This window comes from Exiguobacterium sp. UBA3491, assembly GCF_002377745.1.
Lineage (GTDB): Bacteria > Bacillota > Bacilli > Exiguobacteriales > Exiguobacteriaceae > Exiguobacterium_A.
Map to the genome: position 1 here is coordinate 120,877 of NZ_DFQK01000032.1, position 52,943 is coordinate 173,819.

Sequence of the window (52,943 nt, forward strand, 5' to 3'; positions counted from 1 at the left end):
GGGTGATCAATCGATTTCATCGATTCGATTAAAAATAAAGGGTGCTTCTTCTGTCGGTGAACAGTCGGATAAAACCTTACAACGCATCAAGTCGGAAATCGAACGAGATACTGGTCTTATCGCTACGATCACCAAAGGTTCCTCTCCTCAACCGGTCGTCACGAAGGTCGTCGATGAAGGGAAGACGCTCGGTTGGATCGAACAGCCATGGATCCACATCGGTGCTGCGATCACAATCTTCCGCGAGACGAGCGTCGGATTTTCAGGTGTCATCTTCGCGATGCTTGCGGTCGCGATCGTCTATGTCCTCGCGACGAGTTATGTATCAATGCTCGCCCGCCGGAAAGAATTCGCTGTCTTACTCGCTCTCGGCTGGCGAACGAAGGACCTCTACAAAATTGTTTTGATCGAGGCGGCGATCCTCGCCGGATTCGTCTCAACAGTCGCCTTGATTGTCGAAGGCATCTTCTCGCTCGTTCGGAGCGAAGCGATGAACGGCTGGAGCCTTCTCTGGATCGCGCTGTTCAGTCTCGTCATCTACCTGGCAGGTGCGACGTGGTCAGCGTGGACGATTCGTCGGATTTCACCATACGAAGCAATCAAGACCGGTGAATATGCAAAGGCAGCTCGTGTCGGACTAAAGCTTCGTTCGACGGTGACGCTCGCACTGAAGGAACTGATCGGGAAGTGGAAACGCAATAGCCTGTCCGTTCTCTCGATTGCTCTACCTACGGCACTGCTGACGTTCTTCCTGTTCGTGACGTTCCATTTACAGGGTGTCCTCTATACGTCGTGGCTCGGTCAATTCGTTGCCCTCCAAGTCGGTCCGATGCATTACGTGACGATGGGTGTCGCGATCACGATCGCTATTTTAACGACGGGTGAAATCATGTGGCAAAACGTCACCGATCGCCGTGCCTCACTTGCCGTCTTAAAAGCACTCGGTTGGACGAACGGCGCGATCCGGCAATTGATTGTCCTCGAGGGATTCCTTGTCGGTTTAATTTCCGGATTCATTGGACTGATCGTTGCCTATTCGACGATTTATGTTTTGTACGATCTCGTACCGTGGAATGAACCGTTGCTGATTGGCGTATCACTTGCCTTACCGATTCTGTTCGGTGTCATCGCAGCTTTCATGCCAGCACAACTAGCAGCACGTGTTCAACCGTACCAAGAATTAAAAGATGCTTCGTAAACTAAGGAGTTGTACACATGAATTCTATTCAAACAATATTTCTTGACCGAGACGGGACGATTGGTGGAGATAACACCGTCCACTATCCTGGAACATTTGCGTTATTTTCTTACGTTCCTTCGCTAATCGAACGCTTACGTAATCAAGGGATTTTACTGATTGCGTTTACGAATCAACCCGGTATCTCAAAAGGATTGGCGCGTGAAGAGGAGTTCAGGACAGAATTACAGGATTTCGGCTTTGATGACATGCTGATTTGTCCGCATGCAGCGGAAGATCGTTGCACTTGTCGCAAACCATCACCAAATTTATTATGGCAGGCACAAGCAAAACACGATCTCCGACTCGACAATGTGTCGTCATCGGGGATCGCTGGAGTGATATGATGGCTGCTGCGCACGGCGGGTGTATCAAAATCTTAGTTCGAACCGGTGCCGGAGAGAGCTCCATTCGTGATTACGCTGACCGAATGGAACAAGCAAACGTTGACTATATTGCGGACGACTTGGCAGATGCGATCGCTTGGCTCGATACGCAAAATTGAATAAACGAAAAGGCGCGCTTCCACAATCGAAGTCGCGCCTTTGTTATTTCTTCGAACGTTTTGGTTGAGAAGATGCGTAGACACTAACCGCTAACACAAATAAGATGGCAAACCATGTCCAAAATGACATGTCATCACCTCCTTTTGATGATGCGTAGGTACTTAAACTGTCTTCTTGTTCTTACCAAAAAGTTCCTGCAATCATTTGTTAGCGATTTTCCGTAATAGATAGAGTGCATAGATGATCGATGGGACCGCCATCGCCATGAGAATGAGATGGACACTCCCAAATAAAAGATTCATTGCTAGATTAAAATCTGACACTTTTGTTTCCTCCTACGTATCAATGGTCATTATATTTATTTTACTATAATAATACATTAGTCTATATTATAACCCTTACAATTATGTAATAATTTTCAATTCCGCTTCATCATGATGAGATTCACGTTACACTGAATGTACGAAATAGAGGTGAATAAGTTGCAATTAACATTAGAGTACATGCCATATTATTACGATGATGATCTTCAATTGATTCCAAATGATTTTTCAGACCCTGATAATTTGCGCTTCGTCATCGAACAAGACTACACATCTGCCTTTAGCATCTTTACGAATCCAGACGATGAATTGTCATCATTCGAAAGTTCATTTCTTGAGCAGTGGTTTCATCGATTACAAGCTTTCCCACTATTCGTCTGTGTAGAGGTGAATCGTTATGACGAAGAGGAATTTGAAGCGTTATGTCGATTTTATTCGATTACATATAATGATTTAACACCACTTGCGGACAAACGATTCATCGTCGCTGAACTGAAGCATGCTGAAGACTTTCAACGATTGTATTCTTACATCTATCCACACGCGAGTTGGAATGATCTTGTCATCTGGTCGACCAAACCAAATGTCTTCCGGATTGAATACCGAACGTACTACTACTCCGAAAGACCAGAAAAAACGGTCATCGTCTCTATGCAGGAAAACATGTCTGTCTTTGCGTTCAGCCACGATGCAGATGTCGTGAATGTTATCTCCAATCAATCGTTTTTCGAGACAGCCGATTGTTTATTTAAGACCTTACCTGACTTCGTCGTTCCGACTTTAGATGACGATACGGAAGACGTACAAAAAAAGGAGTGAATTCCTTGCATGCCCTAACGAAACAACTGACCGAACACATTCAAGAAAAATATCAATTAACTGATTCTATTCTCCATGAGTCATCCTACGTCCAAGACAAAATGAACGATCAAACCGTCTACTCGTTTGAGACGTTTTGGATTCCCTATGGTACATCGATCATCGAGGAAGACGATGGTACGATGCTTCCCGAAGGAACCGTGCAGATCGCGATAAATCCTGTCACGAAACGAACGACGACGTTATCCTTACACGGCTCGATCCTAGTTCACTCCGTACCGAACGACTTACGTGATATCAGCACTCGGATCGCTTGGCTCGAGTCAGAAACCGGCATGATTCATGGTACACATTTCATGCTCGAAGAAGAAAATGAAACTTTTTTCAGTTATGTGAGTTGTTACGACGGAGTCCAGTTGTCTCCCGGTTGCTTCATCCATCTGACGTTAACTGAAAATGGTCAACTCGACGAGTTGTTCATATACGGTCCTCATCCGCTTGAACACCGTGTTGAATCAAAATCTTTTACCTTAACGCTTGAAGAAATTAAATCGCTCATACAACAACAAATAAAATGGTTTTCCTACCTTAAAACAGGACATCAATACGCGCATACTGTCGCCGAGACGTTCGTGACGCAAGAAGGAACTATCCTTGTTCCAAGTAAACTAGATTTCACGACCTCCATCGAAGTGAATGATGTGTTAACCTGGACAGGTTTATCGTCTAAGACGCATAAACGGCATCCGTTTCAATCAGGAGAAACCGTGACCGCGAATGACGTGATCACGCAGACCCAACATCCGGATTTTCGTCCGATTCCGCAGGAGACTGTTAGCGCATGTCGCGCCGTGATCAACGGCATCATTCAAAGTGAGTACCCTGCCGATTCTGGGCAATGGGTGCTTCGGCACATTTACCGACAAGATCCCTACCTTGCTGTCACGTTGTCACACGCGCATCCGACGTCCTATGCCGATCAGTATCGACGCGTCACGATTCTCATTGACGCAAAGACACTTCAATGGATTGACTTGGTCGACTATCAGGAATACCATGCCGCGTTTGCTTCCGTTACTGCACCGGAGCTTGAAGATCATCAGCAAGACATCATTTTTAACGCACTACGTCCGTACCTGTCTCTCACACCACGTTATGTGTTTGACGCTTCAAAAGGTCAATACGTTCTTTGTGGCTTGCTTGATTCAAATCATGCTTACTTACCGGCAACAAATGAAGTCGTTTTATTACGCGACTTATAGGTCAATTCAGCCATTGATCTATCCGATTTCTTACGGCTTTTGGAAGTACGCGTCCTCTCAGCTGTTCTAGTCGCTCTCGGTCTACTTCCTGATCAGCAAGACAGTGCTCAATCATCGCGACTTTTTGTTCTCGTCCTGGAATCAATTGATAGATGACATACCAATCGACGAGTGACATAAATGGAAGTCCGGTCTCATTAATCGTTTGTTCAGCAAATGGATAGGCGAAAATCCCCTCGTCATGGCGAATCTGCAGTCCGCTCATCAAATCGAGATCAATATCATAAATGATGAATTCCTGAAACACTTGTGTCGCGTACAGTGACGTCTCGTCTTTTTCGACGACAGTTCCCATCTCCGATAACAATTGAATGGCTCGTTCGACGTCTTCTAACGCGACGACGAGATCGATGTCGCGCGGAGTGACAGGCAGTCCATGATGTGCCAACAGCAATGAACCACCGATGCCGAAGCGAATTTGCTCTTGTTGTAATGCCTTAACGATATAGACTACTACCTCCTGTAAGTTCATCGTCGGAACCCTGCCGCTCGAAATGGTCCTTCCATCGAAATGGTAAAGACGATCCGGGCAATCTCTTCCGGTGTCGTCTCGTTCGGATGACTCAACCACGATTCAATGACACCGAGATGGGCAGCAGAAAGATAGGCGATGAGATAGTCTTCCGGAACGAGCCATTCTCCCTGTTCGTGTAACCCTGAAAAAAGAATTCGTTGCATGTAATCACGGACCCGATTCCGAAACATCCGTCGCTCACCGGACTAAGTAAGATCCGCATTAGTGTCCGGTGCTCATAGAGAAACGTCAGAAACGGAATGATTCGCCGGTACGGAGAGTCCTCCGTTTTGTTGATTAGGACAAAGGGAATCTCCCGTTCGAATGTCGCTTCGATCTTTTCAAAGATTTCATTCGTCATCCGTTCGAGCAATTCGTATTTATCGGCGTAATGATGATAAAATGTCCCGCGATTGACTTCAGCGCGGTCCGTCAATAACTTGATTGTCACAGCGTCAAAACCGACTTCGTCGATCAGCTGAAGGAACGTCTCACGTATTCTCCGATCGGTTCGAATGATGCGTAAATCTTGTTTTTTCATCGAAATCGCCTCTTTCTTCAACAGTTTGTCGGGATGTGTCGCTTAAGCAACAGATGGACGTCAATTGGTCATTGCTCCCATTTTCTCTCCCTTCTATAATGAAAATAATCAACACGTTGTTCAATAATTATTTTATAAAAAGGAGGGGAATACGATGGATTTACGACTCCAAGGTGTATCGAAATCGTTTCATCAACAGAACGTCCTCCAACAAATTGATCTTTTGATTCCGTCTGGTGAGATTTGTGGATTGCTTGGTCCGTCAGGGTCTGGCAAGACGACGTTGATCCGCTTGATGATTGGCGCGATCCAGGCAGACACAGGTTCGATTCAGATCGGTGACACCTTGATGCCGAACTTTAAGATGTTATCGCAAATTGGGTTCATGCCACAAAATGATGCCTTATATGAGGATTTATCAGGGCTTGCGAACCTACAGTTTTTCGGTTCCTTATACCACATGTCTCGTCAAGACTTGGCAAAACGCATCGAAGAAGTGTTGACGCTCGTCGATTTAACGAATGACCAAAAAAAGCTCGTCCGTCATTATTCCGGTGGGATGAAGAAACGGTTGTCCCTTGCCATCTCAATACTACATCGTCCGAGCATTCTATTCCTGGATGAACCGACCGTCGGGATTGATCCCGTGTTACGCCGACAGATTTGGAATCAATTCCAAGCAATTCGTGCGCAAGGAACAACGATCGTCGTCTCGACTCACGTTATGGATGAAATCAATGAGTGTGACCGGGCGGCATTGATCTATAACGGTCGAATCATTGCCTACGATCCCCTTGACCGTTTGCTTGCCCAGACGGAAAACGGCAAAGTTGAAGAACTATTCCTGCTCGCCGGAAAGGACGTGACGTGATGTGGCAACTCGCACGACGGGTCATCCGTCAAACGTTGAACGATAAACGAAGCGTCGGACTGATTTTACTTGCTCCGTTATTAATTTTCACCTTAATCTATTTCTTACTAGGAAACGATGACTACACACCAGTTGTCGCCATCAGTCAAGATGTACCAGCTATGGTCTCACAAGCGCTCGAAAAACAAGATCTATCGATTAAAGCGTATAGCGGCAGTGATGCAGACGCCTATCTCAAAGATCACGAAACGGTCGACGTCGTCTTAGAGATGAGCGACAATCAGCTGTCCTTAAATCTCCGCGAACCATCTACGAAAAGTTCCAAAGCACTACGCGAGATTCAAGCTGGACTGGCATCCCTACAACCGACGATGCAACTTGAGACGAACTACCTCTACGGAGATGTCGATCAATCGACGTTTGACGCGCTCGGATTCGTCTTTTTATCGCTATTCTCGTTCTTCTTCGTCTTCATACTTTCAGCGATGGCACTCGTCAAGGAGCGTAGTGGCGGCACACTCGAGCGATTGATGATGACACCGATTCGCCAAACGGACGTCATCTTCGGCTATACACTCGGTTATAGTGTCTTCGCATCCATCCAGGCCATTCTTGTCGTCCTGTACGCGACGACCGTTCTTGATCTGCCATCTGAAGGCTCGATCATCTGGGTCTTCTTGACGATGCTTGGACTTGCCGTCGTCGCAGTCTTATTCGGGGCGACGATCTCGATCTTCGCCCAATCTGAATTACAAATCGTCCAGTTGATTCCTTTTACGATCATTCCGCAAATTTTCTTCTCCGGCTTGATTCCGCTCGATTTAATCCCGTACGGACTCGGTAACATCGGATATATCACACCGATTTTCTACGGAGCGAGCGCGATCAAAGAGGTGCTCGTCTACGGCAACGGGTGGTCAAGCATCTGGCCGTACTGGCTCGGATTATTCCTTTACGGCGCAGCACTGTTCCTCTTAAATATGCTCGCCCTCAACAAGTATCGCGGACATCAAAAAAGACACGGCTGATTACACGAGCCGTGTCTGATCTTGCTTAAGCTGTTCGAGGAAAGCAGTCCGTTGAGAAAGATCGAGTGTCTGTTCCGGCACGTCGGCATATCGGACGAGCTGATACATCTCGCGTGGAACTGTGACCTCTAAACGTGTAAACCACTCCGTCAGCGTCTCATGTGTCCGCCGTCGCTGCGCTGGAGCAAGTGATCGGTTGAACGTGCGCACCGCTTCACGAATTTCTGAATCAAGGATACTTTCTTCTGATGAGGACTGGACTTCAGGCGTTAGCGGAAGCGATAGAGCGGTTCGCTTCCTTTGATGCCCCGAGGGGAATGACCACTGCATGCGGTTGAATCGTTGTCGACGATACAGATAGATGAGGATGACTAGAGCGACCATCCATGGAGTCATGCGAACGATTTGATTGATCGCATCCGTCCATGATCCCTTTCCAACTTCAACAACAGGTTTCTTATCCGGCTCTTTCCGATATCCTTTGTGCCCATTTTTTGAAGAGTCCAGTGCCTTTGTGATCAAATCTTTTTTCGCATAGATGACTTTTTTAGTCGGTAAGATCGTGCTCGGGACATGCACCCAGTCTCCTGTCGATTGATCGATCGGAGGATCGACTAAGGCTTGATACGACAGTTTTACACCCACGACGCCTAAAAATAGTACTAAGCATGTCATAAAAGTCATCCCAATCATTCGACGTCTCATTTCATCCTGCACCTCCAAAACGAAATTGAAATCCTTAACACAAGATCTTTTCCCATATGTTACCATGAAAGGAGGCGATTCAGATGAGTTATGAAAAAGTATTTCAAATGCCTATGCAGCAGCTGTACAACGTCTACCTACAAAAAGTAGAGCGCAAGCAACGGACGCAAGCGGAACTCGATGATGTTCTGTTCTGGTTAACGGGGCACTCGAAACCAACTCTCGACCAAGCCATACAAACCCAAACCGTCGCAGCCTTTTTCGAACAAGCACCCGAATTGAACGAACGTCGATTTTTAGTCACTGGTGTCATCTGCGGGATTCGAGTCGAGAACTTAACGGATCCACACATCCGTAACATCCGCATTCTCGATAAACTCGTTGATGAACTGGCAAAAGGAAAAGCATTATCTAAGATTTTACGATAAGGAGGAATGCTGATGTCTACGATACTTAGTACACTGGCCATCCTCATCATGGTGACCAGTGTGGCTTATTTCATCGTTTATCAAGTGAAACGAAACAAAGGAACTCATCGTTCACCTGTCTACCGACTCGCCTTTAGTGGTCTATTGGTCGGTTTAATGGTCAGTTATTTTTTGTTGACGTGAGTCGTTTTTTCAGTTTTGGTTTTAAACAATAAAAACATTAATACAGTATTTGAAATAATAAAGGAGGTATACGGTTGAAGATTCGAAAATGGATCCTTCCACTCTTATTACTCATCTGTCTCGCCTCACCAAATGCTGCGACATCATATGTGAAATGGACGGTCGCTCCGACTGTTCACTACCTTGAACGTCTTCAAGCGGCTGACATTCCTTATAAAGTCCGCCATCACACGCTTTACATTCAAGAAAAGGATCTGCGCCGCGTCACGTCGTGTTGTACGTAACAGCCATCCAAAAATCCCTCATTTCAAGATGAAATGAGGGATTTTATATAGTAACTAATTAGCGAATCGTTTTTAACGCCGTTGCCCACGGGATGACTTGATCGAGCATTTGGTTGACCGACGTTTCTTGAACGGCTGCCGCTTTTAGAACCGATCCGTTTTCGAAATCAGTGAACAACGATAACGCCGGGTGCACCCGAACGTCGGCAATCAATAACTCTCCTAAGATGCCGCGCAAATGTTCTGCTGCCCGCGCCCCACCGACGGAACCGTAGGAGACGATCCCTGCTGCTTTATTGTTCCATTCGACGCGGAGATAATCAAGCGCATTCTTAAGTGACGCTGCGATCGAGTGGTTGTACTCCTGAACGATGAAGACGAATCCGTCCTGCGCTGCGACATCTTTTGACCAAGCAGCAACACCTGACGCATCCCCGTCTTTTTCACCAAGCAACGGTAATTTGTAGTCCGCGATATCAAGAATCGTATAGTTTGCATCATTCCGTTGTTCAGCCAGTTGTTTGACCCAGTTCCCGACTTGTGGGCTGAGACGTCCTTCACGTGTGGATCCTAAGATGATCCCAATGTTTAATTTCTCCATTTTCATTTCCTCCTCTAGTTTAGATGCTGTCAGCTTACTTTCCTATTAAAGATATTCTTTTAAAGATATTCTTTTTCGATTTTGCGTGTGCTTCGGACCGTATCGATCGGACGAACCATTTGTTCGATCTGTGCTCGTTGCGGCTCGAGGAATGGTGGTAATGACAATTTCTCCCCGACCGTTTCGTATGGCTCATCACCCATGAAACCAGGACCATCCGTTGCCCACTCGAACAAGACACCGCGCGCGACACGAGCATAAAGGGACTCGAAGAAGAAGCGATCGACATAACCGGACGTGTTGAAGCGTAGCTGTTGCATCCGCTCGATCCATTCCTGTAAGGCAGCCGTATCTTCAACGCGGAAGGCGACGTGGTGGACCGTTCCGAATCCTTGACGTCCGCTTGGTAGGACGACGTTGTGCTCGACGATGACTTGGGCACCATTTCCGCCTTCACCCATCTCGAACAAGTGCAGGGAACCCGCTTGATCGACTTCGCGCATCAACATTGCTTGTTCAAGTACCGCTTTTAAATTGTCGAATTCCGCGATCCGGATGTGAATTGGACCGAGTCCCGTGATCGCGAACTCGAGGGGTACCGGACCGTTTTGCCACGGTGTACCGGAAGCGACACCTTGATTATGCTCATCAGAAATCAACATGTATTGTTGCTCATCGAAATCGACGAACGAGAGCGTCTTCTTGCCGAATTGTTCTTTGATGCCACGATGTTTGACGTCGTATTTGTCAAAGCGTTTAATCCAGTACTCGAGTGCCGCATCCGTCGGGACACGAAACGCCGTCTTGAAGATTTCATTCGTTCCGTGTGATCCTTTTTGGATACCAGGGAAATCAAAGAACGTCATATCCGTTCCGGCAGATCCTTTATCATCAGCAAAGAATAAGTGATATGTCTGGATGTCATCCTGATTGACGGTTTTCTTGACCAATCGCATTCCTAGGACGTTCGTAAAGAAGTCATAGTTTTTCTCGGCACTGCTCGTAATCGCCGTCACGTGGTGGATTCCTTTTAATTCATTCATGAAAAATCGCTCCTTTAATGATTATTATCTCGAATTCGAGATATCAGTCTAAAAAATTTTATTGTTTTTTTGCTTGATAGCCGATTGTTTTGGCTGTCTCGATGAATGCTTCGAGGTCTGACGGGGCTATTCCTTGAAATACTTGATTGATCGCTTGCTCGTGCTCCGGAAAAATCGTTTCCATCAATTGTTGTCCTTCAGAGGTCAGTTCCGCAAATGTCACGCGCCGATCCTCCGGACACGCTTTACGGAAAACGTAATTCTTTTTTTCAAGCTTATCGATGACGTATGTGATGCTACTGCTCGTGATCAAGACTTTTTTCCCGATCAATTGAATCGGTTGCCTGCCCCTGTGAAACAGCAACTCAAGGACTGAAAAATCCGTCGGGTTCAATCCCCACTGCGCAACGTCCTTCTTGATGACTTCATGTAACGCATCGACTGCGCGTACCATGACTGTCAATGCTTTCAAGTTCGGATTCGGTCGTGTCATTTCGTTCACCTCTTTTGTATCTTTAATTCATATATCTTTAATTCGAGATAAATATACCATCTCAATTTTTGTTCGTCAACTGTTTTGATTCACTTTTAATCACGGTGATGAACACAACGGATGTTCGAAGCGTTCATCATCATTTAAAACAAAGCACGTACCCTTCGCCTAATCGATAGTGATCGGTCTCAGATTGAATATACGCCGTATCGTCAGGTAATCCGATCGCATAATTCATTTGAGGCAGGTATTCCTGAAAACGAGCTGCTCGTTTTTCCTGATTCAAATGAGGACAGAGACAACCGCTCAGCCAGCCTTGCTCGATGCTTAGACGGGTCTCCTCCGTCATATCGTATACCCCGTGAACGGAACCGGTGTCGACAATCGAATCCAAGTCGATGGTTTACCAAAGACAGACGCGTCATCGAGAAAACGTTCTAAAGTTGCAACAGACGTCGTTTGCAACTTGACCATGAAGTTATAGCTACCGGTCAGGCGGTGGCACTCGACGACTTCTGGATGTCCTTTACAAAATTCAATTAAGCCTGCGCAACGTGTCTCTTCGAACATGACGATCGCGAGTAACCCTAGCGCTAGTGCTTCTGGATTAATGACAGCACGGAACCCTTCGATGATTCCCGCGTCCTCCATTTTTCGGACCCGTTCGATGACGGCAGGTGCCGATAATCCGATCTGACGTCCGAGTTCCGACCATGGAATCCGGGCATCGTCTTGCAGAATCCGGACAATCTGTTGATCAATCTGGTCCATTTTCCATCCTCCTTCTGATTCAAAACCACTTTCTTCAAATTAACATGGAATCAAAGGAAAATATAGCCTTTTACTTTGTTCTGCTGCTGTGTTCATTGAATAGTATTTCTTATACTACTAATAGGAGGTGATACGCATGGAACCAACCTGTGTCCGGTGCCAAGAAACGATTGAAACGACGGTCTATCAATGTTCACATGCTTGTACGTTTTGCGAACCGTGTACAAAAACGCTCAATCATATTTGTCAAAACTGTGGGGAGTTGCTCGAACTCGCCACGCCAGTCACTACATAAAAAGACGGATGCCTCGGCACCCGTCTTTTGTCTATTCAGATCGTTTCTTGTGATTGCCGCTCGGATAGTCGTTCCTTTGCCTGTTCCTGGTGCGGTTTGATTGCCGACTCGCCAATCGAGTAACGCATGTGTCTTCCGAATGCCATAATCAAGTGTCAATAACCAGTATACGGCATCATTCGAGTCAGGATGGGAACGAATCATCGCATCGATCGCTTGATACGTCTCAAGCCGTTCTTCGAGCAATCATGCATGCTCCTGAATTTTATGCAAGGAGACCTCTTTTGAAGCATGCCGCGCAAAATAGAGCTTCAATAACAAGTCGTTTCGTTGCACCGGCAGTTCGATGGACGGTTCAGCGATCCACCGCGCGAGCTCCACATGTCCGTTTTCCGTCAGGGCGAATTGTTTTCGTTCCCCATTCGTGACCTCTTCCACGATCAATCCTCTCGCCTCTAACCGTTTAAGCGTCGGATAGACTTGTCCGAAGTTGATTTTCCAAAAGTGATTCAAGTTCGTGTCGATCGTATGTTTCATCTCATAACCAGACGTACATCCGCTGGCGAGGAGTCCGAGAATCGCATAACGGGCATGTTTTCTTTTGGCATCGGTCCCTCCTCTATCTAAAAGATACTATCTTTTAGATAGAGTTACCGTTCATTTAAATGCCAAACAGGAAATTTACTGGATGGAGCAGGAATTCTCGTTTTAAATCCGAATTCTTGTTCACATACTTAATTAAAAGGAGTTCTCACATGACATACGCTAAAGCTTCTATCTTTTTCAGTCTGATTGGTCTGTTCATTGCCTATATGATTTTCCCACCAATTAACTGGCCATTCGGTGCAAACTCGATGATTACGATTCCAATCGGACTTGTCATTTATCTGTTCGGAATCGGACTTGGGATCGTCGCCATCAAACGACGGGAGCCCGGGATTCTTAAATATGTCAGTCTCGCCTGTGCCATTCCGCTCGGTGTGCTGCTACTACTCTTTCTCGGTTTCATCTTCAGCGGTCAAATTTAATCGTCTTTCTATAGATGTTCATGAGACGCTTTCTTGAGGGCATCGAATGTCAACCGGTGAATCGCTGGACTCGACATCGCATCTAACCATTCGTTCGCCGTTCGCCCAGTATATTTTTCAAGAACTAACGCCAATACAAGTCCATGTGTCGCGACGACCACTCGGTGGTGCGGGTGGGTTTTACGTAGCTGATCGATGACTGTTAGAGCACGATTACGTGCTATTTGATTCGACTCTCCGCCACTTTGCGCGTAATCATCATTTTGAAATGATCGCTTCAACAGTTCTTCTAGCCGTTCAGGCGATAAACTTTCGTCTGTTTCCTAAAAACGCCGTTCCTGAAACGCTACCTCGTAGATTCGCAAACCTCGTTGCTCAGCAAGTGGGCGAACGGAGTCTACCGTCCGTCACATCGGACTCGAATATATGGCGTCAATCGGCAGCGCTTCAAAGAACGCTACGAGTTTCTGCGCTTGTTCTTGACCTGCATCCGTTAATCCCCGCCCTCGATCACTGCCTGTTTTGATCGATTCGCAGTGGCGAATGAAATAGAGCGTCCTCATCGGAACTGGACCCACTTTCCTTCAGAAATTACGTCTACATTCGAACCGATGACACGAATCGCTGTCGCGTCGTCGATTGCGTAAGCTGGATTCGTCAATGTCTCGGCCCAAGACTTGGCAGCTTGTAAGTGATTGTCTGGTAACTGCGGATGATCGAGATGCGGGAAGATTGAAAAATCAACGAGACCTAATGTTACGTCCGATTGCTCCGGCGTCTTTTTCCATTCAACAAAATCCGTTCCGATTCGTGGTGTCAGAATCATGCTACCTGCGCTCATCCCGACATAAACCCCTGTCAAATTCGGTAACATGCGATCAAAACCCGATTCGACGAACCAGTGATGTAGAAAGAGTGGATCACCACCATTAACGAGAATGACATCCGCTTGTTCGACCGCTGGTTGCCAAATTGCTGGATCAATTACCGAGACCGCTGATAATTCCAACAGACCGACTGACTTCCATCCTAAATCGACCATCGGTGCCTCATCTTTTCCTTGAATGAAGTTGACAGCGAGGTCCGTTCCTCTGCCTAATGCGTAGGATGCTGTCGTGATCGCGATGGCATGGCATTCCTCAATCGGTTTTCTGAGCATCTCACGTAACGCGTTGTGAATCGATGGATTTTGTACCCCACCTGAAGTTAATAGATAGTCCATCGTGACACCTCCTGTTCTTTGCTTCAGTTTACAATATTTGTGCGTTTCTGGTATCCTTACTTTTATTCCCACTAGAATAGGAGGAATCATATGTCTTTCGACTTAATGACGTTACCTGAAACGACGTTACACTATCGTCTGATTCTCGGAACTTCCGATCAACCAACGTTTATCTTTGAAAATGGATATGGACAAGATCTTTCAACCTGGCAACCAATCATGGATCAAGTTGAAGGACTTGGAACGATTTTGATGTATGACCGTACGAACATCGGTGGTAGTATGCAGCATGATTCCGAGACTAGTCGCCAGAGCGTGAATCGCCTTCGCCGTTTGATCGATACCTTATCTCTCAAACCACCCTTTATTCTTGTGGGTCATTCCTATGGCGGCACGTTAGTTCGACAATTTGCATCGCAATATCCAAGTGAAATAAAAGGTCTATTGCTCATCGATGCAACACCAGAATCCTATATTCAACGCTTCTTACCAGTAATGCCAAACACGTTCCAAGCCATATACAAAAAAACAATTCACGCTCGAATGTACATACGAAGATTTTAAAGAGAGTATTGAAGCGACGAACGTCGATGTCCTCTATCCCTTTCCAGTCGTTGTTCTGTCTGCTGGTAAAAAGGATCATTATTCGCGTGAGGCGCAACTATTGTGGCACGAATTGCAACGACAAACTGCTGCACAGTCGATCCAAGGGTTGTTGATCGAAGTTCCAAACAGCCGGCACTTCATTCAACAGGATGCCCCCCATATTGTTGTCGATGCGTTACATCATTTGACTTCAGGTGATTCTTAAGCTCTTTTCAAAGGAACTATTTCCCATTTCCGAACGTATACTTAATATAAGCTTGATTCGACACACTGATTGGAGGCACATATGTACTCGATTCCTAGCTACTTCATACTTTACTTAAAAATCATGCTGACGGATAAGATTCCGGTCTTTTGGTCGTTGATCTTCCCATTGATTCTCGCGTTCGTCTTCGGGTCACGACTCGATTTCACAGAGAGCAGTTTCCTATCATTTCTTGCACTCTTTTGGGGCTATATCTTACTTTCGATTTATGTCAACGGCATTGGTCTCCAACTTGCCCGGATGCGGGAACATGGTTTGATGAAGACGTATATCATGATTTCCGGTAGTAAGATTGGTTGTATTCTCGCACTCGTTCTCGTTCAGCTCGTATTTGCAGCCGTTAGTTTAACGGTCTTTACGACAGTCCTGATGCTCGTATTCGGCCTCTTCTCACCTTTGACGTTGTTACTCGCTTTTCTCGTCTTGTTGCTCAGCATCCCGCTTGCTTTTGCAAGCATCGCCTTGACGATGCTTCCGGCTAAGATTTCGAGTATGTCGACATTAATCAACATCGTCATGTATCCTCTGTTCTTGTTCGCGAATAGCCAACCGGATCGCTGGTACAGTTACTTGAATCCTTTTTATGTCATAAAAACACTTGGTCTCGCCGTCTCTGAGCACGTTACGGGAGCATCGTTACTGATCTTGACCGTCGTACTCGTCGTTTATCTGTTACTTGGTCTATTCTCTGTCAAACGCTTTAATCTCATGTCATTACTGACCCGATAGGAGGATTCAGATGCACGTTCAACATGTACGCTTCAACTATCCGAAATCACCTGATCTGTTACACGATGTCTCCTTTTCGCTTGTTCCTGGGAAACTGAACGTCTTGATCGGGATGAACGGTGCCGGGAAAACGACACTGTTTGATTGCATGACCGGTGCCTTACCGATCACATCCGGAGGACTGGACTTACCCGATATCTCGGACATTCTCTATTTGACGCAATTCATCTATTACTCGGATGAACTAAAGGGTAAGGATGTCGCCGTCTTCGTCGGTCGGCTCGCTCGTTTGAAAGCATATCGCAAACAAGAGACCTATACGCGTCATCTGAAACAGCCGCGAGAGCTCGATTTATTCGCTCATCTGTGGGAAATGAAAATCGGTAAGATGTCCGCTGGTGAAAAGAAATGGTTGTTCGTGACCCTGTTGACGACAGTACCACGTTCGCTCTACATCTTTGACGAGCCGACGAGCGGGGTCGACCCGGCAACACGGCTTCATATCATGCGACGCTTCGAGCAGATGACAGCAAACGGTCAAACGTGCCTCTTCTCGACCCATCAATTACATGATCTATTGCATACCGATGCCCATGTCATCTTCCTTCATCAAGGTCGTATTTTGTACGAAGGCGACTTCAAGGATTGGTTGAACCGATTCGAGACGACAGATCCGGACGTCGCGTTCTTCCAAATGCTTGAACTAGCAGGATAACGTTAACTACCTCTCTTTTGGAGGTGGTTTTTTTGTAATATTTGAAATGTAGGTTTTCGAAAAACATGTACAGGATATACACATTATAAGAAAGGAGGTCGTCCGATGAACTTCATTTCCGGTCAAGCATTTATCACGATGATGGATTCACTTTTCAACGAAGATGAATGGAATCGACACGTCTTATACATCACTGCGAATTCAGCAGCGATCCACTTACAAAAACGATCTACCACCATTCTCTCGCAGCCTATGGAATATCAGATTTCGTTTCTCGTGCATTTACCAACGCTAGAAAAACGACTGATCGTCAAATCGAATCAACAGGAGACGCGTCAATTTTTCTTTGATTCAATGGCTTCCATCGATTGTATGTGCACTAGTTTGATGCCATGGACGAATCCAGGGCGATTCAATAAGGAGGAAAACGTTCATGTCCACCAACACTCTTGAAGAACGCATGAATGCCGTCCTCGATTGTTTGGCGGCCGCAAAGGACTACCAACGCATCGCCGGAAGGCATGAGGTGTCGTATCAACAATTGTATAACTGGGTCCGGCGCTATGAGAGCGGCGGTATTCCTGCCCTGACGGATCGCCGTGGTCGGAAGTTACGAAGCGAACGATTTACTTCGACTCAGCATACGCCTTGAACCGATCAAGGATCGCCTGCCAGCCCGCTTGTTGCATTTCAGGCGGGTTGATTGTTTCGGCATCAAACGATTCGACGACTTCGGTTTGTTCCCCGTTCCGAGTGAAGTCGATCTTCACCTGACGACCATCCTCGAGGACATACGCAATGCGTTCGTAGGGAACGATTGCCTCATATGTACCCTTGAAATCAAATCCCATGCTACCGTCTTTTGCTTCCATTCGATTCGTGAATTGACCACCGACCGTCAAATCATTCGTTGACGCCGTCGTATGCCAATCGTCAGACGCTGCGTTCCAGCGTTTGATGTCTTCCGGTGCGTTCCAGATCTCCCACACGGTCTCGACCGGACGGTCAATCACAGCTTGAATCGTTAGTTTCGTCATCTTTTTTCCTCCTTACTAATTGAAGTTCCCTCCCTATTTCGAGGACGATTAAATGAATTCCTTGTTATTTTCGATTAATTCAGGTGTTAATTTGAACGCTTTGTTTTCCATACCATGAACATTAGAATCGCCGGAATGAGACAGATGATTGCATCGGTAACGGTCGGCAGTCGTAACGCGGGACTTGTTAAAAACCGAACGCCTTCCACTGTCCAAATCGTCAACATACAGGCGGTCAACGCTGCAAGCCGCCATCGTCTCGGAATCCGGATCCAGTAAGCGAGGAGTCGCTCCGATAACTTCATCTTCCTTCCACCTTTCGAACCGCTCTCAGGAAGCTTTGTTCCGTCTTATAGGAGGTGTCGCGCCACATGAAACGTTTCGTATGTTTGAACGTATTTTGTTCAAACTGGTTCCTAGAACTCGTCTTGAAGTAATGGGCGACACTTAACGAACCATCGAATGTGTTTTTGATGATCGTGTTGTCATGGACATCATGCTGGACGAGCAATTGACCACCCTCGAGCCCTTTCGTATCATTGCCGATCAGCTGATTTTGCTCGATCCGGACACGTTTTGTACCGCCTCGCTTCGTGTCATACCCACCGATCGCAATTCCGGTGTAGACGTTTTGCCGTACATCATTCTGGCGGACGATGACATCTTCTGCGTATCGTCCGGCATGTTCACTCGTCACTTCAATCCCGATGTCACTCGCTTCGACGAGGTTCTTCTCAATTGTTAAGTTTTTCCCACCATCGACATAGATACCGGCTGCATTGTATTCCTTCCCGTAAGCAGGATTGCCGTAGCTCGACGTCCGGTAAACACGATTTTCCGACACGACGCCCTCACGGACGTAGTCGTCTTTCTTCGACTGAGCGATCCCTTCGTGTCCGATCAAATCAATGCCGATGTTGTCGTTATCACGTACGACGTTCTTCGTCACCCGGAAATGTTTGACGTTCCCGTTTAAGACGAGGGCTTCACTGAAACCGAGACGATTCTGCTCGACTCGGTTGCCGGTGATCGTCAGGTGACGAATCGCTCCCGTTCCGTAGACAGCGATGCCGTGTGCATTTCCGTCTTTCGCGAGCGTCTTGATCTGGCGGACCGTATTGTTCTTCAACGTGATGTGTGATCCTGATCCCGTAACCAAAATACCGATCGGTGTCGCGTCCGACCGTTTCGACTGAACGGCTTCGATTGTCAGTCCTTGGATTGTCACATATTTTTGATCCTTAATCTGGATGATCGGTAAGGTTGCGTCTCGATCTTTAATGTTTTCCCCATTTAAGACGACTCGTTCTTGTTTATAATTCCGAAAGACGATTGGATGTTGTTTCGTTCCACTTTGTCTAACGTTCAGCTTCTCGTGATACGTTCCTTTTCGCAAGTAAACCGTCGTACCCGCAGTCGCTTTTAGTGTCGCCTGTCGGATTGTTTTAAACGGATGCTTCAACGTGCCGGTATTTTTATCACTGCCGTTCGGTGCGACGTATAACGATTTTGCCGTCGATTCGGCCTCTTCCCCCGTCGAGGTACAACCGACGAGCAGGACGGTTGCTAATAACCATTTGCCTTTCATGATTTCCTCCTTTATTTAGCAAGAACATTGTTGGTATAATCTAGGTATCATTTCTAATTTTTTGAATATTTTATTTTTTCTCGATTCACTATGACTATGGAAAAGAGGAACACGTCATGAAATACGCGCTCTTATTCACCCTTCCCTTCTTGCTTGCTGGTTGCACAACGGAAGCAACCGTCCTTCCTAAAGAGACCGTCAAGATCAAGAAGTCGTACTTTTCGATCACACCTTCTACCACGAAGGACGAGTCGCAGCAACAGCGGACATTTTTCTTAACTGGTGCACTCGATCGCCCGCTCCAGCTCAAAGCGGTCCAATTTGACGATACAGAACCACCAAAGGTGCTGATCGACAAATCGATTCCTGCCGGTACATATGATCGCACACCGTTCCAATTGACGTATGATTTGAACCTGCTCAACGATTCGCATGCCTTCACCTATTCGCTTGATACGAAGAATGGTATTCCTGAGACGAAAACGGTCTATACCTTACCTCAAAACGTCCAGACTGACAGCGGTCAATTCAATGATCAGAAACAGACGAATGCTTCATTCTATCCCTTACTCCTCAAACGCTATACGACAGGAGAATCGATCATCGGTCGCTCGATCGACACGTTATCCTCTCCTCACCTAAAGGTCAGAAAACAAGAAGGCGCAATTTTGATCTATTTGATGAAATCACGATAAGGAGAACGGCGGACCGAGAAAAAGTCCGCCGTTTTTTTAGTCCGCTATGACATGCGACATGTCAGCTTCTAATCGAATCACGGCTTCCCCATCCCTGTATTCGACGATCGTCAAACTCGTTCCATGAATGAACGGCGGATCCCATAATGTCGCGAACGGCTTACGTTGAAGATATGTCAGCAAGATGTTAAGGAAGATGCCGTGGGTGACGATTAAGATGTTTTCGTCTTCTTCATGGTCTGCCAGTCGTTCCAAAAACGATAGGATGCGCTCGCGGACCGCGTCAAAGGATTCTCCACTCTCCGGTATGTAGGTATGCGGCGTTTGCCAAAATGCAGCATGAGCTGCACTTCTGAGTCCTCTCGTAATCGTCGTTCGATATCCACTAGATTCATGCATTTCTCCTCCGAATCTACTTCCTAAATGATGACTCTTTCTTCAGTTTATCTCAATTCATCGATTAGGAAATCATTTCCTTCTTTTTATTAAGAACGATTAAACAAACAGCTCGTTCTCAACGTATCTATCCATACGTTAGAACGAGCTGTTCTTAAATGCGGATCAACACGATACCTCCAAGCATGACAAGCAGACTGACGATCTGCACACCCGTGACCGGTTGTTTTTTTGCACCGAACCAGCCGAAACGATCAATCAACAGACTGCCGGTCAGTAAACCAATCGTGACGATCACGACAGCGAGTCCAGTACCGACGAGCGGAACGATGAAGGCATTACCGGCAACGAACAATGCGCCAATCAATCCCCCGATCCAAATCCAAGCAGGTAAGGGTTGCGACCGATCGATGTGCCACTTCGTTCGGAGGATCAGATTCAGCAATAACAAGGTGATCGTACCGATGACGAATGAAATCAAGGCGCCTTTGACGGCTGACCCGAGAACACTTCCGAGATGACCATTGATCGCCGTCTGGGCAGCACTCATCATACCGGTCAGAACTCCAAGTATACGCCAAACGAGTAACGAATTCCCTTGAGATTCTAGTCGTTTCTGACGACGCCGTGCCAAATAGTCACCGAGCGCGACTGTTCCGACGACACCGAGTAACACAAGCATTGCACCGATGATCCGCGTTAACGAAAATGTCGTGACGTTCGCTTCAAACAATCCGAAATGATCAATCAACAGTCCCATGATGACCTGACCAAAAATCGGCATGATGACCGTTTGAACGCCTCCGAGTCGCGGAAACAATAAGATGTTCCCGGTCAAATAGATGACACCGAGAACCCCTCCACCCCAGATCCAGAACGGTTCATCGGCCGTAGCCGTGAGACCTGTAAGATTCCCATCGACGAGCAACACGAGCATCAGTAAGAAGAGTGAGCCGATCGAAAAGGAAATCAGTGAAGCGAGGTATGGCGACCCGACGACGCCCCGTAGCCGTGTATTGACACTCGTTTGAACCGGTACGAGCAAACCGATGATGAATCCAATGATGATCGCAAGCATACGAGGACCTCCTTCTTCATGTGCCTTTCCATCATACGGCAGTCTCGCACGCCGAAGCGACCGGAATGCTCAAAAAGGAGCCGGTTCATCGACCGGCTCCACGAATTAGATCTTTTTCCACGACTTCGGATACGTCCGCAATTCCTTCTTCGTCGGATGCTCGACATCGAGATGTTTTCCGTTTCGTTCAAGTAGCACATCGGATACGAGCAAAACAATCGCAAGAACGACGTAGACGGCAAAACTGAGGAAGAATGGCAAGTTGAATACGATTAGTATTGGAAAGAATAATCCCATTAAGATGACGAACAGAAAATCCGTTACATACTGCCATTGAATGATTTTCTTCATCTGTGGTTCTATCGTTAATGCCATATCACGTTCGACTTCTTGCGAGTGGATCCGCGCAATCCAGACTAGTGCTACAAATAATAAAAATAGTGGCCAGTACATGTCCCGATTGGCGACGACCAACAGGATGCTAAAGCCGTACAGTAACGAGCTGTACAAACGTGGTTTAGCGAGTTGACGTTTTTCTTCTTGAATGAACGCGATACGTTCGGCTTTCGTTTTCATTTAAATCCCCCAACTGATTCAACGTACCTGTTTAATCTGATCGAACGGTTCGTGATCGACCGATGTATTCGACCTTATTCTGAAATACGCGGTACATCCGGTATTCTCCAGTCGGTGCCGATTTCAATTGAACGGCAATCTGGTGACGTCGTGATTTTGATGATTCGGACGCTACGAAATAAGGTTTGACTGACGCGATATTGTCGCGCCCGAACTGCTTCGTCACGTGCCGAACGACTTGCACTTCAACAATCTGCTCATAGGTTGCATCCCGTTCATCTGCGATCATCCACCAACCAACACCGCCAATCACTACAAGTAATAGAATCGCCCCGATCGTTTTTCGCATTTCGATCCCCCCGGTTCACTTGCCCATACTTACTGTTTCAATTCGTGAACGAGGTTTTCCTGCTTCCGTCGGGTGACGAACCAAGCGATGGCTAGGACAAGCACCACCAAACCGGCACTGGTTCCAGCAATCGTCGGGACGTTGAGATAGAATGATCCTGTATCATCAATCCGTGTCACGAAGATTGTCGCACCAAGACCACTGATCAGTCCAAAGATGATGCCGCTCCCAATGAACAAGAGCATTTGAATGAGTGTCAATTGACGCAGCCTGTTTCGAGTCAGCGCAATCGTTCGTAGCAAGGCATACTCGACTCGTTTTCCACTCACGAAACTGAGTAAAGCGTTTGCAAGTCCGAACCAGATGGATCCACTCATGACGACAAGCGCAATGATGAAGACGAACCAACGTTCCGTCGTTTGTTGCTCCGCATCGTGAAGCGCGTCAGATAGTCGATTCATTTGCAATGTCGGATAACTTTCTGTGATCTCTGATAATGTTGTGGTCACTTGCGCCTTCTTTAACTCGGATGGAACGTCGATAAAGACATTTAAGATCTGATCGCTTGTTTGCCGTAGCTGCTCGTTCCGCCAATCCACGAGGATGTCTGGCGCTATCTTCTTTTCGATTCCAACGATTCGGAATTGACCGAGTGAAACACTTCGCTCTTGTTCCCCGTCCCATCGGCCGAGCGGCAACGTATCGCCTTTTTGGAGTCTGTGTTTTTTAGCGAAGGTCCGTGAGACGATGATTCCTTCTGTGTCACTCGTCTGTTCTCCCTTTAAAACGTCAAGACGACGATAGTCCGTCACTTCGTATTCAATCGAGACATCTTCTTGAGGCGACTGGTATTCGAGTGAATTTCGAGACGACAGGAAGGTCGCTTTTGCGCCAGGTAGTTCCGTTTCAATTTGTCGAATCAATTGCAGCGGGTTTCCTTGCGATCCTTCATCTAAACGACTCTTTAAGACGACCTCCGTCGGATATTGGCTGATGATGTAGTTCCGCTCGTTTTGTTGTACCGTCTCAAGGAACGTCGATCCAATGACGACGATAATCATCAATACTTGAACGATCAGCATCAACCAGGCGTTTTTCCGTAGTTGTGGCAACACGCCCCGGAAGGCGACGAAACTCGTCGGTCCCGCTAACCGACGAACGAACGGTTCCGCTCGATGGAGCACTCCCTTCAAGAGCAGTGGCGTCGCAAGATACATTGTCAGTAAAAAGGCAATAGTTGCACCGATCCAGGTCATCGCCCGCGCCCCTTCTGTGCTTGCGATCACTTCTGCGAATAAGATCAAGCTAGCAGTCAACCCACTACTAGCAAGGACGAGACGTTTTCGTCGTGTCGGTCGTGACGCTGTTTTTAGATTTTCTCGTAAGACGTGGAGCGGTAACACATCTCGTTTTCGGTAAGCGGTGCTCGCGAGCAACATCAGAATCAACAAGGCACTACCGAGCGTGATGAGCATCAAGAACTCTCCCTGTTCGATCATGAGAGAGACGATCATTTTCCCTTCTGTTGGCCATACCAGTTGACCAAGTAACGGTAAGCAAATACCACCCAGGATTGCGAGGATCGTTCCCGCTAAGACAATCAAGCCGGACTGGACAAGGAACAACTGAAACAGTTGCCGAGTTGTCGCCCCAAGCGTCCGCATGATCGCAAATTGAACAGCATGTTTACGCAAATACAAGTCGAAATTCGCCATCAAGATGAAGCCGGACACGACAAGGATGAGCATTGATAAGATTCCAATATAGCCGTTCATTGCTGGAGAGAGTGCTTGTCCTTCTGCAAGTTCAATACGAAGCTTCGGATTCGCTTTGACGAACGTATCGGCATAGCGAACGGAACTTGTCTCTTTTTTTAGATCAAGCAAGACGGATTTCATTTCACCTGGATGGTTCTTTTTAAGGTCAGCATAAGAAAGCAAGACTTGATCTTGCGAAGTTTCAGATATTTTCGCATTTGGTAAAATCTCACGGATTCGATACGTCTCTTCTCCAACGCGAAGCGCTTGCCCGACACTATGGTCAAGCGACTTGGCAAGTCGATCTGACACGATTGCTTCTCCCTGTTGCAAATTATTTGTGAAATGATAACGACCTTTCGTCAGGGCATCCGAATGGACCCCAAGTGTTTTCACATCGGCGATTGTTTGACCAGCAACGCGTGCTGTCGTCTGTAAAATCGACGCTTCGCGCAAAACAGCTTGATCCTTTTTAAGTTTTTTATGCACGCTCTTGTCCATCCGTTCATCATGTGATGCATATTTGATTGTCAGATCGACTTGACCGTATCTTTGTTCACGATCTGTCTCGATCGCAGCTTGATTATGTAGTAAAAAGATGACCATCGTTAAGACGAGACCAATCGAAATCATGACGCTTCCGATTGAGGTCAATAGAATCATCGGACTTTTACAGTACAGTCGGTGAGAAAGACGGAAGAGATGTTGTCGTTTCATACAGCCCCCACGAACTGCTCGTATGTCTCTAAAATCGGTGCCACGTCTCCAGTCGACGGCTGATCGGCGACGATCTGTCCGTCATGAAAATACAGTACACGTTTCGCATGAGCGGCAACAGTTGCATCATGGGTCACGAGTAGGATGCTCGTCTGTTGTTCGCGATTAAGTTCTTGTAGCAACTGCATGATTTCAGCAGATGTCTTGAAATCGAGGTTCCCCGTCGGCTCATCCGCTAAGATGATCGGTGGTCGACTGATCAAGGCACGTGCGATCGCGACGCGCTGTTGTTGTCCACCAGACAGTTCTTGCGGTCGATGGTCTTTCCACTTCGTCAGTCCGACGCGATTGAGCCAAGTTTCGATCTCTTGATTGATCGTTTTGTCATCCATCCCCTTCAACATCAATGGTAAGGCGATGTTCTCCTGGACCGTCAAATCATCGAGCAGGTGAAACGATTGAAAGATGAACCCAATGTGTTGTTGACGGTATAACGTCGCAGCAGGTTCAGTGAAGATGTCGCATTGCCGTTTTCCCTTTAGCGTCAACGTTCCGCCGGTTGGTGCGTCAAGTGCCCCTACTATATTCAATAGTGTACTTTTTCCAGAGCCACTTGTTCCCATGATGGCGATGAAACCACCTTCTTCTAACGTGAAGGAGATTTGTTTTAATGCCTCGACCGTTTCTGTTCCCCGCGTATAGGTTTTTGATAATCGTTCTATTTCTAAAAAACTGTCCACCAAGACCCCTCCTGCAACATGATATCATTACAATAACCAATATAAGTATTTTTTAGAAGTAAATACATAAAAAGCTGTTATACACAAATTATCATGGTAATAAAAGGAATTGTACTCATTTGAACGAGCTAGTCCTACTAAGGAAAAGGCAAACATACAAATTAGAAAGTGAGTGAATAGATGATTTGCACGTTAGATCACTTTATTCAAGAAAAAGCTGTTTCTCAATCGATTTCTGGATTTTCGCTAGCGAGCGTCAAAGATCAGGAAGTCATCTACTCCAATGGATTTGGGGTGAAAAATCTTAAGGATAGCGGGGTTCCCGTCACAGCGAACACATTTTTTGAATTTGAATGGAATCGAGATGATGCTGTGTATGCACCAGGACAATCTCTACTTCACTCAGGATACGGATGAAAATCTAATTGTGACAATCGGTTTTGTCGAGAACGTAAACGAGGACGTCCATTATATCGTTCTAAATGGACAAACTTGCAATCGGATTGAACAGGGATTACTCGAAATAAAGGAGAACGAACACTGCAATACCTTGATTGTCCAAGGCAGTTGGGAGTTTGATCAACTGGGAATCAAATCGAGCCTTATCTGAGCTAATCGACTTTTACCTCATAAATACGAAAGGACCTCCCTATCATTTGATAAGGAGATCCAGCGTTTTTCAGTATTGTTACCGATTTACATCATCTCAGCCTCGGTTTCTGAGAATATTTTGCAAAATCCGTTCCACCCTATACTTACTACATATTTTCTGACGACGTTATTTTTTGTTATTACACTTCACAATTCTTACTTCGTACGGTTGTAGTAACACAGTTCCGATGAGTCGTTCTCCCGTCAAATAGTCTTCGACTGGTTTTTTTAGTTCAATCGTTTTGCGTTCTTCCGAAAAATTCATGATAAATCCGTAGATAGACGATGCATCGATTCTCACCTGCACCGAGACACCTTCTGGATGTTCAATCTGAAGAGGCGACAGCAAATTCAACGAAGAGATGATTTCTGCATAAAAATCGTTTTGGAATCGCTCCTCCAACCTTCCACCAATGTACCAAGCGACGCCCTCTCCGTGATTATTCCACGTCACTGCCGCTGTGTCAGCATAAAAGTCTTCTGTATAAACTCCAACTGTTTCAGCTGTCACTACTTTCAAGACTGTCGCATAATCCTTTAGTTCATATGTCTTATCGCGGAACTTCACTCCATTTTTATCCATTGGGTATAGCGTATCGTTTTCAACTGGCTCGATTCCGAACATCGTTGTTAACTCACTTGGCCATCCACCAAAATAAGTTAAGTCAGATTCATCAACTAGCCCGGTCAAATACGTCGATATGAGAGTCCCACCTTGCGCGACGAATCGATTTAACCGTTCGATTGTCTCTTGACTGACTAAATAAAGCATCGGAACGATCAACAGTTTGTAACCATCAAAATCTTGTTCTTTTGTAATGACATCTACCGGAATATCACGCTCGTAAAACGCCCGGTAATGTTCTTGGAGTGTTTGGGGATAACGCTTCGTGTCATTCGAAAATCCTTGCGCATCGTCAAATGCCCAGTTGTTCTCCCAGTCGTATAAAATCGCAACTTCGGCTGGACGATGTGTACCAACGACTTCATCTAAATGTTCTAACAAACGACCGACTTCTGCAACTTCTTGAAAGACACGATTTTCAGAACTTCCATCATGATCGACGACTGCCCCATGAAATTTTTCAGATGACCCTCGAGATTTACGCCACTGGAAGTAAAGTACGCTATCCGAACCATGGGCAATCATTTGCATCGAAGATAACAAATGCATTCCTGGTCGTTTAGCTTTATTGACAGGATGCCAATTAACGGCACTCGGCGTCGATTCCATTAACAAGAACGGTTGTTGTTTTAGATTACGAAATAGATCGTTAATAAATCCGACCTTCATCGCCAAACGACTCGTTGACTCCCTGTCGTTATGCCAAGCTGGATACGCATCCCAGCTCACGACATCAACATATTTCGCGAACTGACTATAATCAAGCGACTGGAAGGGAATCAAATCATCCGTATCTGCCATGAAATTGGTAGTCACCGGTATATTCGGAGTCACTTCGCGTAATGGCTGAATTTCATTTTGATAGAAATTAATGGTTTGATCCGTAATAAAACGACGCCAATCTAAATTTAAGCCGTGGACCATGCTTTCGCCGATTGGCGACGGCGATTCAATCTGCGACCACTCATTGAACGTATGGCTCCAAAATGCTCCCCACCAAGCAGCATTCAGCCGATCAAGTGTTTTATATTTTTCTTGTAACCAGATACGAAAAGCGGATTGGCATTGATCACAATGACACTCTCCCCCGTATTCATTCGAGATATGCCACATCAATAATGCCGGATGTTTCCCATAACGATTCGCCAATAGTCGATTGATGTGTTGCGTTTTTTGCCGATAAACACGCGAACTGAAACAATGATTATGACGTCCGCCATGAAGCTGTCGAACCCGTCGTTCATCGACGCGCAATACTTCAGGATATGCTTGCGATAACCATGCGGGTCTCGCTCCACTCGGTGTCGCTAAAATTACATTTCCACCACTTTGATGAATGTCATCTATGATTCGATCCAACCACTCGAACGTGTAAACCCCTTCTTCCGGCTCTAATGCACTCCAGGCAAAAATGCCGATGGAGTACGTATTCGTATGAGCGAGACGCATCAATTCGATATCTTGGCGTAAGACATGCGGAACATCCAACCATTGATCTGGATTATAGTCTCCACCATGGAGCATTCGCCTAGCAGACGTTACATAAGATTTACCTGATTTCTCCATAGATATTCCTCTCCTAAAAAAACTGATTTCTATCTATTACCCTTTTGTTCCACCAGCCGTCAAACCGGCTACGAAATGCTTCTGGAGCAGAACGAAGACGACAGCGATCGGAATACTAATCAAAATCGCACCTGCTGCAAATGTCGTATAACTTGCTCCCATTGCTTCATTCACTAAGTTAAATAGACCGATTGGTAACGTATAGGATTCTTGCGTTCTAAGTATTGTCGATGCCAAAACAAAATCTCCGAGTGGTCCTGTGAATCCATTCATCGCAATGACTGCTAACATTGGTCGACATAATGGCATGATGATTTGAAGGAATATTCTGGTATTGCTTGCACCATCCAACTTTGCACTTTCATCTAAGTCTAATGGAATTGAGTCCATATAACCCTTCATCAAGTACGTATTCATTGGGATCTGCCCACCAATGTACAGTAAAATTAATAACCAGTGGCTATTCATCATCCCTAAAATTTGCGCTAATACGAACAAGGCTATGAGCGCCGAAAACTGAGGAATCATTTGAAGTAACAAAAATAACATCAATGCTTGATCACGTCCTTTGAAACGAAAACGAGAAAAAGCATATGCAGTGAAAGAGACACTAACGACAGTTCCAATCATCGTAAACACACTGATTTTCAATGAGTTCATGTACCACTGGCTATATTGAAGGCTTTCTTTTCCAGCAAATAATTCACGGTAGTGATCAAAGGTAGGGTTTTTCGGAATGAGCGATGTACTGACTAAACTATTTCCTGGATTAAAACTCGCACCTATCGTCCAAAGAAGTGGATAAAAGATGACGACAGACACGACCAACAAAATGACATAGGTGATGGTCATACGAATGAAACGTAGTCTTTTTATATTCGACACTACCGTCACGCCCCTTCCTTAAACGAATTTGTACGTCTAAACTGCCAAAGCGCAATTGTAATGACAAAAATCGAAAGTAAAATCGTTAAAGCGGCGGCTAATGCATATTGACCCGATTGCATCGTTAATTTGTAAATCCAAGATACGAGAATATCGGTCCCTCCCGCGTTTGATCCAGGTACAGACGGACCGCCACCATTGAACAGATAAATGATGTTGAAATTGTTGAAATTAAATGTAAACTGCGTAATGATAATCGGCGACATCGCAAGTAACACCATCGGCATCGTGATGAAGCGGAATTTCGCAAAGATTGATGCGCCATCGATTGTCGCCGCTTCATATAAATCTTCAGGAATCGATTGTAAGACTCCTGTCGTGACAAGAAACACGTAGGGAAAACCTAACCACCCTTGCATGAAAACAAGTGCCACACGCGTCCACTTTTCGTCCGTCAACCAAGGTAATGCATCGATGCCGAAAAAAGCGAGAACATCGTTGTTAATTGAACCAAAACTGTCATTGAAGAGTCCTGCGAACACTAAAATCGTCACGAATCCTGGAACTGCCCATGGAAGGACGAATATCGTTCGGATGACTTTTTTAAAGCGAACTTCTTTCTGGTTGACGAGAACTGCTAACAAAATACCTACGGAAATTTGCAAGGTCGATGCGACTAAAGTCCAGACAATCGTCCAAGACAACACATCAAAGAATGTCGATCGCCATATATCCACTTTGAATATTTGAGCAAAAGTGGAAAATCCGACCCAATCGGCTAATTTTGCTGGTGGAGAATGGTAAAGATCGTAGTTTGTAAAGGCTAACGCAAAACTAAATAAAATCGGGAAAATGACCGCAAAAATTAAGAGAAATAATGCCGGACCACTTACCACGTAAGGGTATCCCTGACCAATCAAGTTTAAATAATCTGACTTAAATGAACTTATTCGTAATCCTTTGTCTCTTTTTTGTCCAGTTCGGTATGCATCTCGAAGATTATAAAAATAAAGGGTGAGACCGAACAACAATACGATGATGGCGATGATGCCTTGTGCTAGTAAGAAAATAGAATTGTCTCGCGGTACTTCCGTACCAAGCGTGACGATGCCCCACAATCCCATGTTCAATAAGTCGGCGAACGCAATCAAAAATGCAACACTGACCGTTAACAACAAAATACCTTTAATCCACTGACGATGATACAATTGCCCAAGTCCAGGAATCACTGACAAAAGCAGACCTATTCTACGATGTCGCACGTCTTTCACCTCTTCACAAATTATCTATCAGCAGACTATATCAATGGTCTAACTGACGAATCGGAATCACCATTCTCATTTCGAACTGTGTTTCGCTTTAACTTGTCCTTCGATGGTATTAACGGCTTGAGTCATCGCCTGTTTTGGTTCAACCTTTCCTGTTGCGATGGTTTGAAGGGCTGCATCAACTGGTTTCCAAACTTCATTCATTTCCGGGATATTTGGTGTCAACTCAGCAAATTTTGATTGTTCTGCCACGGCTTGAGCTGCTGGACTTTTTGTAACAATCGGATCATTCGCTAATGCACTGATGGCAGGTACTTCTTTTGTGATTTCAAAACGCTTTTTTGAATTTTCTTCGTTCGTTAAATAGAGCGCTAATTTTTCAGTAAGCTCTGCGTGTTTTGAATAGCTACTAACGTTATAACTTTTTACACCTAAAAATGAACTCATATTTTTCCCATTTTCAAGCTCAGGAAGTTTGGCGACCCCAAAATCGATGCCCGCTTTCTCAAATGGTCCAACATTCCATGGACCAGAGATGATAGCTGCTGCCTTTCCTTCCGTAAACAGTGATTCCAAAACGTTAATCCCTTGTTCACCAATAATTCCCGACGGAAACAGCTTCTCCTTGTAGAATTTTTGAATGTAGTTTGCTCCTTCAATTGCGCCAGCATTCGCTAACCCGATGTCTTTTGTGTCGTATACTCCACTTTCCGAACGTTTGAATATGTAACCGCCATACCCACTCATGACACTCTGCGCATAATAAACTTGGTCAAATAATGCTAAAAAACCGAACGACTTTTCAGTTTTCATCTTTTTCGACAATGTGTACCAATCTTCTATCGTTTTAGGTAACGCTTTATCTGAGACTAATTTCTTGTTGTAATATAGAATCGTCGTCTCCACAGCTTTAGGCACGCCGTAAATTTTGCCTTTGACGATTTGTGAATCAAGTGCAACATCCGTATATTGAGACTGGACGTCTTTCGGAATCTTTATTTCTTTTATGATTCCTTCCGTTACTGCCGTTCCAATTTGGTCTCCAGGCATTGTCAATAAATCGGGACCTGTTCCGGCCGGTCCGTCCAACCGGAGATCTTCAATTTGTTTTGCATACGGTTTTTCAACAACTTTGATGTTAACATCATTCTCTTTTTCAAATCGTCTCACAGCAGATTTGATTCCTTCGCTTTTTTCGATATCTTCCCAAACGACTAAATTGATTTTTCCATTATGAGTCTTTGTATCTTTTGCCTCCTCTTGCGGACCACACGCAGCTAACGACATACTCAATACAAAACCACTAAGTACAGCAGAATATTTCAATTGTTTTTTCATAAAAAAACCAAACCTCCTTAGAGAATTGTAAAACACAAATGAAAGCGCTTTAACAAATAAAATATAACACTCTAAGAAGATTTAGTAAATAATTTTAGTAAAAAATTTACTAAAATTAAATGGTGCTTTTTCTCATAATTAACTCAGAACCTATATACAATGTTTTTACTACTTTTCGTTTTTCAATGATTTGTTCAAGTAATAAGTGAATCGCATTTTTACAAATTTCTTCAATATCGATATTGAAAGTCGTCAAGGGAGGCGAAACATACTTCGCGATACTCGTATTATTCACACTGATCAGGCTGACGCGGTTCGGGACATCAATTTGTTTTTCGTGAAGTGCTTGCAGACAGCCGACGGCGATTGGATCTGCCGCTACAAAAAAAGCGGTTGGCATATTTTCACCAAGGCGTTCAATCGCTTGACTCATTAAAAAATAGCCATTATCAACTGAAAAACCATGATGACAGAAGATAAATGTCTCATTTAGCATTCCTTCTTGCTGCATATACTTACGAAAAGCACGTTCCCGCCCATCCATTTCTTCTACATTTGTATCAGCATTCTGAAAAGTTCCACCGATAAATCCAATTTCTTTATGTCCCTGCTGCTTCAGAACTTCTATTGTCTTTCGTGTGATTTGGTCAAGGTCTGGACGCACCGAATCATAGTGTTCAGCATCTGGTGTCGAATCTATGAAGACTCCATTAGTCGTCAACTCTCTTAAATATTCCAGTTCTCGATCCATAAAAGAACCCACTGCAATAAATCCCTCGATGTTTAGCGGAATCTTTTCAATCCCATCCGCTACTTTGTAGGTCGTTAACTCCATGTTATTCTCCCTAGCCAATCTCTCGATCGCAATTCGCATCGTGTGAAAATAAATATCTTCAAGCTCCTCTTTATCTGTCAACCAATACAAAAAAGCAATATTTTTAACGAGTGATTTCATCGTCTTTTTTTTGTAACCAAGCTCTTCAGCTACCTCAAATATCCGCGTTCGCGTCTCATCACCAACCGATAAACTTAAATCATTATTTAATACCCGTGAAACTGTCGAAATGGAACAGCCTACTTTTTTAGCAATATCTTTAATCGTCGCCAAATGATAACACTCCTTTTAAATTTAGATTTAAGTAAAATTTTTAAGTAAAATTACAAATTTTATATTTTTAAATTATACCTTTCTTTTTTTTATATTACTTCATAATTCATAAAAAGAGGAAGGAAACCATAATGAGAAGAAAAGAATGCATTAACGATGTTGAGCTTTTTTTAATTACAAAACTAAGTGTTCTACAAAAAGAAAAACGAAGAAACTACACATCTCAGACGATGATAGTTCCTTCGTTTCTTTTTTAAATCAACGAATTTTATTCCATTCTTATAATCACGAACGAACATATTTAAGTGGAATTAAGTCTGCAATCCGCACTTTCGTCAACTGATCGTCGATCTTCAAGAGGACAAATGCGTCCGGTGCATAATCAGAAATCAATTCGCGACACATGCCGCACGGACTGACGACATGAATCGTTCGGTCCGTCTCATCCGAATAGGGATGTCGAACTGCGACGATCGTCTCAAAATCCGTCAATCCATCCGTGATGGCGGAACCGATCGTAATGGCTTCCGCGCACACCGTCACCCGTCCGATATACGCTTCGACATGAACACCCGTTTTCGTCGCGCCATCTTTTGTCCGCAACGCAGCTGCGACGTGATGTTTATCGTCAGCGTAACGGCTTTGAATCGTTTTGGTTGCTAGTTCGACCAGTTGCAGGTCGGCTTCAGTAATCGGATAAATCTGCATAACGTGCTCCTTACGTGTCTTTTTTCTTATAGGTCAAACCGATGAATTGTGCTTTTTCATTGAATAGTCTACGGTAGGATAGAAAACCAACGAGGACCGATGCCATCGCCGCCGTCGTCAAGATCAGGAATAGAATCAATAGTTGATAAAGGACCGCTTCCATTGGATCCGCGCCACCGATGATCAACCCACTCATCATCCCTGGCAATTGGACGAGGCCCATCGTTTTTTGCGCTTCAATCGTTGGAATCATACTTGTCCGGATCGCGCCTTTTAAGCTCGTATCAATCGCTGTCTTCGCATCTCCACCAAGCGAAAGAATCAGTTCGATGACCTCGTCGCTTCGTTCGACCTCGTCCTTGAACTTATTAAGAAACAACAAGGACAAAATCATACAGTTCCCAATGACCATCCCGCTGATCGGAATGACTTGCTGGGCTTCAAACGGAATGATTTGTAATCCAAGCAAAATGCCCATCGTCAATGCTTCGACCGCAATCAATGTCAACAAGATGATCCACTGGATCCCGGGAATCCCGTCCCCTTTACGGATGACGTTCAGTGTCGCTGCACCGATCATCAACAGAATCATGAGTAACATGAAAATTGGACTGCTGCTTTCAAAGACGAACGTCAAAATATAACCGATGATCAAGAGTTGGACGATTGATCGAACGGTTGCGATGAGGATGTCCTTCTCTAGACCAAGCCGTAACGTCCGCGCTAAGACGAGGGGGATCAAAATGAAGATCAGCGAAGTCGCCAGTTGGAGGTAACTCATATCGATACCCCCTTCAAGAACGCTTGTGTCTCTGCTTGACCACTTGAAACGAGTTCTTTAAAAGCACCAGACTCAATCAATCGACCGTCTTTTAAAAACCAGACGTCGTCGCTGACCCGCTTGGCTTGCTCTAAGTCATGCGTAATCCAAATGATCGTCGTCTGCAACTCCTGCTGTAAATCAAGAATCAGCTTCTCAATTTCTTGTACCATCCGGTAATCGAGACTTGCCGTGATTTCGTCAAGCAACAGGACGTCCGGTCGATTAACGAGTGTTCGTGCGATTCCGAGTCGGCTCCGTTCGCCACCGGACAAATCTTTGACCGGTCGTTCAAGTTCGACGGATAGTTCGACTTGTTGTAGCAAGCGTTCCGCCTCCTCGCGTGGTAACGATTCCCCGAAGATCGATTTCGGTAAATTAATATTATCGTAGACGGTACCTGGAATCATCGGCGCGCTTTGGAACGCCATTCCGATCCGTTTGCGGACGTCGAGCAGATTCATCTGCTCGAGTGGTTCGCCTCGAAAACAAATTTCGCCGCGATCGGGAGAAATAAGTCCGTTGATGTGTTTCAATGTCGTGGATTTTCCGGCACCACTCGGTCCGACGATCGTCGTAATGACACCTTCGCGGAACTCACCCGTTATTTCGTGTAAGATGTGTTGATAGCTGACTTCGTCAAACGTAAGAATCGACATACTGTGTGTTCACCTGACTTTCTACAAATTTCGGGTAAGGCTCCTGTAATGTTGTACCCGAAAATCCGGCACCTTAGTACGTCAAGCGACACTTCCTTACGCGTGAATGATCTCTCCGGCAAAATCATACGGTACCGTTCGACCAGCAAAAAGCGACTCTTTTGACGCTTCCGGTAAATTAAGATGTTTGAACGCTTCTTCACGGTCCATCCAGACGAGTCCGGAAATTTCTTCTGGAACATTCGTCTTCAATTGACCGGAAGTGATTTCTCCCGCGAAGAAGAAAAACAGACAATGTTCCCCCGCTTGCGGGAAGAATGCTTCCGCCACATGGACGATGTCCCCTGGAATGATGGTGAAGCCTGTCTCCTCAAGTACTTCACGCGTGATTGCAGTATGTAGCGTTTCGTCATGTTCGACGGTTCCTCCCGGCAGTGTATAGTAGTCACCGTGTTCGCCACGGTTCTCGACCATCAATATCTGACTGCCTGTAGTATTGAATAACGTCGCATAGACAATGTTTTTACGTATATTCATGTTCGTCCTCCTATCGTTTTGTACATCTGTCGCTCCGGATTAAGACTTTCTCTTTTTAACATCTTCATCGTCTAATTGATCTAACTCATTTATCCAAGCTTCGATTTGACCTTCTAGAAATGTCAGCAACTCTCTCATTTTCGCATCACTCGGTAAGAATGACACACCCGCTCTCGCATAAACCTCTTGAACCGAATGGGTTTGACTGAGCGCTAAAGCTGCAAGGAAGTCCTTCATCGTTTGGGCAGGATCTTTCGTATAACGGTGATACAACTGAAGAGCGGCAAGCTGCGCTATAGCATACTCAATGTAATAGAAAGGCGTCTCAAAGAGATGAATGACACTCATCCATTCGAGTCCTTTCCAATCAGGCGTTTCCGACCAATCGAGGATGTCCGTATCATAGGTCTCCCGGAGACGTGCAAAAGAAGCTTGTCGTTCTTCCGGCAGATGGTCAGGGTGAGCATAGAGCCATGATTGAAAACGATCGACGATGATCGTTTGCGGCAAGAACTCCACTATCGAACGGATCTGTTCGAGTTTCGCCCGGGCAACGTCTCTTCGATCTGGAATCACTTGGTGCCACTCGTTCATCGTCAACAGCTCAAGTGACATGGCGGCGAATTCCCCTACTTCGAGCGGAATCGGTTGAAGTCCATCATACGTCTCTTTCATTGCATCGTTATGGACGGCATGCCCCATCTCGTGCATGAAGATGACGAGATCATCGAATGTCTGCATACGATTCATGAACAAGAATGATAGACGTTCGACGGGAAAATACTCACAAAATCCTCCTCCAGCTTTGTTTGAACGGGCATCGATATCGAGATGAACCGCTTGGCGCATTTCTTGTAATATGTCAGCAAAAGACGGATGAACGCTCTCAAGAATCGCTTGTGCCTTATCTAAAAATGAAGCGTCAGAACCGGTTATGCGATGATCAATCTGCGTATAGGCCGATTGCCGGACGTCCCACGGATGGAGCGCCTGTTTGCCAAGAAACGTTTGTTGCTCGAGCTGAAATTGCTGTTTAACCGGTCGGAAATAAGTTTGAACGATGCTGGCGTAATGATTGACATCCTTGCTTGAATAATCGATACGACCAAGCTCCGAAAAAGCCAATTCTTCGTAACTCGCCTGATGGCTTGCAGAAGCACGCACTTGTCGCATGTCGACAAGTTGCGAAAATAATCGTTGAATGACGGATTCATTCGTCCGGAACGCTTCTTCAATCGATAAGAATGCTTGTTTCCGTGTCGGCTCATCTGCATCAAATAAGGCGGCATAGAGATCAGAAACCGCTTCTCCTGATTGTGTCAGCATCGTTGCCTCAATCCGAAGATACTCTTGGATGAGACGCGCTTCCTCTTCCGTTACACGCGTCGCTCTGAGTGACTGTTTCCAGAGTGCTCGCGTTCGGAGCGGGACATCGTCGCGAGAGATAAGATTCATTTTTACCGAACGTCTTAACGTATCGAGTTTGTCTAATAGCTGCTGACGTCCTTGTTCATATGTATTACTTGCGTCCGAGTCTGTCACGTCTTGGAGATAGGTGATTTTTTGTTTGAGTAGTGTCTCTTCGATTTGTAGAACCGAAGCGATTTGGCACGTACCATCCTCATCATGATAAAAAACATCGTTTACAGATGACTGAGATTTCATCGATATGTTTCACATCTCCTTTCGACTTATTCTAGTATACAATTTATCCCATCGATATGATTGATTTACATATTAATGACCATCATATTATCTTTTTTGACTATTATCGTTGTCAAAAAGACTATGATAAGTTACATTATATAGGAGGTGAATCCCTATATGAAATCCCGCTTAAAAGAATTACGTGCTCGTCACGGATGGAATCAGTCTGAACTGGCGCGGCGTGCAAACATTTCACGCCAGACAATCAGCTTAATCGAGCGTGAAGAATTCATGCCTTCGCTATTGATTGCTGTCAAAATTTCTCGTGTGTTTGATACGCCGTTAGAAGAAATTTTTTATTTCGATGAGGAGGAATTAATATGAAAAAAGAAGCAATCAAAGTCATCATCGCAGCACTGCTCGGTTTCATTAGTAGCTATATCGTTATGTCTGTCTTCAATCATACCAGCTTGTCAAAGTTTGAACTATCGCTCTATCTTAATTACATATTCACTGGTCTTTTCGTTATCTTGACGGTTCTTACCCTCAGTTATATCGTGCGCTATTTGCAAATTCGTCAATTGACTCGACGTCCTGTTTCTTCAGACGACGAGGATGCGATTGACGGTCAAGTGAATCGATACTATGCGGATGGCATGATGATGGTTCAGGTTTCTACTCTTCTCAGCATCGGTCTCGCATCTTTTAGCATCATCGAAAATCATTTCGGACTTCATTTATTACTAAGTGGTCTCTTTTTCATCATCAGTAGTTTTGCATCCTATTATTATCTTAATCTTATGCGTCACATCTACCCAAACCGTGATTTCCCAAAGTACTCGGAAACAAACTATGTCAAAAAGCTATTTGCCGCCTCTGATGACGGAGAACGACACGTCATGTTAGAAGGTCTCATTCGTTCACAATCTTCGTTGCAACTCCTATTGATGGGTGTCATCGTCGTATTGGTCATTTATTCGTATGAAACCGGACAGTCTCAGATCTTCGCAATCAGTTTATTGATTATCGCCTTGATTTGGAGCAACGCGAAATATTTCCTTTATGTACGCAATCGCTAAAAAGGAGCATACAGTCAATCGACCGGATGCTCCTTGACATGCCTTCAAAAATCACGATGATTTTGCTGCTGATGGACATCATGTTGATTCAGTGTATACTCCTGATCGTCGAGCGAGGGATGTTTCGATTGACTGCGCGCTGAAATGAACCAAACGATTCCACCCACAGCGAGAAAAATAGCAATGAAGATCATAGACACCTTTCTTTAGATTCTTTTTTTACTTTATTCTTCCAACATCCTTAATTTTCCTTTACGATAAGGTAGAAGATAAAAATATAGGGAGCGATAGGATGTTTGGTAAAGAACCGACATGCATTCATTGTGGCAAAACGATCGAAGGAAACGAAAAGGTTTATATCCAGATGCGTTATCCAAAACATCGCGGGATGACGGAAGTAAAAGCTTACTTAAAAAGCGAAGGTCGTTTCATTTGTGAGAAATGTTTCGCTGAAAAGACGGAGTCAAAGGAGTAAGCATCATGAACTTAAACGAGAGTACGATTTTGATTACAGGGATGACCGGGACGCTTGGCTCACGTGTCGCGCAACGTTTTCTTAAAGAAGCGTGTGAAGTTCGAGGACTCTATCGTTCTCAGGAACAGGCGGATCACTATTCAACAAATGACGTTATTCCAATCATCGGCGAGCTCGGTAATCCGGCTTCGCTTGTTGCAGCACTTCAAGGCGTCGATCTCTTGATCCACTGTGCTGCCTACCTTGGGGATGACCCCGACTTAGCGGAAGAAGCAAACGTCACAGGTGTGAAACATCTCGCCGATGCTGCAACAAATGCTTGTGTCAAGCGCATCATACATATCTCGACGACTTCCGTTTACGGAGAAGTCGTGAGTGGACATTTTTCGGAAACGTCACCGCTCCTACCGTCAGAGCACGTCTACATTCATACAAAGCAGTTATCGGAACGCCTGTTACAGGAATATACACCCGATTCCGATTTAATCATCCTCCGACCTGGTTCTATTTGTGCCGAGAAACAATCCTACTGGGGGGATCGACAAGTCGAGCGGATGAAAGTGGCAGATCTCATTACTTGGTTACACCCGGAAGACGTCGTTCCGTGGATCCATGCGGATAACCTAGTCGAGATGATTGTTCTTGCTGCAACAAATGCGCAAGATGGGGACATCTTTAATGCGATTGATGTTAATCTGCCAGAAACAGATTTCCGCATGAAATTGATTGAAGCAAGTGGTAAACAAATTCAAGCACCAGATCGTCCAGCGGAACAAGCGACATTTTCGAATGACCGGATCAAGCAACTCGGGTATGTTTCGTTTCGTACTCCTGAATCAACCGTTGAACATCTAGTCAAATCATTTTAATAACGAAAGAGGCATCGAATCGAATGATTCAGTGCCTCTTTCTGATTATCATCTTGCCAATATCCCCTTAATCCAGAGATTCCGGTCGTGAACCTGTAGTTCTTTTATCGTTAAAAGGACCTGCTCTGTTCCGAGCGTTCGTTCCGCTTCAGGAACACTGCGTTTCCCGAGTGAACGATCCAGATTGAACTTCAGCCAATCCAACTATCCTTGGACACTGATATTGATGACATGAAGCCAGTCGACATCAGGCAAACGTTGATTTATCGTATAACCAGCAAGAACTGCGTTAAATCGATCACGATCAAACGTATCGTCTTTACGTTTTGACCAATAACAGGCGGTTTCAAATACGTCGACGGCTCGATGAATCAATCCTGCAGACTCCCAGTCGATCAAGACCGGACCATTCGTTGTCCAGAGAACATTTTTCGGATCAAGATCACGATGGCTGACGATCCAGTCTTCAGGTAGTTGCAGTTTTGCTTCCAGTGCTAATCGTTCCAGTCGTTGTAGCTGTTCCTGTTCTTCGACTAGCAACTGTAGCCAGTCTGATTGCTGTCGCTTTCCTTCTTCTAGGTAATCGTTCCAATCGATTGGCATACTGGAGGTATCTGGCTTTGGAAAGCCAGTCGTCGCCACGGAATGACCATGCAATCGTCCTAATTGAACTCCGATTTGTCGTGCATGTGTCGGTCGAATTTGATCGGCTGATAACGTCTTGCCATCGACCCAATCAAACACTTGATCGTTGACGCGACGTGCTGGTAATGCTGCTAAGTAAAGAGACGCTTGCATCGCAACGTCTTCTGACATCTTAAAGTTGTTTCGTGCTTCAGGACGTCGCATGATTTCCTGATTCAATCGTTTTAAGACATAGAATCCTGTCGTTGTCTGTAGTCGCCACGACTCATGCAGAAGACCACCCGTCAATCGGACAGGTTCGCTGATCGTTTGCCCTAACGAAAAACGTTCACACATCAAATTTATGGCATGTTGCATCGTATTCTCCATTTCTATTACTCCAACTGATTCGCGAAATGCTACACTAGTTCTGCATGATTTCATTGAACACGAAGGAAGGTTTTAGTATGAAACAAATTCATCACATCTGCATTCAGACGACAGATTACGTCGCATCCAAACAATTTTATGAACAGCTCGGGTTCACGCTCGTTCAGGAATCGCCTGGTTTTCATGATCGCGACTTTAACAGCTGGTTACGACTCGGTGATTTCTATATCGAGTTACAGACACCCAAATCCGGTCAACCGTTCACCGATTACACGAAACAAGCAGCGGGTCCTGTTCATTTCGCCCTCTATGTTGACGACTTGCAAGAGGAAGTAACACGACTGGAACAACTCGGGATGCCTTTTTTACCAAAACACGGTGGCAACATCTATTTCGTCGTCGATGGACATCTGAGTAAATTAAAAGCACCGGAAGGAACGATCATCGAATTGCGTGATACGTTTGCGATTGAGGGCTGAATCGTGATCATGTCAGCTTTCATTTTCTTTATTGCTGGTTTAAGTGAGATTGGTGGCGGATATTTGATTTGGCTATGGCTAAGAGAGGGACGACCTGTGTACTTCGGTTTAATGGGAGGACTCGCCCTCATTTTATATGGCATCATTGCTACGTTTCAGCAATTTCCAACATTCAGTCGCGTCTATGCAGCTTATGGTGGTGTATTCATCGTCATGTCCGTATTTTGGGGCTGGATCATAGATCGTAAATCACCAGATACCTATGACATAATTGGTGCTTTAATCTGTTTAATCGGCGTCAGTGTCATGCTGTTTGCTCCGCGTCACTAATTTTTAAGTACCAAGAGAGGAATGTAGCTTTTTCCTCTCTTTGTTTTATCCAATCATCGAGGAATCTTTAGCCCCTAATTCACATCTTCCGATTCACATACAGCAACGTAATCGGGAAGAGTAAGATTTGTCCTCCTAATGCCAACAACAGAGCAAATTGAATGTCTTGAAGGATTGATAAATTGACGAGAACTAAAATCAAAAAAAGATATCCGATACTTACGAGATAAGCGATATGTCCACTACGGATTTTAATCGTTCCTTGACGCTCATCATACGGTTCCGTTGGCGAGAATACCGTTCCTGTGATACGTGACGTGACACCTGCTAAAAAGAGGATGATTCCGAGTGTTTTAGCCGCAGGATCCGTCATTATTAAGTACAGACCTACTCCTATTAAAAAAATATCTAGTAACACATTGACTCGCATCATTCCGCTCCCTCCTCGTTCGTTCGACTCGGTGTAAAAATATCTTCGATTCGCCGCTCAAACAAATCAGCCAGTGCAAAAGCGAGGTCAAGTGACGGATTATACCGCTCTTTTTCGATGGAAATGACCGTCTGACGCGATACGTTCAATCGTTTTGCCAGTTCGCCTTGCGACCAACCTCGTCCCTCGCGCATCTTCTTGACCTGATTTTTCATGGTTCCACCTCGCTTATTCCACTATATGTAAATAACGCACCACCTGTCAAGTTTCCTTTACACCTACTTCAAACGCTCCCACATGATATACCGATCGTCGCTCCCAATCTGAATCAATTCCGCTTTTTCAAGCACCCTGATCGATGCTTGATTCGTCAAATCCGTCTTTGCGAGTACAGCCTTCACTTCGGTTTGGTCGAACACCCAATCAATCAAGGCTCGGACGGCTTCCGTCGCAAAACCTCGATTGAGAAACGCTGGTAACAAACCATAACCGATTTCGACTGCTTGTCGCGAGTCTGGTTTCCCTTTGAATCCAATATCTCCGACTACCTGCCCGTCTTTTGTCATTACGAGCCAACTTCCCCAGTACAGCATCGATGGATCTGACGCGAGTAACGTCAAGTGATGCTGTACTTCAGGTCCGTTCTCGTATTGCTGTTGTTGTAAACGCGTTACGTCTGTCGCTGTGCATGGATAAATCGTCAATCGTTCTGTTTGAAGGGTTACCACCGCTTTCTCTCCTTTTCCGTTACGTCTGCCACCACTGTTGTAGATAATATTGAACATACCAACAGACGATAAAAAAACTCGTTGCACCAACTATACTGTAAAACACAGGAATCCCTAAACGAATGAGCCAATACAAGACAGCTAGCAATAAAAATGTCGCCGGTAACCCGAGTAACACACTCTTTAAAACTGTACTGAGCTCGGTCCGTTCACTTCCTTGTTTGACGAGCCAGGCGAAACTGATCAGACTAACGACCGGCAACGCGGACAATACGCCACCTCGTGACGGTGAACGACGGGCAACTTCGGTAACGAGACCTATGACCACTGCGCTTGACAATACCTTAACGAGAAAAGCAATCATCTGCAGCCTCTCGCAATAATCGAAACGCCTGTTCAATCGTCTATTGGTCTGTTTTTGACATCGTAGCAAGCACTCGATTCAACCGTTCAGGATCAAGTTCTGTATGACGCCGAACGATTGTATCTCCATCGTTTGTTAAATCGATCGTTACTTGACGTTGATCTTCCGGATTCCGTTTTTTTCGATATAACCTAATTTCTCCAACTTTTTGACGTGCTCGGACATCGTATTATGTGAGAGGCGAAATGCCTCGGCAATCTCCTTGATCGTCGGATTCGTCGCAAATTGAATGTGTTGGAGAATACGTACACTCTGGTGAGATAGGTTTTCTTTGAACCGTGACTGTAGTCGGTTGTAAATTTTTTTCAAAATCAGATGAAATCATGATGCTCCCCTTATATCGCATAACCCGAATATATCGAAATTACGATATATAACTAGAAAAAGAGGTGTGTTTCATGAAAAAAGTTTTAGCTACTACAATGTTAATTGTTCTTTGTCTCAGTGGATGCCAGGAAGAGACGACGATTACAACGACAGACCTCATCGCGGCTGAAGCCATCGAACAAAATCAAGATGTGATCCGCTTAAATGACCGTGTTTATCGACTGTATCAATTAGTAACTGTCTCGGATCTCTCCTTAACACCTGGTCCACGTATCAAAAAAATGCGATCCGAAACGACACTCAAGGACGGCATGGCTAATCGACTTAAGAGCGGTACGGTCATCTATCAAGAAAAAGATGATACGATGTTTTTATATGTGCAGCGAAACAAGACCTGGTATCGCTATCAATCAATTCCTGAAGGATGAGGAGGAAAATAGATGCAGTATCCAACGACATTTGGCACGAAAAATGGCTACATCCACAATCCTACTTCCGCTGAAGCAATTCCTGTCCGTTATCGTACCGTGATTCGCGACGTCGTCGCCTATGTACAAAGCTTATCCGCGTTTCATGGCGTGTACTTGTATGGTAGCGTTGCCAAAGGAACGGCGCGTCCCTTTGAATCTGATCTCGATTTTACACTGATTTTGACAGAACCGTTGACGGAAGAAGAACGCATGCAGTTAGATGAACGGACGGAACACTGGTTGACGAACTATCCATTCGTCACCAAAATCGATTATGACATCGGTCTGCTTGGCGACGTCATACGGGATGACGAAGCACTTCGCTGGGGCGTCTGGTTGAAATCCGTCAACTTGTTTTTGGCAGGCGAAAATCTCCAAAGTCGATTTCCGTCCCTTCGTCCGACACGCGCTCTTGGCTTCGCGTTAAACGGTGGGTTATGCGAGCAGTTAAAAACGGATTTATTTCTCCTAGAAACAGATCAGATCGCTCTGCTTCATTCGGATTCGATCGTGAAACGGATCGTTAGGAGTGCCTATCACCTCATCTTAGATGAAGATCAAAGCTTCGTGCACGACTTAGAGACACTCCGTCCGATTCTACTTCATTATTTTCCGGACGAACCGCGCTTTTTGTCACTGTTCGCCGCTTACGATACGCATCAAATCATCTCGTTAGAGGATATCCATTATTTTATAGATTGGTTCACGTCTCGAATGCCAGACGAATCATTCCTTTAATCGGAACAGACCAGTCCACAGTCCGGCATGACCAAATAACACCTCTGGATTGTCGACGGCTTTCATTTCTGTTAGTTCGATGACGTCGAATGCATCGAATATGTAAAGTAATCGTTCTTTCGTGTAACCGAGTCCACCTTGAAGACTATTTTCCTGATAGACTTCCCAGTCCGTCAAGGTCGCCCCGCCCAGCGGACCGCCCGCAACAAAACACGTCAATCCGAAATATCCTCCGGGGCGCAACATCTCCTTCAGTCGCGTCACGTAGGTCAAACGTCGATGTGGCGCCATATGGTGAAAACAGCCTGAATCGTAAATGAAATCATATGTATTCTGTTCCGTCGTCTCTAGAAAATCTTGCTTTCGAAACGCAACATGCGCTCCAGTCTGTTGTGCTTGTTCCGTTGCCCATTCTAACGCGGTTGCTGAAAGATCCAGTCCTGTCACCGAGAAATCGTGTGTTGCGAGGTAGATCGCGTTACGTCCCGGTCCTGTTCCGAGATCTCACGCGTCACCCGGTGAGAGCCATCTCTGTTCGACGTAGCGAACTAAGTTCTCATCAGGAATGTTCTTAAAAAATGGGACCGGTTTCGTCCGATCTTCATAAAACTTGTCCCAAAACGGTCCTGGTTCACGCAATCGCGCGTCGAGCATCTTTAAAATATCTTCCATCGTATCAATCGTCTGTGGTTCAGTCATTGATCAGTCCCCCCTCTTTTCTTCTATAATATTGTATTCGCTTTACATCCCTGATTTCCCTGTATTTCTCGGATAAAAATGCGCTATTTTTCTTACCTTACGATATTGTTAGTATGTTCTTGAAATCGCTCATGCTACACTAGCCTGTAATTGAAACAACCATTCAAAAGGGAGATATCTTGCATGCGTCAACATCCGACTTCCACTTCTACCTTAGCAACGGATGAGAAGATCATCCGCTTGATTCAAGGTCTTCATCAGATGCACCATTCACCTATGAAAGCTACCCATTATCAAAAGTTAGCGGCTCAACTTCCTTACCCATCACTTGAAGAGATCAATGCACGATTCGGCTCGTGGGCACACCTATTAGAGAAAGCAGGCATCGTCAAGACTTCTCACTTATCGACCAAAGACCGGCTGACGTTGAATCGTCCGGCTGCGGTCAAACGAACGAAACGGTGGTCAATCGAGGAGAGTGTCGCCTTTTATGTCGCACAAAAAGGAACGAACATGACGATTCGCTCCTACACGGAATTACGGGATTTACATCCAGAGATGTTAAGTGCGAATACGATCATTCGTCGGTTCGGTACGTGGAAAAAAGCCTTAGCACACTTCGACCTCACCTCGAACGGTTTCTTCACTGACCAAGACTGCCTAGAAGCACTTAAACAAGCTGCAGAAACTCATGGACCGCTATTGACGAGTCAACAGTATGCTAAGTGGGCACGTGCACACCAAGCTCCTTCACTGACATTACTGATTGAACGTTTTTCAAGTTGGCGTGAAGCTTTGCGTCGCCTTGATAGCGAATGAAAAGGATCGTGCCCGCTGATTGATTCGACGGGACACAATCCTTTTTGATTATTGTTTTGGCAATCGTAGCAATTCATGATCCGTTCCTTCAGCGCATTGATGTAACGTATAGATCGCCTCTTGCTTCACGATCGTTTTATCGAGTTGCTGACAGACTTCATTCTCTCGATCGTCGTCTGTAGAACCGAACTGATCACGTGATGAATCAGACGAATACTGATACGTCTTGCCATTATATTTGACGTCATACAAAATCGGATCTCCCTCGGTCGTGTAGGCTGTGATGCGAATTTGATCTGATTTTCCTTGCTTCGATTTCTTCAAAAAGGACTCGAATCGGTCGCTGTTCTCTACACCATTTTGGACAATGATGTCGCCGTTCTCCTTCGCCTCTTCCATCGTGTACTTTCCACAACCTACTAAGAATAGGATACATAAAGCTAAACCGATCTTCCGCACCAAAACATCGACTCCTTCTTACTGTTTCGTCAATAGGTGATCTAGGCGATACAGTTGCGACGTAAAGCCCTCCTTCATCCCCATACCAAGCACTTCTTGCACAGCTTCTTCTGTCTCATAGGTCGACTCGAAGACGATCAACGTCGTTTCCCCGTGGTCGAGAAATGTCGTGACATTCTCGCTTCCTGGTAAATGTTCAGAGATCGCCCCTGACGCGTCTGAGAAGTAATCGGCATGACTATACGTATTCGGAGCATCGATGTGCCTGAAAATCGCTTTTCCCCACGACTCCATGCCGTAAAAGTCACCTTGCGCCGGATCAACACAGCGCATGCAATAATGCCACACACCACCCGGTTGAAATTCGAACGTCTTGATCGTTGACTCCCAGCCTTCCGGTCCCCACCACGCTTCAAGCTGTTCTTTTTCCGTAAATGCGGCAAAGACGCTATCTCGCGGCGCTTCACACGTCCATTCCATTCGTAGCGTCTTCCCCTCAATCGAAGTCTTTAATTCCTTTTTCATTCGTCCCGTCTCCCTTCACGTTCGACTGAATCTGCTTCAAATGTGCGTCTAGACGATGCATGCGGGCTTCCATTTGCGCTAGCGAGTTGCTCCATATGACGAGTTCTCGAAACGCTTCTGGACGAAGACTGTACAAGCGACGATTCGCCTGTCGTTCGACAGTGATCAGTCCCGCGTCAAGCAACAGCTTCAAATGCTTCGAGGTTTGCGGTTGGCGTAACTGTAATTGTTCAGCTAACTCATTGACGGAGAGAGGACCGTTTCGTAACGCTTCAATGAGTTGGAGCCGTGTCGCGTCTCCGAGTGCTGAGAATCGTATTGGTATCCAATCGTTCATATCCGTTCACCTCTTTATTTTATATATTCCAGATTTAGAATATTCCAAACTAAGAATATAAAAAATGCAAAATGATTGTCAGATGCGTTCAAATGACGTACGTTCTAAACAACCTGTATGAAAAGAGCGTGAAGCAATGAAGACCGAATGGATGGAAGCATTCCTCGTCACCGCGGAGACCGGCAGCCTGACGAAAGCAAGCGAAGTATTGCATATGACGCAACCGGCGTTAAGTAAACAAATCAAAAGTCTTGAGAGTGCACTTGATGTCTCTTTGTTACACCGATCGGCACATGGTGTCACGTTGACGCCAGCAGGCGAAATCGTCTTTGAAGAGAGTCGTGAACTGCTTGATCGGATCGATCAGATGAAACGACGGATTGGTACGATCGACGAACGGACGACCTTGACACTCGGATCATGGCCAAGCGTCGCGATGACGTATCTCCCGCGTCACGTCTCGCGTCAAGCAACGGCACCAGATCTCAAGTTGAAGACGGCGCATACGACGATCGATTTGATGCAAGGCCTTGAAGAACGCCGATACGATGCCGTCTTACTCGACGATCGACATCACGTCCATCCGTATCACACGACGCATTTGTATACGGAGAACTTTTTACTTTACGTGCATCAAGACGATGAACGATTTATAGGCTGTACGTCTGTGGCGTTTGAGCAAATTCGTGACGCCTCTTTCTTATCGCTTCCGATTGATTGCGATTCGACGAACATCCTAAAGGACGCGTTCATCGAGCGAGGTGCCGTCTACCAAGCAGAAAACGAGATGGAATTCGGATCGAGCGTCCTCGGTTTCATCCGTGCAGGACTTGGTATCGCTCTATTGCCGGAGATTTTCCAAGATGGACTGTCACCTGAAATCAAGACGTTACCGGTCGACGGGTTTGATGTCGTCCGCGAATTGTCACTCGTCTCACGAGACGCCTCCCATCATGCGATCCTGCTTGATTTACTCGGTCAGTCGCGCTGAAGATGCACTTGTAGTTCATTCCTTAGATCATCGACCTGATCTTGTGAAATCGCCGAGTCCGGTGTCTCACCGTACCGGACGAGATGATAGATCGATGGATCGAGCGTGACATCAATCCGTTGTAACCATTCGCCGACCGTCTCTTCAGAGCGGCGGCGTTTTTGTCTTGTCAGCTGCCGATCGAATGTTTGTAAAAGCCGGCGAATCTCTGACTCTGATTCTTCACCAACAATTGTTTGTCGTATCGAACGATTTGGGGAAAACACCGGCGGCGACTTCATTAAATCGTCGATTACCTTCTCTCGTTTGCGTCGTTTTCGCAAACGCTTCAAGAAGTAACGCACACTGAAGAGGACGATCAGTAGTATGACAAGACCGACGACAACGTAAAAGGTAGCAACTCCTAATGCATCCTTATCCGAAAATCCCCCGCTTTGTACATCTTTTTTCTGTTTGTCCTTTTTAAATTTAACGTTCGTTTTTTCTTCATCATTCGTCATGAAAGGCGTCCCATTAGATGCCGGTTCATAAAAGAAATAACGGTAAACTTCCGTACCGACCAATTGAATCGCAGCAAGGCTTACGAGTGCTATACATAATGTCACAACTAACCCACGCTTCATCCTATCCCTCCTTTTCAATATTTTACCATCTATACTGTACCACGAAGTGATTTTTCTTTCTTTTCAGTCAATTTTTCATTAGAGTAAGTAGTGACTCTCATTTAAAGGACGTGACATCATGTATCTTCCAAGTTTTTCGTTGACCGATCAGACATTTCTTATCACAGGAGCTGGTCGAGGCATTGGTCGCGCGCTCGCCATCGGGATGGCAGAAGCCGGTGCTAACATCATTCTCGTCGCCCGGACGGAACGGGATTTGAAGGAGACGGCACAAGAAATCGAACGACTCGGTCGATCGGCTTACATCTTCCCGTGCGACATCACTGACCGGAAACAAGTCGTCGAGACGGTAGCTCGTGCCTACGAACAAGTACCGCAGATTGATGGACTCGTCAACAATGCCGGAATGAACATTCGCTCGAAGGCACTTGATGTAACAGAAGACGAGTGGGAAACAATCCAACAGACCAATCTGAAATCCGCCTTCTTCTTCGCTCAAGAAATTGGGAAACGGATGCAGGAGACAGGTGGAAGCATTCTGAACATCGCCTCGGTTGCTGGTCACGTCGCCTTACGGACCGGCGTCGTGTATGCGACGACGAAAGCGGCAATGATTCAGATGACCAAAGTACTGGCGCTTGAATGGGGACCACGAAACATTCGTGTCAATGCGATCGGACCGTGGTATTTTAAGACACCATTAACGGAGCCATTGCTGAAAGATCCTACATACCTGCAAGAGATCGTTGACGTGACACCGCTCGGTCGGGTCGGTGAATTAGAAGAACTGGTTGGACCAGCTGTCTTCTTATCGTCTGCTTCAGCCCGTTACGTGACCGGGCAAACGCTTTATGTCGATGGTGGGATGACGATTAAAGGTTTTTAAAGACAGAAGAAGACGGATGCGCATCTGCCCATCCGTCTTCTCGTATCTGAAAGGAGTTTCATCATGTCAAAACGGATTGCACTCGTCGCTGGCGCCTCGCGTGGTGCCGGACGTGGCATCGCTTATGCCTTGGGTGACGCTGGAACGATCGTCTACGTCACGGGACGGAGTACGAATGAACAGACAACGGACAACCGTAGAGAGACGATCGAAGAGACAGCTGCTGGTGTCACAGCACGCGGCGGACTTGGCATTCCCGTCGTTTGTGACCATACGAATCAAATGGACATCGATCGTCTGATTCAGCAGATTCAGCACCAACATGGTCGAATCGATCTCCTCGTCAATTGTGTGTTCGGTGGTTCGGAAAGCCACTTACCGTCTGGAACTGGACGACGGTTTTGGGAGCGAGCACCGGAACATTGGGACGCGATGATGTCTGCCGGACCAAAAGCGTATTTGTGGACGATTCGGGCTGCGATGCCATTACTGCAACAAAGTCCAGCTGCGCTCGTCATCAATTTGACGTCATTCACTCCAGATCAGGTGGCCGGAAATCTCTATTATGATTTGGCGATGCAAACGATTAATCGAATGACACACGTCATGGCGCAGGAGTTAGCTCAGACGACCATTTCTGTCATCGCGCTCTGCCCCGGTTTCATGCGAACAGAACGAGTCGTCGATGCTGGATTCGCGAGTGCCGCGACTGAATCGACGACCTATATCGGACGAGCAGTCTCAGCACTGATTTCAGATAACGATGTTAGCCACTATTCCGGGCAAGCGGTTTTCGTCGCTGATCTTGCAAAGACGTATCACTTTACGGATCAGGACGGGACGCAGCCACTACCGTTTTAATTGCTTTATTCGATGGATTAACTAGTTTTCAATCACTTACTTCCGTTCCGGTCGCGCTGGATCAAAGACCTTTTTCGCATCAAAGAATGGATCGAGGACACTCGTCTTTCCAGCAACGGCTTGACGTAAACGAATCCCATCAACGTTGATTCGAGCTTGGCGGAAGTAGTCGGGTCCAACTTGTTTCCACGCATGTTGACTCGCATCGACATTGAAGAAATAACGGAACCCGCTATCAATGAGCAAACGATATTTCTCACCCGAATACTCATGCCAATCCCCGACATCACTGCCGTACGGATAAATCAATTGCGTCGTTTTTCCGATCAGCGGTGCAACGTCTTGTTTGTAGCGTTTAAGATCCGCGCGAATCGTCGCGACTGATTCTTTTCCGACCCAAATATGTCCGTACGTATGACTCGCGAACTGCCAGCCGTCGTCTTTTAATGCGACGGCGGTCTGTTTCGCTTGTTTTCGTGCCGTTTCAACCTGTTTATTATGCCCGTATTGGTTGTAGGAGGAACGATACCCGAGCACCCCGTTATAACCTGTGATACCGAGCAACCCCTTTGCTCCTTTATAGGAAAAGTCAGGATGGGACTGGACGAACGCATCGACGATTGGTACGAGATCATAGGCACCATCCGGCTTTCCAACCATCGCGTTGACAATTTTGCCATCCTTTACTTTTAAATTCTTCGCAAATCCATCGCCTTTCATGTATTCGTAATAATTGACGTCATCTTGCGAGAGCACGAGCGGGTGTTTTCCTTTTGGTAAACGGACAGGTGTTTCAACGATTTTCCCGTTCATCTCTTTTGCTAAGTCTGTTGGTCGGACGAGTACGTAATCGTTTTTATACAACGCAGCTAAAATCCGTTCGAATTCCTGTTGCGTCACCATGTAATCATCGTACCCCGATTCCTTCCGGTCACCGTCAAATGCTTGTTTTGGATCAGCAATCAGTGAATGGAAAAAGAGATGCGGCACAGGTTTTGCCACAGGCAGAAGTGCCTGCTTTTTCTGTTCGTATTCTTCCGTTTTCAGATTCGTCTCTTTTGTACGAACGGGTTGTAACACCTTGATCGCCCGGTCATAATCGTACTGGGCAGCGTAACGATCCGCTCGCTGCATCGTCTTTTCTATGTAGGCTTGTTGTGAAGCTTGTCTTTTTTGCTGTGTCTTTTTTGGTTTTTCCGACTTTATCTCTTTGACTTCCCTTTCCCCACATCCACTTAGCAGTAGGCTCAGCGCCACACCACAAATAACCCAGTTTCGTTTCATGACTTCGACCCCTTTATCAATTTTGACATTTTCATTCCCCATTTATTGTAACTGTTCCCGATTATTCAGTCGATTAACTATTTTGTTGAGTCATTCCGTTTCGTTATGACGGTCCATCCAAAGCGGAACTTCCGCTCATTCGTTTTGAGGTGTTTAATGGAGGACGTAATGAAATTCACGGAGGTGCAACAAGATGATTGAAAAGAACTTAATTAATGGTGAATGGTACGACACAACAGAAACGATCCCGGTCTACGACCCAGCAACGAAAGTATTGCTCGGACATGTTCCTGCAAGTTCAGCGGAAGACGCACAACGTTCCGTTGATGCAGCGAGCGAAGCATTCGTCAAGTGGTCAAACGAAACTGCAGACACACGTGCGAATTTAGTCGACGCCTGGTATCGCTTGATTAATGAAAACCGTGAGGAACTCGCCCGGATCATGACGACAGAACAAGGGAAACCGTACGTCGAAGCACTCGGTGAAGTCGATTACGGCAATCAATACGTCCGTTGGTACGCTGAAGAAGCACGCCGGATTTACGGTGAAACGATTCCGGCTTCTGTTCCAGGAAAACGACTCTTCGTCGAAAAAGAACCAGTCGGTGTCGTCGCAGCGATCACACCATGGAACTTCCCGGCAGCGATGATCACACGTAAACTTGCTCCTGCTCTTGCAGCGGGTTGTACGATCGTTCTTAAACCATCGGAAGAAACACCGTTTACGGCACTTCGCCTCGTTGAACTAGCAGAAGAAGCTGGTATCCCTAAAGGGGTCATCAACGTCCTAACAGGTGACGCGGCAACGATTAGTGGCGTCTG

73 protein-coding genes and 3 pseudogenes (2 of these 76 only partly in view) are annotated in these 52,943 nt (G+C 45.6%); 32 read left to right on the forward strand and 44 right to left on the reverse strand.

Annotated features, from left to right (window positions below):
- The 3 genes in view from B4F99_RS12960 to B4F99_RS12970 are tightly spaced (at most 17 nt apart) and all read left to right on the forward strand, a layout consistent with a single transcriptional unit that may run on beyond the window.
- Positions 1 to 1,198: the 3' portion of an ABC transporter permease gene (locus tag B4F99_RS12960; RefSeq protein ID WP_290758631.1), read on the forward strand. 1,430 nt of this gene lie to the left of the window's left edge; the window shows 1,198 of its 2,628 coding nt (coding positions 1,431-2,628); its start codon lies beyond the left edge, outside the window; the stop codon is at positions 1,196 to 1,198.
- Between the two features lie 17 nt (positions 1,199 to 1,215).
- Positions 1,216 to 1,584: an HAD-IIIA family hydrolase gene (locus B4F99_RS12965; protein ID WP_290758634.1), complete on the forward strand. Its 369-nt coding sequence runs from the start codon at positions 1,216 to 1,218 to the stop codon at positions 1,582 to 1,584.
- Positions 1,584 to 1,742: a hypothetical protein gene (locus B4F99_RS12970; protein ID WP_349677555.1), complete on the forward strand. Its 159-nt coding sequence runs from the start codon at positions 1,584 to 1,586 to the stop codon at positions 1,740 to 1,742. Before B4F99_RS12965 ends, B4F99_RS12970 begins: the two co-directional genes overlap by 1 nt.
- 201 nt (positions 1,743 to 1,943) lie before the next feature.
- On the opposite strand, the gene B4F99_RS12975 is transcribed toward B4F99_RS12970, so the two are convergent.
- Positions 1,944 to 2,066 carry a hypothetical protein gene (locus B4F99_RS12975; RefSeq protein WP_290758640.1) on the reverse strand — a complete coding sequence of 41 codons (123 nt, stop codon included), beginning with the start codon at positions 2,064 to 2,066 and terminating at the stop codon, positions 1,944 to 1,946.
- Positions 2,067 to 2,225: 159 nt separating this feature from the next.
- Here B4F99_RS12975 and B4F99_RS12980 point away from each other — a divergent pair, with 159 nt between their 5' ends.
- On the forward strand, positions 2,226 to 2,885 hold the full coding sequence (locus tag B4F99_RS12980; RefSeq protein ID WP_290758643.1) for a hypothetical protein: 660 nt from the start codon (positions 2,226 to 2,228) through the stop codon (positions 2,883 to 2,885).
- A 5-nt stretch (positions 2,886 to 2,890) separates the two neighbouring features.
- Entirely contained in the window at positions 2,891 to 4,147 is a 1,257-nt protein-coding gene (locus tag B4F99_RS12985; RefSeq protein ID WP_290758646.1) for a hypothetical protein, read from the forward strand.
- Between the two features lies 1 nt (position 4,148).
- Here the strand turns inward: B4F99_RS12985 and B4F99_RS12990 are convergent, their stop codons facing one another.
- The 3 genes and pseudogenes from B4F99_RS12990 to B4F99_RS15525 form a co-directional block, all read right to left on the reverse strand.
- Complete coding sequence (locus tag B4F99_RS12990) at positions 4,149 to 4,679, reverse strand: nucleotidyltransferase domain-containing protein (RefSeq protein WP_290758650.1); 531 nt, start codon at positions 4,677 to 4,679, stop codon at positions 4,149 to 4,151.
- Positions 4,676 to 4,912, reverse strand: a complete 237-nt coding sequence (locus tag B4F99_RS12995) for a TetR-like C-terminal domain-containing protein (protein ID WP_290758653.1) — start codon at positions 4,910 to 4,912, stop codon at positions 4,676 to 4,678. The genes B4F99_RS12990 and B4F99_RS12995 overlap by 4 nt, the downstream gene beginning before the upstream one ends.
- A gap of 227 nt (positions 4,913 to 5,139) precedes the next feature.
- Positions 5,140 to 5,262, reverse strand: a pseudogene (locus B4F99_RS15525) (TetR/AcrR family transcriptional regulator); the annotation flags it as partial.
- A gap of 154 nt (positions 5,263 to 5,416) precedes the next feature.
- Here B4F99_RS15525 and B4F99_RS13000 point away from each other — a divergent pair.
- Both B4F99_RS13000 and B4F99_RS13005 read left to right on the forward strand, forming a co-directional pair.
- Complete coding sequence (locus B4F99_RS13000; protein WP_290758656.1) at positions 5,417 to 6,133, forward strand: ABC transporter ATP-binding protein; 717 nt, start codon at positions 5,417 to 5,419, stop codon at positions 6,131 to 6,133.
- Positions 6,133 to 7,161: an ABC transporter permease gene (locus tag B4F99_RS13005; RefSeq protein WP_290758660.1), complete on the forward strand. Its 1,029-nt coding sequence runs from the start codon at positions 6,133 to 6,135 to the stop codon at positions 7,159 to 7,161. Before B4F99_RS13000 ends, B4F99_RS13005 begins: the two co-directional genes overlap by 1 nt.
- On the opposite strand, the gene B4F99_RS13010 is transcribed toward B4F99_RS13005, so the two are convergent.
- Positions 7,162 to 7,836, reverse strand: coding sequence for a hypothetical protein (locus B4F99_RS13010; protein WP_290758663.1), 675 nt, complete (start codon positions 7,834 to 7,836; stop codon positions 7,162 to 7,164). It abuts the gene before it with no gap.
- Between the two features lie 113 nt (positions 7,837 to 7,949).
- Between B4F99_RS13010 and B4F99_RS13015 the strand changes: the two genes are divergently transcribed.
- From B4F99_RS13015 to B4F99_RS13025, 3 genes are all read left to right on the forward strand, one after another.
- Positions 7,950 to 8,294, forward strand: coding sequence for a DUF2200 domain-containing protein (locus B4F99_RS13015; RefSeq protein WP_290758666.1), 345 nt, complete (start codon positions 7,950 to 7,952; stop codon positions 8,292 to 8,294).
- A 12-nt stretch (positions 8,295 to 8,306) separates the two neighbouring features.
- Positions 8,307 to 8,477: a hypothetical protein gene (locus B4F99_RS13020; protein ID WP_268024764.1), complete on the forward strand. Its 171-nt coding sequence runs from the start codon at positions 8,307 to 8,309 to the stop codon at positions 8,475 to 8,477.
- 74 nt (positions 8,478 to 8,551) lie between these two features.
- Positions 8,552 to 8,761 carry a hypothetical protein gene (locus B4F99_RS13025; RefSeq protein WP_238236306.1) on the forward strand — a complete coding sequence of 70 codons (210 nt, stop codon included), beginning with the start codon at positions 8,552 to 8,554 and terminating at the stop codon, positions 8,759 to 8,761.
- Between the two features lie 58 nt (positions 8,762 to 8,819).
- Here the strand turns inward: B4F99_RS13025 and B4F99_RS13030 are convergent, their stop codons facing one another.
- The 5 genes from B4F99_RS13030 to B4F99_RS13050 form a co-directional block, all read right to left on the reverse strand.
- Positions 8,820 to 9,362, reverse strand: a complete 543-nt coding sequence (locus tag B4F99_RS13030; RefSeq protein ID WP_290758676.1) for an NADPH-dependent FMN reductase — start codon at positions 9,360 to 9,362, stop codon at positions 8,820 to 8,822.
- A 59-nt stretch (positions 9,363 to 9,421) separates the two neighbouring features.
- Entirely contained in the window at positions 9,422 to 10,405 is a 984-nt protein-coding gene (locus tag B4F99_RS13035; protein WP_029341802.1) for a ring-cleaving dioxygenase, read from the reverse strand.
- A gap of 58 nt (positions 10,406 to 10,463) precedes the next feature.
- Positions 10,464 to 10,898, reverse strand: a complete 435-nt coding sequence (locus tag B4F99_RS13040) for a MarR family winged helix-turn-helix transcriptional regulator (RefSeq protein ID WP_290758680.1) — start codon at positions 10,896 to 10,898, stop codon at positions 10,464 to 10,466.
- Between the two features lie 139 nt (positions 10,899 to 11,037).
- On the reverse strand, positions 11,038 to 11,247 hold the full coding sequence (locus B4F99_RS13045; RefSeq protein ID WP_290758683.1) for a hypothetical protein: 210 nt from the start codon (positions 11,245 to 11,247) through the stop codon (positions 11,038 to 11,040).
- Positions 11,244 to 11,669 carry an Lrp/AsnC family transcriptional regulator gene (locus B4F99_RS13050; RefSeq protein WP_290758685.1) on the reverse strand — a complete coding sequence of 142 codons (426 nt, stop codon included), beginning with the start codon at positions 11,667 to 11,669 and terminating at the stop codon, positions 11,244 to 11,246. Before B4F99_RS13050 ends, B4F99_RS13045 begins: the two co-directional genes overlap by 4 nt.
- 136 nt (positions 11,670 to 11,805) lie before the next feature.
- Here B4F99_RS13050 and B4F99_RS13055 point away from each other — a divergent pair, with 136 nt between their 5' ends.
- Complete coding sequence (locus tag B4F99_RS13055; protein WP_290758688.1) at positions 11,806 to 11,964, forward strand: DUF1272 domain-containing protein; 159 nt, start codon at positions 11,806 to 11,808, stop codon at positions 11,962 to 11,964.
- 246 nt (positions 11,965 to 12,210) lie between these two features.
- On the opposite strand, the gene B4F99_RS13060 is transcribed toward B4F99_RS13055, so the two are convergent.
- Positions 12,211 to 12,501 (reverse strand): PadR family transcriptional regulator, encoded by a 291-nt coding sequence (locus tag B4F99_RS13060; RefSeq protein ID WP_290758691.1) that lies wholly within the window; start codon positions 12,499 to 12,501, stop codon positions 12,211 to 12,213.
- A gap of 218 nt (positions 12,502 to 12,719) precedes the next feature.
- On the opposite strand from B4F99_RS13060, the gene B4F99_RS13065 reads away from it, so the two are divergent.
- Positions 12,720 to 12,992: a hypothetical protein gene (locus B4F99_RS13065; protein WP_290758695.1), complete on the forward strand. Its 273-nt coding sequence runs from the start codon at positions 12,720 to 12,722 to the stop codon at positions 12,990 to 12,992.
- An 8-nt stretch (positions 12,993 to 13,000) separates the two neighbouring features.
- On the opposite strand, the pseudogene B4F99_RS13070 reads toward B4F99_RS13065, so the two are convergent.
- Together B4F99_RS13070 and B4F99_RS13075 are read right to left on the reverse strand one after the other, a co-directional pair.
- Positions 13,001 to 13,555 (reverse strand): annotated as a pseudogene (locus B4F99_RS13070) (histidine phosphatase family protein).
- The gene (locus tag B4F99_RS13075) at positions 13,552 to 14,214 is read right to left on the reverse strand and encodes a Type 1 glutamine amidotransferase-like domain-containing protein (RefSeq protein WP_214854019.1); all 663 of its coding nucleotides are present in this window, start codon (positions 14,212 to 14,214) and stop codon (positions 13,552 to 13,554) included. The pseudogene B4F99_RS13070 and the gene B4F99_RS13075 overlap by 4 nt, the downstream one beginning before the upstream one ends.
- A 90-nt stretch (positions 14,215 to 14,304) precedes the next feature.
- On the opposite strand from B4F99_RS13075, the gene B4F99_RS13080 reads away from it, so the two are divergent.
- From B4F99_RS13080 to B4F99_RS13105, 6 genes are all read left to right on the forward strand, one after another.
- On the forward strand, positions 14,305 to 14,778 hold the full coding sequence (locus B4F99_RS13080; protein ID WP_214854022.1) for an alpha/beta fold hydrolase: 474 nt from the start codon (positions 14,305 to 14,307) through the stop codon (positions 14,776 to 14,778).
- 100 nt (positions 14,779 to 14,878) lie between these two features.
- Positions 14,879 to 15,025, forward strand: coding sequence for a hypothetical protein (locus tag B4F99_RS13085; RefSeq protein ID WP_214854026.1), 147 nt, complete (start codon positions 14,879 to 14,881; stop codon positions 15,023 to 15,025).
- A gap of 81 nt (positions 15,026 to 15,106) precedes the next feature.
- Positions 15,107 to 15,814: a hypothetical protein gene (locus tag B4F99_RS13090; RefSeq protein ID WP_214854028.1), complete on the forward strand. Its 708-nt coding sequence runs from the start codon at positions 15,107 to 15,109 to the stop codon at positions 15,812 to 15,814.
- Positions 15,815 to 15,824: 10 nt separating this feature from the next.
- The gene (locus B4F99_RS13095; RefSeq protein ID WP_290758704.1) at positions 15,825 to 16,529 is read left to right on the forward strand and encodes an ABC transporter ATP-binding protein; all 705 of its coding nucleotides are present in this window, start codon (positions 15,825 to 15,827) and stop codon (positions 16,527 to 16,529) included.
- A gap of 105 nt (positions 16,530 to 16,634) precedes the next feature.
- Positions 16,635 to 16,982 carry a hypothetical protein gene (locus tag B4F99_RS13100; protein ID WP_214854032.1) on the forward strand — a complete coding sequence of 116 codons (348 nt, stop codon included), beginning with the start codon at positions 16,635 to 16,637 and terminating at the stop codon, positions 16,980 to 16,982.
- Positions 16,963 to 17,181 (forward strand): helix-turn-helix domain-containing protein, encoded by a 219-nt coding sequence (locus B4F99_RS13105; RefSeq protein ID WP_214854034.1) that lies wholly within the window; start codon positions 16,963 to 16,965, stop codon positions 17,179 to 17,181. Before B4F99_RS13100 ends, B4F99_RS13105 begins: the two co-directional genes overlap by 20 nt.
- On the opposite strand, the gene B4F99_RS13110 is transcribed toward B4F99_RS13105, so the two are convergent.
- From B4F99_RS13110 to B4F99_RS13120, 3 genes are all read right to left on the reverse strand, one after another.
- Positions 17,156 to 17,566 (reverse strand): SRPBCC family protein, encoded by a 411-nt coding sequence (locus tag B4F99_RS13110; RefSeq protein ID WP_214854036.1) that lies wholly within the window; start codon positions 17,564 to 17,566, stop codon positions 17,156 to 17,158. The genes B4F99_RS13105 and B4F99_RS13110 overlap by 26 nt on opposite strands.
- 86 nt (positions 17,567 to 17,652) lie before the next feature.
- Positions 17,653 to 17,871, reverse strand: coding sequence for a hypothetical protein (locus tag B4F99_RS13115; RefSeq protein ID WP_214854039.1), 219 nt, complete (start codon positions 17,869 to 17,871; stop codon positions 17,653 to 17,655).
- A complete protein-coding gene (locus B4F99_RS13120; protein ID WP_214854042.1) occupies positions 17,868 to 19,154 on the reverse strand; it encodes a right-handed parallel beta-helix repeat-containing protein in 1,287 nt (428 codons plus the stop codon). The genes B4F99_RS13115 and B4F99_RS13120 overlap by 4 nt, the downstream gene beginning before the upstream one ends.
- Before the next feature lie 116 nt (positions 19,155 to 19,270).
- On the opposite strand from B4F99_RS13120, the gene B4F99_RS13125 reads away from it, so the two are divergent.
- The gene (locus tag B4F99_RS13125; protein ID WP_290758713.1) at positions 19,271 to 19,849 is read left to right on the forward strand and encodes a hypothetical protein; all 579 of its coding nucleotides are present in this window, start codon (positions 19,271 to 19,273) and stop codon (positions 19,847 to 19,849) included.
- Between the two features lie 36 nt (positions 19,850 to 19,885).
- Here B4F99_RS13125 and B4F99_RS13130 read toward each other — a convergent pair whose 3' ends face one another.
- From B4F99_RS13130 to B4F99_RS13205, 16 genes are all read right to left on the reverse strand, one after another.
- Entirely contained in the window at positions 19,886 to 20,248 is a 363-nt protein-coding gene (locus B4F99_RS13130; protein WP_214854047.1) for a histidine phosphatase family protein, read from the reverse strand.
- 151 nt (positions 20,249 to 20,399) lie between these two features.
- Positions 20,400 to 21,323 carry a DMT family transporter gene (locus B4F99_RS13135; protein WP_290758718.1) on the reverse strand — a complete coding sequence of 308 codons (924 nt, stop codon included), beginning with the start codon at positions 21,321 to 21,323 and terminating at the stop codon, positions 20,400 to 20,402.
- 105 nt (positions 21,324 to 21,428) lie between these two features.
- Complete coding sequence (locus B4F99_RS13140; RefSeq protein ID WP_290758721.1) at positions 21,429 to 21,899, reverse strand: hypothetical protein; 471 nt, start codon at positions 21,897 to 21,899, stop codon at positions 21,429 to 21,431.
- A gap of 31 nt (positions 21,900 to 21,930) precedes the next feature.
- Entirely contained in the window at positions 21,931 to 22,248 is a 318-nt protein-coding gene (locus B4F99_RS13145) for a hypothetical protein (RefSeq protein ID WP_035407705.1), read from the reverse strand.
- Positions 22,249 to 22,277: 29 nt separating this feature from the next.
- Positions 22,278 to 24,722, reverse strand: a complete 2,445-nt coding sequence (locus tag B4F99_RS13150) for an ABC transporter permease (RefSeq protein ID WP_290758725.1) — start codon at positions 24,720 to 24,722, stop codon at positions 22,278 to 22,280.
- Complete coding sequence (locus B4F99_RS13155; protein ID WP_214854057.1) at positions 24,719 to 25,465, reverse strand: ABC transporter ATP-binding protein; 747 nt, start codon at positions 25,463 to 25,465, stop codon at positions 24,719 to 24,721. The genes B4F99_RS13150 and B4F99_RS13155 overlap by 4 nt, the downstream gene beginning before the upstream one ends.
- Positions 25,466 to 26,240: 775 nt before the next feature.
- A complete protein-coding gene (locus B4F99_RS13160) occupies positions 26,241 to 28,304 on the reverse strand; it encodes a beta-galactosidase (RefSeq protein WP_290758731.1) in 2,064 nt (687 codons plus the stop codon).
- 36 nt (positions 28,305 to 28,340) lie between these two features.
- Positions 28,341 to 29,156 (reverse strand): sugar ABC transporter permease, encoded by an 816-nt coding sequence (locus B4F99_RS13165; protein WP_290758735.1) that lies wholly within the window; start codon positions 29,154 to 29,156, stop codon positions 28,341 to 28,343.
- A gap of 38 nt (positions 29,157 to 29,194) precedes the next feature.
- On the reverse strand, positions 29,195 to 30,451 hold the full coding sequence (locus B4F99_RS13170) for a carbohydrate ABC transporter permease (RefSeq protein WP_290758738.1): 1,257 nt from the start codon (positions 30,449 to 30,451) through the stop codon (positions 29,195 to 29,197).
- Positions 30,452 to 30,526: 75 nt separating this feature from the next.
- On the reverse strand, positions 30,527 to 31,795 hold the full coding sequence (locus tag B4F99_RS13175) for a sugar ABC transporter substrate-binding protein (RefSeq protein WP_290758741.1): 1,269 nt from the start codon (positions 31,793 to 31,795) through the stop codon (positions 30,527 to 30,529).
- A 115-nt stretch (positions 31,796 to 31,910) separates the two neighbouring features.
- On the reverse strand, positions 31,911 to 32,903 hold the full coding sequence (locus tag B4F99_RS13180; RefSeq protein WP_214854065.1) for a LacI family DNA-binding transcriptional regulator: 993 nt from the start codon (positions 32,901 to 32,903) through the stop codon (positions 31,911 to 31,913).
- A 285-nt stretch (positions 32,904 to 33,188) separates the two neighbouring features.
- Entirely contained in the window at positions 33,189 to 33,611 is a 423-nt protein-coding gene (locus B4F99_RS13185; RefSeq protein WP_290758744.1) for a cytidine deaminase, read from the reverse strand.
- A gap of 10 nt (positions 33,612 to 33,621) precedes the next feature.
- Positions 33,622 to 34,392: an ABC transporter permease gene (locus tag B4F99_RS13190; RefSeq protein ID WP_214854071.1), complete on the reverse strand. Its 771-nt coding sequence runs from the start codon at positions 34,390 to 34,392 to the stop codon at positions 33,622 to 33,624.
- Positions 34,389 to 35,090: an ABC transporter ATP-binding protein gene (locus B4F99_RS13195; protein WP_290758748.1), complete on the reverse strand. Its 702-nt coding sequence runs from the start codon at positions 35,088 to 35,090 to the stop codon at positions 34,389 to 34,391. Before B4F99_RS13195 ends, B4F99_RS13190 begins: the two co-directional genes overlap by 4 nt.
- A gap of 96 nt (positions 35,091 to 35,186) precedes the next feature.
- The gene (locus tag B4F99_RS13200; protein ID WP_214854077.1) at positions 35,187 to 35,627 is read right to left on the reverse strand and encodes an NUDIX domain-containing protein; all 441 of its coding nucleotides are present in this window, start codon (positions 35,625 to 35,627) and stop codon (positions 35,187 to 35,189) included.
- Positions 35,628 to 35,666: 39 nt separating this feature from the next.
- Entirely contained in the window at positions 35,667 to 37,292 is a 1,626-nt protein-coding gene (locus B4F99_RS13205; RefSeq protein ID WP_290758754.1) for a M3 family metallopeptidase, read from the reverse strand.
- A gap of 159 nt (positions 37,293 to 37,451) precedes the next feature.
- Between B4F99_RS13205 and B4F99_RS13210 the strand changes: the two genes are divergently transcribed.
- The 4 genes from B4F99_RS13210 (at position 37,452) to B4F99_RS13225 (ending at position 39,697) form a co-directional block, all read left to right on the forward strand.
- A complete protein-coding gene (locus B4F99_RS13210; RefSeq protein ID WP_035407684.1) occupies positions 37,452 to 37,658 on the forward strand; it encodes a helix-turn-helix transcriptional regulator in 207 nt (68 codons plus the stop codon).
- Entirely contained in the window at positions 37,655 to 38,353 is a 699-nt protein-coding gene (locus tag B4F99_RS13215; RefSeq protein WP_214854083.1) for a DUF3169 family protein, read from the forward strand. The genes B4F99_RS13210 and B4F99_RS13215 overlap by 4 nt, the downstream gene beginning before the upstream one ends.
- A 292-nt stretch (positions 38,354 to 38,645) precedes the next feature.
- Positions 38,646 to 38,828 (forward strand): hypothetical protein, encoded by a 183-nt coding sequence (locus tag B4F99_RS13220; RefSeq protein ID WP_035407678.1) that lies wholly within the window; start codon positions 38,646 to 38,648, stop codon positions 38,826 to 38,828.
- 5 nt (positions 38,829 to 38,833) lie between these two features.
- Positions 38,834 to 39,697, forward strand: coding sequence for an NAD-dependent epimerase/dehydratase family protein (locus tag B4F99_RS13225; protein ID WP_290758757.1), 864 nt, complete (start codon positions 38,834 to 38,836; stop codon positions 39,695 to 39,697).
- Between the two features lie 204 nt (positions 39,698 to 39,901).
- On the opposite strand, the gene B4F99_RS13230 is transcribed toward B4F99_RS13225, so the two are convergent.
- Positions 39,902 to 40,711, reverse strand: a complete 810-nt coding sequence (locus B4F99_RS13230) for a phosphotransferase (RefSeq protein ID WP_290758760.1) — start codon at positions 40,709 to 40,711, stop codon at positions 39,902 to 39,904.
- 77 nt (positions 40,712 to 40,788) lie between these two features.
- Between B4F99_RS13230 and B4F99_RS13235 the strand changes: the two genes are divergently transcribed.
- Both B4F99_RS13235 and B4F99_RS13240 read left to right on the forward strand, forming a co-directional pair.
- Positions 40,789 to 41,190 (forward strand): VOC family protein, encoded by a 402-nt coding sequence (locus B4F99_RS13235; protein ID WP_290758764.1) that lies wholly within the window; start codon positions 40,789 to 40,791, stop codon positions 41,188 to 41,190.
- A gap of 9 nt (positions 41,191 to 41,199) precedes the next feature.
- Positions 41,200 to 41,520, forward strand: coding sequence for a YnfA family protein (locus B4F99_RS13240; RefSeq protein WP_396200677.1), 321 nt, complete (start codon positions 41,200 to 41,202; stop codon positions 41,518 to 41,520).
- 79 nt (positions 41,521 to 41,599) lie between these two features.
- Here the strand turns inward: B4F99_RS13240 and B4F99_RS13245 are convergent, their stop codons facing one another.
- From B4F99_RS13245 to B4F99_RS15530, 5 genes are all read right to left on the reverse strand, one after another.
- Positions 41,600 to 41,953, reverse strand: a complete 354-nt coding sequence (locus B4F99_RS13245) for a hypothetical protein (RefSeq protein ID WP_290758770.1) — start codon at positions 41,951 to 41,953, stop codon at positions 41,600 to 41,602.
- Positions 41,950 to 42,165 carry a helix-turn-helix transcriptional regulator gene (locus B4F99_RS13250; protein WP_290758774.1) on the reverse strand — a complete coding sequence of 72 codons (216 nt, stop codon included), beginning with the start codon at positions 42,163 to 42,165 and terminating at the stop codon, positions 41,950 to 41,952. Before B4F99_RS13250 ends, B4F99_RS13245 begins: the two co-directional genes overlap by 4 nt.
- Before the next feature lie 63 nt (positions 42,166 to 42,228).
- Entirely contained in the window at positions 42,229 to 42,678 is a 450-nt protein-coding gene (locus tag B4F99_RS13255) for a GNAT family N-acetyltransferase (RefSeq protein WP_290758777.1), read from the reverse strand.
- Positions 42,679 to 42,697: 19 nt separating this feature from the next.
- On the reverse strand, positions 42,698 to 43,042 hold the full coding sequence (locus B4F99_RS13260) for a DUF3147 family protein (RefSeq protein ID WP_290758780.1): 345 nt from the start codon (positions 43,040 to 43,042) through the stop codon (positions 42,698 to 42,700).
- A 147-nt stretch (positions 43,043 to 43,189) separates the two neighbouring features.
- Positions 43,190 to 43,411, reverse strand: a complete 222-nt coding sequence (locus tag B4F99_RS15530; protein ID WP_396209267.1) for a MarR family winged helix-turn-helix transcriptional regulator — start codon at positions 43,409 to 43,411, stop codon at positions 43,190 to 43,192.
- An 89-nt stretch (positions 43,412 to 43,500) separates the two neighbouring features.
- Between B4F99_RS15530 and B4F99_RS13265 the strand changes: the two genes are divergently transcribed.
- Together B4F99_RS13265 and B4F99_RS13270 are read left to right on the forward strand one after the other, a co-directional pair.
- The gene (locus B4F99_RS13265) at positions 43,501 to 43,857 is read left to right on the forward strand and encodes a hypothetical protein (protein WP_290758783.1); all 357 of its coding nucleotides are present in this window, start codon (positions 43,501 to 43,503) and stop codon (positions 43,855 to 43,857) included.
- Positions 43,858 to 43,869: 12 nt separating this feature from the next.
- Positions 43,870 to 44,637, forward strand: a complete 768-nt coding sequence (locus tag B4F99_RS13270; RefSeq protein ID WP_290758785.1) for a nucleotidyltransferase domain-containing protein — start codon at positions 43,870 to 43,872, stop codon at positions 44,635 to 44,637.
- Here B4F99_RS13270 and B4F99_RS13275 read toward each other — a convergent pair.
- Positions 44,626 to 45,336 (reverse strand): annotated as a pseudogene (locus B4F99_RS13275) (class I SAM-dependent methyltransferase). The gene B4F99_RS13270 and the pseudogene B4F99_RS13275 overlap by 12 nt on opposite strands.
- A gap of 183 nt (positions 45,337 to 45,519) precedes the next feature.
- Between B4F99_RS13275 and B4F99_RS13280 the strand changes: the two are divergent.
- Entirely contained in the window at positions 45,520 to 46,155 is a 636-nt protein-coding gene (locus B4F99_RS13280) for a homing endonuclease associated repeat-containing protein (RefSeq protein ID WP_290758788.1), read from the forward strand.
- 48 nt (positions 46,156 to 46,203) lie between these two features.
- On the opposite strand, the gene B4F99_RS13285 is transcribed toward B4F99_RS13280, so the two are convergent.
- From B4F99_RS13285 to B4F99_RS13295, 3 genes are read right to left on the reverse strand one after another with little or no spacing between them, the layout of a single operon-like run.
- Positions 46,204 to 46,614 (reverse strand): DUF4362 domain-containing protein, encoded by a 411-nt coding sequence (locus B4F99_RS13285; protein WP_290758791.1) that lies wholly within the window; start codon positions 46,612 to 46,614, stop codon positions 46,204 to 46,206.
- 18 nt (positions 46,615 to 46,632) lie between these two features.
- Positions 46,633 to 47,139, reverse strand: coding sequence for an SRPBCC family protein (locus tag B4F99_RS13290; RefSeq protein WP_290758793.1), 507 nt, complete (start codon positions 47,137 to 47,139; stop codon positions 46,633 to 46,635).
- Positions 47,111 to 47,476, reverse strand: a complete 366-nt coding sequence (locus B4F99_RS13295; protein WP_290758796.1) for an ArsR/SmtB family transcription factor — start codon at positions 47,474 to 47,476, stop codon at positions 47,111 to 47,113. The genes B4F99_RS13290 and B4F99_RS13295 overlap by 29 nt, the downstream gene beginning before the upstream one ends.
- 136 nt (positions 47,477 to 47,612) lie before the next feature.
- Between B4F99_RS13295 and B4F99_RS13300 the strand changes: the two genes are divergently transcribed.
- Positions 47,613 to 48,467 (forward strand): LysR family transcriptional regulator, encoded by an 855-nt coding sequence (locus tag B4F99_RS13300; RefSeq protein ID WP_290758798.1) that lies wholly within the window; start codon positions 47,613 to 47,615, stop codon positions 48,465 to 48,467.
- On the opposite strand, the gene B4F99_RS13305 is transcribed toward B4F99_RS13300, so the two are convergent.
- Positions 48,455 to 49,090, reverse strand: a complete 636-nt coding sequence (locus tag B4F99_RS13305) for a hypothetical protein (protein ID WP_290758800.1) — start codon at positions 49,088 to 49,090, stop codon at positions 48,455 to 48,457. The two genes, B4F99_RS13300 and B4F99_RS13305, sit on opposite strands and share 13 nt — an antisense overlap.
- Positions 49,091 to 49,208: 118 nt before the next feature.
- Here B4F99_RS13305 and B4F99_RS13310 point away from each other — a divergent pair, with 118 nt between their 5' ends.
- Positions 49,209 to 49,976 carry an SDR family NAD(P)-dependent oxidoreductase gene (locus B4F99_RS13310; protein WP_290758803.1) on the forward strand — a complete coding sequence of 256 codons (768 nt, stop codon included), beginning with the start codon at positions 49,209 to 49,211 and terminating at the stop codon, positions 49,974 to 49,976.
- A 63-nt stretch (positions 49,977 to 50,039) separates the two neighbouring features.
- A complete protein-coding gene (locus tag B4F99_RS13315; protein ID WP_290758805.1) occupies positions 50,040 to 50,837 on the forward strand; it encodes an SDR family NAD(P)-dependent oxidoreductase in 798 nt (265 codons plus the stop codon).
- 36 nt (positions 50,838 to 50,873) lie between these two features.
- Here B4F99_RS13315 and B4F99_RS13320 read toward each other — a convergent pair whose 3' ends face one another.
- Positions 50,874 to 52,121, reverse strand: coding sequence for a polysaccharide deacetylase family protein (locus B4F99_RS13320; RefSeq protein ID WP_290758808.1), 1,248 nt, complete (start codon positions 52,119 to 52,121; stop codon positions 50,874 to 50,876).
- A 193-nt stretch (positions 52,122 to 52,314) separates the two neighbouring features.
- Here B4F99_RS13320 and B4F99_RS13325 point away from each other — a divergent pair, with 193 nt between their 5' ends.
- Positions 52,315 to 52,943 carry the 5' end (the start) of an NAD-dependent succinate-semialdehyde dehydrogenase gene (locus B4F99_RS13325; protein ID WP_290758811.1) on the forward strand. 787 nt of this gene lie beyond the right edge of the window, so only the first 629 of its 1,416 coding nucleotides appear in the window; it begins with the start codon at positions 52,315 to 52,317; its stop codon lies off the right edge, out of view.

What these genes read in the sequence shown, in the direction of transcription:
- B4F99_RS13305 (WP_290758800.1), bottom strand. Translation starts at nt 49,090, where the DNA reads ATGAAGCGTGGGTTAGTTGTGACATTATGTATAGCACTCGTAAGCCTT.
- B4F99_RS13000 (WP_290758656.1), top strand. Translation starts at nt 5,417, where the DNA reads ATGGATTTACGACTCCAAGGTGTATCGAAATCGTTTCATCAACAGAAC.
- B4F99_RS13215 (WP_214854083.1), top strand. Translation starts at nt 37,655, where the DNA reads ATGAAAAAAGAAGCAATCAAAGTCATCATCGCAGCACTGCTCGGTTTC.
- B4F99_RS13295 (WP_290758796.1), bottom strand. Translation starts at nt 47,476, where the DNA reads ATGAACGATTGGATACCAATACGATTCTCAGCACTCGGAGACGCGACA.
- B4F99_RS13080 (WP_214854022.1), top strand. Translation starts at nt 14,305, where the DNA reads ATGTCTTTCGACTTAATGACGTTACCTGAAACGACGTTACACTATCGT.
- B4F99_RS13110 (WP_214854036.1), bottom strand. Translation starts at nt 17,566, where the DNA reads ATGACGAAACTAACGATTCAAGCTGTGATTGACCGTCCGGTCGAGACC.
- B4F99_RS13090 (WP_214854028.1), top strand. Translation starts at nt 15,107, where the DNA reads ATGTACTCGATTCCTAGCTACTTCATACTTTACTTAAAAATCATGCTG.
- B4F99_RS13175 (WP_290758741.1), bottom strand. Translation starts at nt 31,795, where the DNA reads ATGAAAAAACAATTGAAATATTCTGCTGTACTTAGTGGTTTTGTATTG.
- B4F99_RS13225 (WP_290758757.1), top strand. Translation starts at nt 38,834, where the DNA reads ATGAACTTAAACGAGAGTACGATTTTGATTACAGGGATGACCGGGACG.
- B4F99_RS13015 (WP_290758666.1), top strand. Translation starts at nt 7,950, where the DNA reads ATGAGTTATGAAAAAGTATTTCAAATGCCTATGCAGCAGCTGTACAAC.
- B4F99_RS13220 (WP_035407678.1), top strand. Translation starts at nt 38,646, where the DNA reads ATGTTTGGTAAAGAACCGACATGCATTCATTGTGGCAAAACGATCGAA.
- B4F99_RS13315 (WP_290758805.1), top strand. Translation starts at nt 50,040, where the DNA reads ATGTCAAAACGGATTGCACTCGTCGCTGGCGCCTCGCGTGGTGCCGGA.
- B4F99_RS13200 (WP_214854077.1), bottom strand. Translation starts at nt 35,627, where the DNA reads ATGAATATACGTAAAAACATTGTCTATGCGACGTTATTCAATACTACA.
- B4F99_RS13120 (WP_214854042.1), bottom strand. Translation starts at nt 19,154, where the DNA reads ATGAAAGGCAAATGGTTATTAGCAACCGTCCTGCTCGTCGGTTGTACC.
- B4F99_RS13055 (WP_290758688.1), top strand. Translation starts at nt 11,806, where the DNA reads ATGGAACCAACCTGTGTCCGGTGCCAAGAAACGATTGAAACGACGGTC.
- B4F99_RS13040 (WP_290758680.1), bottom strand. Translation starts at nt 10,898, where the DNA reads ATGACACGACCGAATCCGAACTTGAAAGCATTGACAGTCATGGTACGC.
- B4F99_RS13210 (WP_035407684.1), top strand. Translation starts at nt 37,452, where the DNA reads ATGAAATCCCGCTTAAAAGAATTACGTGCTCGTCACGGATGGAATCAG.
- B4F99_RS13230 (WP_290758760.1), bottom strand. Translation starts at nt 40,711, where the DNA reads ATGGAGAATACGATGCAACATGCCATAAATTTGATGTGTGAACGTTTT.
- B4F99_RS13310 (WP_290758803.1), top strand. Translation starts at nt 49,209, where the DNA reads ATGTATCTTCCAAGTTTTTCGTTGACCGATCAGACATTTCTTATCACA.
- B4F99_RS13050 (WP_290758685.1), bottom strand. Translation starts at nt 11,669, where the DNA reads ATGGACCAGATTGATCAACAGATTGTCCGGATTCTGCAAGACGATGCC.
- B4F99_RS13300 (WP_290758798.1), top strand. Translation starts at nt 47,613, where the DNA reads ATGAAGACCGAATGGATGGAAGCATTCCTCGTCACCGCGGAGACCGGC.
- B4F99_RS13240 (WP_396200677.1), top strand. Translation starts at nt 41,200, where the DNA reads ATGTCAGCTTTCATTTTCTTTATTGCTGGTTTAAGTGAGATTGGTGGC.
- B4F99_RS13100 (WP_214854032.1), top strand. Translation starts at nt 16,635, where the DNA reads ATGAACTTCATTTCCGGTCAAGCATTTATCACGATGATGGATTCACTT.
- B4F99_RS12995 (WP_290758653.1), bottom strand. Translation starts at nt 4,912, where the DNA reads ATGTTTCGGAATCGGGTCCGTGATTACATGCAACGAATTCTTTTTTCA.
- B4F99_RS13320 (WP_290758808.1), bottom strand. Translation starts at nt 52,121, where the DNA reads ATGAAACGAAACTGGGTTATTTGTGGTGTGGCGCTGAGCCTACTGCTA.
- B4F99_RS13035 (WP_029341802.1), bottom strand. Translation starts at nt 10,405, where the DNA reads ATGAATGAATTAAAAGGAATCCACCACGTGACGGCGATTACGAGCAGT.
- B4F99_RS13190 (WP_214854071.1), bottom strand. Translation starts at nt 34,392, where the DNA reads ATGAGTTACCTCCAACTGGCGACTTCGCTGATCTTCATTTTGATCCCC.
- B4F99_RS12970 (WP_349677555.1), top strand. Translation starts at nt 1,584, where the DNA reads ATGGCTGCTGCGCACGGCGGGTGTATCAAAATCTTAGTTCGAACCGGT.
- B4F99_RS13010 (WP_290758663.1), bottom strand. Translation starts at nt 7,836, where the DNA reads ATGACATGCTTAGTACTATTTTTAGGCGTCGTGGGTGTAAAACTGTCG.
- B4F99_RS13145 (WP_035407705.1), bottom strand. Translation starts at nt 22,248, where the DNA reads ATGCGAAAAACGATCGGGGCGATTCTATTACTTGTAGTGATTGGCGGT.
- B4F99_RS13290 (WP_290758793.1), bottom strand. Translation starts at nt 47,139, where the DNA reads ATGAAAAAGGAATTAAAGACTTCGATTGAGGGGAAGACGCTACGAATG.
- B4F99_RS13265 (WP_290758783.1), top strand. Translation starts at nt 43,501, where the DNA reads ATGAAAAAAGTTTTAGCTACTACAATGTTAATTGTTCTTTGTCTCAGT.
- B4F99_RS13075 (WP_214854019.1), bottom strand. Translation starts at nt 14,214, where the DNA reads ATGGACTATCTATTAACTTCAGGTGGGGTACAAAATCCATCGATTCAC.
- B4F99_RS13030 (WP_290758676.1), bottom strand. Translation starts at nt 9,362, where the DNA reads ATGGAGAAATTAAACATTGGGATCATCTTAGGATCCACACGTGAAGGA.
- B4F99_RS13195 (WP_290758748.1), bottom strand. Translation starts at nt 35,090, where the DNA reads ATGTCGATTCTTACGTTTGACGAAGTCAGCTATCAACACATCTTACAC.
- B4F99_RS13135 (WP_290758718.1), bottom strand. Translation starts at nt 21,323, where the DNA reads ATGCTTGCGATCATCATTGGATTCATCATCGGTTTGCTCGTACCGGTT.
- B4F99_RS13270 (WP_290758785.1), top strand. Translation starts at nt 43,870, where the DNA reads ATGCAGTATCCAACGACATTTGGCACGAAAAATGGCTACATCCACAAT.
- B4F99_RS13130 (WP_214854047.1), bottom strand. Translation starts at nt 20,248, where the DNA reads ATGCATGAATCTAGTGGATATCGAACGACGATTACGAGAGGACTCAGA.
- B4F99_RS13065 (WP_290758695.1), top strand. Translation starts at nt 12,720, where the DNA reads ATGACATACGCTAAAGCTTCTATCTTTTTCAGTCTGATTGGTCTGTTC.
- B4F99_RS13160 (WP_290758731.1), bottom strand. Translation starts at nt 28,304, where the DNA reads ATGGAGAAATCAGGTAAATCTTATGTAACGTCTGCTAGGCGAATGCTC.
- B4F99_RS13105 (WP_214854034.1), top strand. Translation starts at nt 16,963, where the DNA reads ATGTCCACCAACACTCTTGAAGAACGCATGAATGCCGTCCTCGATTGT.
- B4F99_RS13095 (WP_290758704.1), top strand. Translation starts at nt 15,825, where the DNA reads ATGCACGTTCAACATGTACGCTTCAACTATCCGAAATCACCTGATCTG.
- B4F99_RS12990 (WP_290758650.1), bottom strand. Translation starts at nt 4,679, where the DNA reads ATGAACTTACAGGAGGTAGTAGTCTATATCGTTAAGGCATTACAACAA.
- B4F99_RS13005 (WP_290758660.1), top strand. Translation starts at nt 6,133, where the DNA reads ATGTGGCAACTCGCACGACGGGTCATCCGTCAAACGTTGAACGATAAA.
- B4F99_RS13260 (WP_290758780.1), bottom strand. Translation starts at nt 43,042, where the DNA reads ATGATTGCTTTTCTCGTTAAGGTATTGTCAAGCGCAGTGGTCATAGGT.
- B4F99_RS13205 (WP_290758754.1), bottom strand. Translation starts at nt 37,292, where the DNA reads ATGAAATCTCAGTCATCTGTAAACGATGTTTTTTATCATGATGAGGAT.
- B4F99_RS13060 (WP_290758691.1), bottom strand. Translation starts at nt 12,501, where the DNA reads ATGAAACATACGATCGACACGAACTTGAATCACTTTTGGAAAATCAAC.
- B4F99_RS13020 (WP_268024764.1), top strand. Translation starts at nt 8,307, where the DNA reads ATGTCTACGATACTTAGTACACTGGCCATCCTCATCATGGTGACCAGT.
- B4F99_RS13280 (WP_290758788.1), top strand. Translation starts at nt 45,520, where the DNA reads ATGCGTCAACATCCGACTTCCACTTCTACCTTAGCAACGGATGAGAAG.
- B4F99_RS13125 (WP_290758713.1), top strand. Translation starts at nt 19,271, where the DNA reads ATGAAATACGCGCTCTTATTCACCCTTCCCTTCTTGCTTGCTGGTTGC.
- B4F99_RS13115 (WP_214854039.1), bottom strand. Translation starts at nt 17,871, where the DNA reads ATGAAGTTATCGGAGCGACTCCTCGCTTACTGGATCCGGATTCCGAGA.
- B4F99_RS13245 (WP_290758770.1), bottom strand. Translation starts at nt 41,953, where the DNA reads ATGATGCGAGTCAATGTGTTACTAGATATTTTTTTAATAGGAGTAGGT.
- B4F99_RS13185 (WP_290758744.1), bottom strand. Translation starts at nt 33,611, where the DNA reads ATGCAGATTTATCCGATTACTGAAGCCGACCTGCAACTGGTCGAACTA.
- B4F99_RS13150 (WP_290758725.1), bottom strand. Translation starts at nt 24,722, where the DNA reads ATGAAACGACAACATCTCTTCCGTCTTTCTCACCGACTGTACTGTAAA.
- B4F99_RS13045 (WP_290758683.1), bottom strand. Translation starts at nt 11,247, where the DNA reads ATGACGGAGGAGACCCGTCTAAGCATCGAGCAAGGCTGGCTGAGCGGT.
- B4F99_RS13140 (WP_290758721.1), bottom strand. Translation starts at nt 21,899, where the DNA reads ATGAAAACGAAAGCCGAACGTATCGCGTTCATTCAAGAAGAAAAACGT.
- B4F99_RS13235 (WP_290758764.1), top strand. Translation starts at nt 40,789, where the DNA reads ATGAAACAAATTCATCACATCTGCATTCAGACGACAGATTACGTCGCA.
- B4F99_RS13250 (WP_290758774.1), bottom strand. Translation starts at nt 42,165, where the DNA reads ATGAAAAATCAGGTCAAGAAGATGCGCGAGGGACGAGGTTGGTCGCAA.
- B4F99_RS13165 (WP_290758735.1), bottom strand. Translation starts at nt 29,156, where the DNA reads ATGACCATCACCTATGTCATTTTGTTGGTCGTGTCTGTCGTCATCTTT.
- B4F99_RS12965 (WP_290758634.1), top strand. Translation starts at nt 1,216, where the DNA reads ATGAATTCTATTCAAACAATATTTCTTGACCGAGACGGGACGATTGGT.